Origin of the sequence: Jidongwangia harbinensis (genome assembly GCF_020216025.1) — a bacterium.
GTDB lineage: Bacteria > Actinomycetota > Actinomycetes > Mycobacteriales > Micromonosporaceae > Actinoplanes > Actinoplanes harbinensis.
This window is the reverse complement of record NZ_JAIWNC010000016.1, coordinates 1-57,671: the sequence shown is the minus strand read 5'-3', so window position 1 is coordinate 57,671 and position 57,671 is coordinate 1. Positions and strand designations below refer to the sequence as shown.

Annotated in this window: 48 protein-coding genes and 1 pseudogene (1 of these 49 running past the window's edge); 14 read left to right on the top strand and 35 right to left on the bottom strand. The window is 72.6% G+C overall.

Annotation, left to right across the window (positions count from 1 at the left end; translation table 11 throughout):
* The 5 genes from LDL48_RS20845 to LDL48_RS20825 form a co-directional block, all read right to left on the bottom strand.
* A protein-coding gene (locus tag LDL48_RS20845) for a galactose oxidase family protein (protein ID WP_225256859.1) crosses the window boundary here: on the bottom strand, positions 1-371 show its start. The gene continues 2,524 nt to the left of window position 1, outside the view; only the first 371 of its 2,895 coding nucleotides appear in the window; the start codon lies at positions 369-371; its stop codon lies beyond the left edge, outside the window.
* A 214-nt stretch (positions 372-585) separates the two neighbouring features.
* Entirely contained in the window at positions 586-1,530 is a 945-nt protein-coding gene (locus LDL48_RS20840) for a DUF2332 domain-containing protein (RefSeq protein ID WP_225256876.1), read from the bottom strand.
* Between the two features lie 38 nt (positions 1,531-1,568).
* Entirely contained in the window at positions 1,569-4,448 is a 2,880-nt protein-coding gene (locus LDL48_RS20835) for a vitamin B12-dependent ribonucleotide reductase (protein ID WP_225256858.1), read from the bottom strand.
* A 51-nt stretch (positions 4,449-4,499) separates the two neighbouring features.
* Positions 4,500-5,018: a transcriptional regulator NrdR gene (gene nrdR / locus LDL48_RS20830; RefSeq protein WP_225256857.1), complete on the bottom strand. Its 519-nt coding sequence runs from the start codon at positions 5,016-5,018 to the stop codon at positions 4,500-4,502.
* Positions 5,019-5,576: 558 nt separating this feature from the next.
* Complete coding sequence (locus tag LDL48_RS20825) at positions 5,577-5,894, bottom strand: LysM peptidoglycan-binding domain-containing protein (RefSeq protein WP_225256856.1); 318 nt, start codon at positions 5,892-5,894, stop codon at positions 5,577-5,579.
* A 257-nt stretch (positions 5,895-6,151) separates the two neighbouring features.
* Here LDL48_RS20825 and lexA point away from each other — a divergent pair, with 257 nt between their 5' ends.
* Positions 6,152-6,940, top strand: coding sequence for a transcriptional repressor LexA (gene lexA / locus LDL48_RS20820; RefSeq protein WP_372472156.1), 789 nt, complete (start codon positions 6,152-6,154; stop codon positions 6,938-6,940).
* A 392-nt stretch (positions 6,941-7,332) separates the two neighbouring features.
* Here lexA and LDL48_RS20815 read toward each other — a convergent pair whose 3' ends face one another.
* Complete coding sequence (locus LDL48_RS20815; protein WP_225256855.1) at positions 7,333-9,132, bottom strand: hypothetical protein; 1,800 nt, start codon at positions 9,130-9,132, stop codon at positions 7,333-7,335.
* Between the two features lie 81 nt (positions 9,133-9,213).
* Complete coding sequence (hflX, locus tag LDL48_RS20810) at positions 9,214-10,614, bottom strand: GTPase HflX (protein ID WP_225256854.1); 1,401 nt, start codon at positions 10,612-10,614, stop codon at positions 9,214-9,216.
* Positions 10,615-10,786: 172 nt separating this feature from the next.
* Between hflX and LDL48_RS20805 the strand changes: the two genes are divergently transcribed.
* Complete coding sequence (locus LDL48_RS20805; protein WP_225256853.1) at positions 10,787-12,247, top strand: NAD-dependent malic enzyme; 1,461 nt, start codon at positions 10,787-10,789, stop codon at positions 12,245-12,247.
* Here the strand turns inward: LDL48_RS20805 and LDL48_RS20800 are convergent.
* The 3 genes from LDL48_RS20800 to miaA are packed head-to-tail and all read right to left on the bottom strand — an operon-like array spanning position 12,244 to position 14,809.
* On the bottom strand, positions 12,244-13,026 hold the full coding sequence (locus tag LDL48_RS20800; protein ID WP_225256852.1) for a glycerophosphodiester phosphodiesterase: 783 nt from the start codon (positions 13,024-13,026) through the stop codon (positions 12,244-12,246). The genes LDL48_RS20805 and LDL48_RS20800 overlap by 4 nt on opposite strands.
* Entirely contained in the window at positions 13,026-13,868 is an 843-nt protein-coding gene (dapF, locus tag LDL48_RS20795) for a diaminopimelate epimerase (RefSeq protein WP_225256874.1), read from the bottom strand. The genes LDL48_RS20800 and dapF overlap by 1 nt, the downstream gene beginning before the upstream one ends.
* A 35-nt stretch (positions 13,869-13,903) precedes the next feature.
* Entirely contained in the window at positions 13,904-14,809 is a 906-nt protein-coding gene (miaA, locus tag LDL48_RS20790; RefSeq protein ID WP_225256851.1) for a tRNA (adenosine(37)-N6)-dimethylallyltransferase MiaA, read from the bottom strand.
* Positions 14,810-14,987: 178 nt separating this feature from the next.
* Between miaA and LDL48_RS20785 the strand changes: the two genes are divergently transcribed.
* Positions 14,988-16,196, top strand: a complete 1,209-nt coding sequence (locus tag LDL48_RS20785) for a DUF349 domain-containing protein (protein WP_225256850.1) — start codon at positions 14,988-14,990, stop codon at positions 16,194-16,196.
* 7 nt (positions 16,197-16,203) lie between these two features.
* Here the strand turns inward: LDL48_RS20785 and LDL48_RS20780 are convergent, their stop codons facing one another.
* Positions 16,204-17,166: a threonine ammonia-lyase gene (locus LDL48_RS20780; protein WP_225256849.1), complete on the bottom strand. Its 963-nt coding sequence runs from the start codon at positions 17,164-17,166 to the stop codon at positions 16,204-16,206.
* Between the two features lie 83 nt (positions 17,167-17,249).
* On the opposite strand from LDL48_RS20780, the gene LDL48_RS20775 reads away from it, so the two are divergent.
* Positions 17,250-18,116, top strand: a complete 867-nt coding sequence (locus tag LDL48_RS20775) for a LysR family transcriptional regulator (protein ID WP_225256848.1) — start codon at positions 17,250-17,252, stop codon at positions 18,114-18,116.
* Positions 18,117-18,245: 129 nt separating this feature from the next.
* Here the strand turns inward: LDL48_RS20775 and LDL48_RS20770 are convergent.
* The 3 genes and pseudogenes from LDL48_RS20770 to LDL48_RS20760 all read right to left on the bottom strand — a co-directional run.
* Positions 18,246-18,548: pseudogene (locus LDL48_RS20770) on the bottom strand (globin domain-containing protein); the annotation flags it as partial.
* 108 nt (positions 18,549-18,656) lie between these two features.
* A complete protein-coding gene (gene miaB, locus LDL48_RS20765) occupies positions 18,657-20,135 on the bottom strand; it encodes a tRNA (N6-isopentenyl adenosine(37)-C2)-methylthiotransferase MiaB (RefSeq protein WP_225256847.1) in 1,479 nt (492 codons plus the stop codon).
* Between the two features lie 38 nt (positions 20,136-20,173).
* Entirely contained in the window at positions 20,174-20,626 is a 453-nt protein-coding gene (locus tag LDL48_RS20760; protein ID WP_225256846.1) for a hypothetical protein, read from the bottom strand.
* Positions 20,627-20,756: 130 nt separating this feature from the next.
* Between LDL48_RS20760 and LDL48_RS20755 the strand changes: the two genes are divergently transcribed.
* The 4 genes from LDL48_RS20755 (at position 20,757) to LDL48_RS20740 (ending at position 24,093) form a co-directional block, all read left to right on the top strand.
* Positions 20,757-21,500 (top strand): amino acid ABC transporter ATP-binding protein, encoded by a 744-nt coding sequence (locus tag LDL48_RS20755; protein WP_225256845.1) that lies wholly within the window; start codon positions 20,757-20,759, stop codon positions 21,498-21,500.
* A 59-nt stretch (positions 21,501-21,559) separates the two neighbouring features.
* A complete protein-coding gene (locus LDL48_RS20750; RefSeq protein WP_372472158.1) occupies positions 21,560-22,417 on the top strand; it encodes a glutamate ABC transporter substrate-binding protein in 858 nt (285 codons plus the stop codon).
* Between the two features lie 85 nt (positions 22,418-22,502).
* On the top strand, positions 22,503-23,177 hold the full coding sequence (locus tag LDL48_RS20745) for an amino acid ABC transporter permease (protein WP_225256843.1): 675 nt from the start codon (positions 22,503-22,505) through the stop codon (positions 23,175-23,177).
* Positions 23,178-23,217: 40 nt separating this feature from the next.
* On the top strand, positions 23,218-24,093 hold the full coding sequence (locus LDL48_RS20740; protein ID WP_225256842.1) for an amino acid ABC transporter permease: 876 nt from the start codon (positions 23,218-23,220) through the stop codon (positions 24,091-24,093).
* Positions 24,094-24,141: 48 nt separating this feature from the next.
* Here the strand turns inward: LDL48_RS20740 and rny are convergent, their stop codons facing one another.
* From rny to LDL48_RS20710, 6 genes are all read right to left on the bottom strand, one after another.
* Positions 24,142-25,842, bottom strand: coding sequence for a ribonuclease Y (gene rny, locus LDL48_RS20735; protein WP_225256841.1), 1,701 nt, complete (start codon positions 25,840-25,842; stop codon positions 24,142-24,144).
* 980 nt (positions 25,843-26,822) lie between these two features.
* Positions 26,823-27,434: a regulatory protein RecX gene (locus LDL48_RS20730; RefSeq protein WP_372472157.1), complete on the bottom strand. Its 612-nt coding sequence runs from the start codon at positions 27,432-27,434 to the stop codon at positions 26,823-26,825.
* A 299-nt stretch (positions 27,435-27,733) separates the two neighbouring features.
* A complete protein-coding gene (gene recA / locus LDL48_RS20725) occupies positions 27,734-28,780 on the bottom strand; it encodes a recombinase RecA (protein ID WP_225256839.1) in 1,047 nt (348 codons plus the stop codon).
* 197 nt (positions 28,781-28,977) lie between these two features.
* Positions 28,978-29,178, bottom strand: a complete 201-nt coding sequence (locus LDL48_RS20720; RefSeq protein ID WP_225256838.1) for a DUF3046 domain-containing protein — start codon at positions 29,176-29,178, stop codon at positions 28,978-28,980.
* A gap of 173 nt (positions 29,179-29,351) precedes the next feature.
* A complete protein-coding gene (locus LDL48_RS20715; RefSeq protein WP_225256837.1) occupies positions 29,352-30,131 on the bottom strand; it encodes an ABC transporter permease in 780 nt (259 codons plus the stop codon).
* Positions 30,128-31,078, bottom strand: coding sequence for an ATP-binding cassette domain-containing protein (locus tag LDL48_RS20710; RefSeq protein WP_225256836.1), 951 nt, complete (start codon positions 31,076-31,078; stop codon positions 30,128-30,130). The genes LDL48_RS20715 and LDL48_RS20710 overlap by 4 nt, the downstream gene beginning before the upstream one ends.
* A gap of 76 nt (positions 31,079-31,154) precedes the next feature.
* On the opposite strand from LDL48_RS20710, the gene LDL48_RS20705 reads away from it, so the two are divergent.
* A complete protein-coding gene (locus LDL48_RS20705) occupies positions 31,155-31,901 on the top strand; it encodes a TetR/AcrR family transcriptional regulator C-terminal domain-containing protein (RefSeq protein WP_225256835.1) in 747 nt (248 codons plus the stop codon).
* Positions 31,902-31,908: 7 nt separating this feature from the next.
* On the opposite strand, the gene LDL48_RS20700 is transcribed toward LDL48_RS20705, so the two are convergent.
* Entirely contained in the window at positions 31,909-32,574 is a 666-nt protein-coding gene (locus tag LDL48_RS20700; protein WP_225256834.1) for a UdgX family uracil-DNA binding protein, read from the bottom strand.
* 52 nt (positions 32,575-32,626) lie between these two features.
* On the bottom strand, positions 32,627-33,973 hold the full coding sequence (locus LDL48_RS20695) for an aminotransferase class I/II-fold pyridoxal phosphate-dependent enzyme (RefSeq protein ID WP_225256833.1): 1,347 nt from the start codon (positions 33,971-33,973) through the stop codon (positions 32,627-32,629).
* 47 nt (positions 33,974-34,020) lie between these two features.
* On the opposite strand from LDL48_RS20695, the gene LDL48_RS20690 reads away from it, so the two are divergent.
* A complete protein-coding gene (locus LDL48_RS20690) occupies positions 34,021-35,280 on the top strand; it encodes a bifunctional pyridoxamine 5'-phosphate oxidase family protein/GNAT family N-acetyltransferase (RefSeq protein WP_225256832.1) in 1,260 nt (419 codons plus the stop codon).
* A gap of 88 nt (positions 35,281-35,368) precedes the next feature.
* On the opposite strand, the gene LDL48_RS20685 is transcribed toward LDL48_RS20690, so the two are convergent.
* From LDL48_RS20685 to LDL48_RS20660, 6 genes are all read right to left on the bottom strand, one after another.
* Positions 35,369-36,424: a hemolysin family protein gene (locus LDL48_RS20685; RefSeq protein WP_225256831.1), complete on the bottom strand. Its 1,056-nt coding sequence runs from the start codon at positions 36,422-36,424 to the stop codon at positions 35,369-35,371.
* Positions 36,421-37,806, bottom strand: coding sequence for a hemolysin family protein (locus LDL48_RS20680; RefSeq protein WP_225256830.1), 1,386 nt, complete (start codon positions 37,804-37,806; stop codon positions 36,421-36,423). Before LDL48_RS20680 ends, LDL48_RS20685 begins: the two co-directional genes overlap by 4 nt.
* 154 nt (positions 37,807-37,960) lie before the next feature.
* Complete coding sequence (locus LDL48_RS20675; protein WP_372472155.1) at positions 37,961-39,463, bottom strand: M28 family peptidase; 1,503 nt, start codon at positions 39,461-39,463, stop codon at positions 37,961-37,963.
* A gap of 66 nt (positions 39,464-39,529) precedes the next feature.
* Entirely contained in the window at positions 39,530-41,236 is a 1,707-nt protein-coding gene (locus tag LDL48_RS20670; RefSeq protein WP_225256829.1) for a serine/threonine-protein kinase, read from the bottom strand.
* A 64-nt stretch (positions 41,237-41,300) separates the two neighbouring features.
* Positions 41,301-41,951 (bottom strand): class F sortase, encoded by a 651-nt coding sequence (locus LDL48_RS20665; protein ID WP_225256828.1) that lies wholly within the window; start codon positions 41,949-41,951, stop codon positions 41,301-41,303.
* Between the two features lie 930 nt (positions 41,952-42,881).
* On the bottom strand, positions 42,882-43,961 hold the full coding sequence (locus tag LDL48_RS20660) for a DUF4397 domain-containing protein (RefSeq protein ID WP_225256827.1): 1,080 nt from the start codon (positions 43,959-43,961) through the stop codon (positions 42,882-42,884).
* Between the two features lie 197 nt (positions 43,962-44,158).
* Between LDL48_RS20660 and LDL48_RS20655 the strand changes: the two genes are divergently transcribed.
* The gene (locus tag LDL48_RS20655) at positions 44,159-48,724 is read left to right on the top strand and encodes an ATP-dependent helicase (RefSeq protein ID WP_372472154.1); all 4,566 of its coding nucleotides are present in this window, start codon (positions 44,159-44,161) and stop codon (positions 48,722-48,724) included.
* A gap of 141 nt (positions 48,725-48,865) precedes the next feature.
* Here LDL48_RS20655 and LDL48_RS20650 read toward each other — a convergent pair whose 3' ends face one another.
* Both LDL48_RS20650 and LDL48_RS20645 read right to left on the bottom strand, forming a co-directional pair.
* Positions 48,866-49,375, bottom strand: coding sequence for a GNAT family N-acetyltransferase (locus tag LDL48_RS20650; protein WP_225256826.1), 510 nt, complete (start codon positions 49,373-49,375; stop codon positions 48,866-48,868).
* 190 nt (positions 49,376-49,565) lie between these two features.
* Positions 49,566-50,435, bottom strand: coding sequence for a helix-turn-helix domain-containing protein (locus LDL48_RS20645; protein WP_225256825.1), 870 nt, complete (start codon positions 50,433-50,435; stop codon positions 49,566-49,568).
* Positions 50,436-50,691: 256 nt separating this feature from the next.
* Here LDL48_RS20645 and LDL48_RS20640 point away from each other — a divergent pair, with 256 nt between their 5' ends.
* Positions 50,692-51,534: an NAD(P)H-binding protein gene (locus LDL48_RS20640; protein ID WP_225256824.1), complete on the top strand. Its 843-nt coding sequence runs from the start codon at positions 50,692-50,694 to the stop codon at positions 51,532-51,534.
* A 148-nt stretch (positions 51,535-51,682) separates the two neighbouring features.
* Here LDL48_RS20640 and LDL48_RS20635 read toward each other — a convergent pair whose 3' ends face one another.
* A complete protein-coding gene (locus LDL48_RS20635) occupies positions 51,683-52,606 on the bottom strand; it encodes an LLM class F420-dependent oxidoreductase (RefSeq protein ID WP_225256823.1) in 924 nt (307 codons plus the stop codon).
* A gap of 94 nt (positions 52,607-52,700) precedes the next feature.
* On the opposite strand from LDL48_RS20635, the gene LDL48_RS20630 reads away from it, so the two are divergent.
* The gene (locus tag LDL48_RS20630) at positions 52,701-53,498 is read left to right on the top strand and encodes an SAM hydrolase/SAM-dependent halogenase family protein (RefSeq protein WP_225256822.1); all 798 of its coding nucleotides are present in this window, start codon (positions 52,701-52,703) and stop codon (positions 53,496-53,498) included.
* Between the two features lies 1 nt (position 53,499).
* Here the strand turns inward: LDL48_RS20630 and LDL48_RS20625 are convergent, their stop codons facing one another.
* Positions 53,500-54,246, bottom strand: a complete 747-nt coding sequence (locus LDL48_RS20625; protein ID WP_225256821.1) for an N-acetyltransferase — start codon at positions 54,244-54,246, stop codon at positions 53,500-53,502.
* Positions 54,247-54,311: 65 nt separating this feature from the next.
* Between LDL48_RS20625 and LDL48_RS20620 the strand changes: the two genes are divergently transcribed.
* Positions 54,312-55,100 (top strand): DNA-formamidopyrimidine glycosylase family protein, encoded by a 789-nt coding sequence (locus tag LDL48_RS20620; protein ID WP_225256820.1) that lies wholly within the window; start codon positions 54,312-54,314, stop codon positions 55,098-55,100.
* Positions 55,101-55,114: 14 nt separating this feature from the next.
* Here the strand turns inward: LDL48_RS20620 and LDL48_RS20615 are convergent, their stop codons facing one another.
* From LDL48_RS20615 to LDL48_RS20605, 3 genes are read right to left on the bottom strand one after another with little or no spacing between them, the layout of a single operon-like run.
* Positions 55,115-55,699, bottom strand: a complete 585-nt coding sequence (locus LDL48_RS20615) for a hypothetical protein (RefSeq protein WP_225256819.1) — start codon at positions 55,697-55,699, stop codon at positions 55,115-55,117.
* A gap of 37 nt (positions 55,700-55,736) precedes the next feature.
* The gene (gene pspM / locus LDL48_RS20610) at positions 55,737-56,510 is read right to left on the bottom strand and encodes a phage shock envelope stress response protein PspM (RefSeq protein WP_225256818.1); all 774 of its coding nucleotides are present in this window, start codon (positions 56,508-56,510) and stop codon (positions 55,737-55,739) included.
* Between the two features lie 25 nt (positions 56,511-56,535).
* Entirely contained in the window at positions 56,536-57,405 is an 870-nt protein-coding gene (locus LDL48_RS20605) for a PspA/IM30 family protein (protein WP_225256817.1), read from the bottom strand.
* Between the last annotated feature and the right edge of the window lie 266 nt (positions 57,406-57,671).

Sequence of the window (57,671 nt, the reverse complement as noted above, 5' to 3'; positions counted from 1 at the left end):
TACTGGCCGATCCGGCCGTCCGCCGGGTCGGCCGGCGGCAGGTAGGTGAGTCCGTTCACCGCCACCAGATTGTGCGTGTCCACCACGATGGTGTGCGGCAACGCCGTGCCGCCGGAGCGCCACACCGTGTCGGAGTCGCCGTCGACCGCCCGCTCCGCGACGTCCGGAGTGGTCGCGCCGTCCGCCTGGACCGTCCACCCGTCCCTAGGCACCGGACCGGGCAACGCCACGGCCACCGGCACGCCACGCGGCATGACGTGCGCCGCGTGCGGATCGGCCGCCACCGACCCGGAACCGGGCGCGTGGGCCACGACGGCGACGCCGGTGAACAGCGCCATGATCAGAGTCGCCGCACCTGCGCGCCGCTTCATTCCCCGCCCCCATCAAGCCCCGTCAATCCTTCGATTGGACCCTGCCGGGGCGGCGGGAGGAATGGGTCGATCGGCCATCGACTGTGTCCGATTCGATACCCGGCCCGCGTTCTCGTCGATACACAGCCCGCGTTCTCGGGCGCCGGTGCCCGATGCGATACCCGGCCCGCGTTCTGGAACGCCGGTGTCCGGCTCCGATGTGGGCGTACCGCGGTCAGGCGAACCAGGTGATCGACTGTCCGTGCCCACCGGTCCAGGCCAGCGGCCTTCCGTCCAGGGCGAGGAGGTTCCGAAACGGTCCGGCCGGCGACGGCGGCAGGTCGTCGACCGGAATCGCGTCCCGGCCGTCGTTGGCCAGCCAGTGGCCGGGCAGGGTGCGGACCACCTCGGCGAACGCCGCCCGGCGCGGGGCCGGCACCTGGTACAGGACGGACGAGTGGAACACCACCAGAGTGGACCCGGCCGGCGCCTGCGCGGCCAGTCCCGGCAGGTCGTCCACCAGGTCCCCGCGGACCAGGCGCGGCGGGTCGGCCGCGGCCACCGCGGCGGCGGCCCGCAACCGGGCCCGGCGACGGGTGTGCTCCGGCCAGATCAGCGCCTCCAGCCAGGCCAGGTCGGCCGGGTCGGTCACGTCCAGCGGGTTCCGGTCCAGGCCGGCCCGCCACACCACCTCGGGCCGGCGGTCCGGGGGCGTGAGCCCGGTCGCCGCGCAGTCCAGGACCGGTGCGCCGTCGCCCAGGACGTGGTCGCCGTACCGGTAGGCGTACCGGTCGGGATACAGGCACAACCCGGCGGACGCGCCGACCTCCAGCAGGGCCAGCGGCTGCGGCAACGCGGCGAGCACCGGCAACAGGACGGCGCACCGCCCGGCCTCGTTCGTCTGGGTGCCGCGGTGCCGCAGTTCCGCCTCGACGGCCGGCCAGTTGCCCGCCACGTACCCGTGGAACGCCGCCGGGTCTCCGACCGGGCCGCCGAGCAGACGGACCACGCCGAACAGCAGGTTGGGCTGCCGCTTGGCCGGCGGAACCGTCGCCAGCAACGCCAGCAGACGGTCGTCGCGGGACACCGCGTCCGCGAGGCGCTCGTACGTCGGCGAGACGCCGCGCGCCTCGCGTGCGGCGAACTCGGCGTAGCTGCGGCGAAGCGCGGTCACCTGCATGTCGGTCACCGCGCCTCGCCCCTGTCGCTGATCCGGCGTCAGCTGCAGCCGGAGGTGGAGCCGCAGCCCTCGCAGACGTAGCAACTGCCCGCCGGGCGCATCTTCGTGCCGCAGGTGAAGCAGAGCGGCGCGTCCGCCGACGTGCCGAGGACCACCTCGAGCAGTTCGGTGGAGGAGCCGGCCGCGGACGGTGCCGCCTTCTCCGCCTCGACCGGCGCCGGAGCACCCGGCTGGGTGGCGGCTCCGACCGGTGCGGACACCGGCGCGGACGCGGCCATGCCGGCCAGGTCGACGCCCGCGGCCTCGGCCGCAGCCTCGGCCTGGATCTGGGCGGCCCGCTCCTTGGCGGTGAAGATGCCCAGTTCGGCACGGGTGTCGTACGGCAGGAAGTCGAGCGCCAGCCGCCGGAAGATGTAGTCCATCACCGACGCCGCCATGCGGATGTCCGGGTCGTCGGTCATGCCGGCCGGCTCGAAGCGCATGTTGGTGAACTTGCTGACGTACGTCTCGAGCGGAACGCCGTACTGCAGACCGATCGAGATCGCCACCGAGAAGGCGTCCATCACGCCGGCCAGCGTGGAACCCTGCTTCGACATCTTCAGGAAGACCTCGCCGAGGCCGTCGTCCGGGTAGGACGACGCGGTGAGGTAGCCCTCGGCGCCGCCGACCGAGAAGGACACCGTCTCCGACGGGCGCTTCTTGGGCAGGCGCTTGCGGACCGGGCGGTACTCGATGACCTTCTCCACCACCGGCTCGACCTTCTCGGCGACCTCGGTGGTCGCCTTGTTGGTCTTGGCGGCGGAGAGCGGCTGGCCGACCTTGCAGTTGTCCCGGTAGATCGCCAGCGCCTTCAGGCCCAGCTTCCAGCCCTGGAAGTGGATCTCCTCGATCTCCTCGACCGACGCCGACTCCGGCATGTTGACGGTCTTGGAGATCGCGCCGGAGATGAACGGCTGCACCGCGGCCATCATCCGGACGTGGCCCATCGGGGCGATGGACCGCTCGCCCATGGCGCAGTCGAACACCGCGTAGTGCTCCGGCTTGAGGCCCGGCGCGTCCACCACGTGACCGTGGTCGGCGATGTGCTCGACGATCGCCTCGACCTGCTCCTCGGGGTAGCCGAGGCTGCGCAGCGCCCGCGGGACCGTCTGGTTGACGATCTGCATCGAGCCGCCGCCGACCAGCTTCTTGAACTTCACCAGGGCCAGGTCCGGCTCGATGCCGGTGGTGTCGCAGTCCATCATCAGGCCGATGGTGCCGGTGGGCGCGAGCACCGACGCCTGGGCGTTGCGCCAGCCGTTCTTCTCACCGATCTTGTTGCCGTCCTGCCACTGCTTGGTGGCGGCCCGGACCAGTTCGGTCGCGACCGTCCCCTGCGGACGGATCACGTCGTTCGCGGCGGCGTGCTTGCGCATGACCCGCTTGTGCGCGTCGGCGTTGCGGGCGTACCCGTCGTAGGCGCCGACCACGCCGGCCAGCTCGGCCGAGCGACGGTACGCGGTGCCGGTCATCAGCGAGGTGATGGCGGCGGCCACGTTCCGGCCCCCGTCCGAGTCGTACGGCAGGCCGGACGCCATCAGCAGCGCGCCCAGGTTCGCGTACCCGATGCCCAGCTGGCGGTAGGCCCGCGTGGTCTCGCCGATCCGCTGGGTCGGGAAGTCCGCGAAGCAGATCGAGATGTCCATCGCGGTGATGATGAACTCGACGCTCTTGACGAACTTCTCGGTCTCGAAGCCGCCGTCGGCCTTGAGGAACTTCATCAGGTTCAGCGAGGCCAGGTTGCAGGACGAGTCGTCCAGCGACATGTACTCCGAACACGGGTTGGACGCGGTGATCCGGCCGGTCTCCGGGTTGGTGTGCCAGTCGTTGATCGTGTCGTCGTACTGCAGGCCCGGGTCGGCGCAGTCCCACGCCGCCTGGGCGATGTCGCGGAACAGCTTCTTGGCATCGATGGTCTCGATGACCTCACCGTTCAACCGGCCGCGCAGGTCGAACGTGCCGCCCGCCTCGACGGCCTGCATGAACTCGTCGCTGACTCGCACCGAGTTGTTGGCGTTCTGGTACTGCACGCTCACGATGTCGGAGCCGCCGAGGTCCATGTCGAACCCGGCGTCCCGCAGCGCCCGGATCTTCTGCTCCTCGCGGGCCTTCGTGTAGACGAACTCCTCGATGTCCGGGTGGTCCACGTCGAGAATGACCATCTTGGCGGCGCGCCGGGTGGCGCCGCCGGACTTGATGGTGCCGGCGCTGGCGTCCGCGCCGCGCATGAAGCTGACCGGGCCGCTGGCCGTGCCGCCGGAGGAGAGGAGTTCCCGGCTGGACCGGATCCGGGACAGGTTGACGCCGGAGCCGGAGCCGCCCTTGAAGATCAGCCCCTCCTCCTTGTACCAGTCCAGAATGGAGTCCATCGAGTCGTCGACCGACAGGATGAAGCACGCGCTGACCTGCTGCGGCGACGCGGTGCCGACGTTGAACCAGACCGGCGAGTTGAAGCTGAACACCTGGTGCAGCAGCATCCAGGTCAGCTCGTGCTCGAAGACGTCGGCGTCGGCCGGGCTCGCGAAGTACCGGTGGTCCTCGCCGGCCTTGCGGTACGTCTTCACCACACGGTCGATGAGCTGCTTGAGCGACCACTCGCGCTCGGGCGTGCCCACGGCGCCACGGAAGTACTTCGTGGTGACGATGTTCGCCGCGTTGACGCTCCACGACGTCGGGTACTCCACGCCGCGCTGCTCGAAGTTGATCGAGCCGTCCCGCCAGTTGGTCATGACGACGTCGCGGCGTTCCCACTCGACCTCGTCGTACGGGTGGACACCCTCGGTGGTCCAGACCCGCTCGACCCGCAGCCCCCCGACCGGCACGCCGGCGCCGCTCGTGCGGCTCCGCTGCTTCCCTGCTGTGATGCCGTCCCCGGCCATGGTGCTCCCCCTCGTTGTTACTGCTACTTCTGGTGCTTTTCCGACAAAGCTCTACTGGTTGATCTTCGGCGCCCGTCCACCGGACCGCGGCGCAACGGCGTGTCGCACGGCGGCCTCCCGGGCGACCGTCGCCTCGCGCAGCGCGGCGATCTCCTTCTCGAACTCGTCCAGCGAGTCGAACGACTTGTAGACACTGGCGAAGCGCAGGTAGGCCACCTGGTCCAGCTCCCGCAGCGGCCCCAGGATGGCCAGGCCGACGTCGTGGCTCGGCACCTCGGCCGCGCCCTTGGCCCGGACCGTCTCCTCCACCTTCTGCGCGAGCAGGGCGATCGAGTCCTCGTCCACCGGACGCCCCTGACAGGCCTTCCGGACCCCGCTCATGATCTTGGTGCGGCTGAACGGCTCGGTGACGCCGCTGCGCTTGACGACCGCGAGCACCGCCTCCTCGACGGTGGTGAACCGCTTGCCGCACTCCGGGCACGAGCGACGACGACGGATCAGCTGACCGTCGTCCGCCTCCCGCGAGTCGACCACCCGCGAGTCGGCGTGCCGGCAGTACGGACACCGCACCGTGATCCTCCTGTCGCCCGGATGCCGCCACCCACCTCCAGACATGCCAAAGAGCACCGCTCGTGGCGGTGGACCTGTGGAAAACATGTGGAGAACGGCGGGGCCGTGACCCCAACCTGTGGACGACTTACACCCTTGTAACTACTAGATGTTGGGGTCGACGTTATGCCGCAGCGGACGCGGACGCAAGCTCAACCGGCGCGTCGGCGCGGCGTGTTTCCCGACTCGATGCGAGCGGTGCACCCGGGGTAACCGGTACGTGCCGGGGAGTCCGGTTCGGTGCGCGCACGGCCCCCAGGAGTGCCGATTTCGGACCGGATCGGCCGGGCGGGTCCGGGCTGGATTTGGTTCTTTGGGGCGAGCGCGCCCGGGCGTGTCGCGGGCTTCGGGGGGCGATGCGTGAGGGAGTCATCACGCCTGGCACCCCTGGGGCCTGGCCGCGCGGGTCGGGTGCGGGGCGCAGCGGCGGAGGGGTTGCCCTCGGGACCGGGCGGGCTTCGGTGAGCCGGGACCGGGCCGGCGGAGCGGGCGTGCCGTGACGACGGACCGGCCAGTCCGTCACCGGGAGCGCGGTAGCTCCAGCGTCTGACCGGGGTGCACCACGTACCCCTGGAGGTTGTTGATCTCGCGGAGCCGCGCGATTGCGGCATAACGGTCGGTCTCCGGCGCGGTGCGCGCCGCGATCGACCAGAGCGTGTCGTCGGGTTGCACGATCACGGTGGCGGGCGCGCCGGCGTGCGGGTCGTCCGCCCGCGATGCGGTGGTGAGCAGGATCGCGCTGGCGATCGAGGCCATGACGATGAAGAAGCCGAGCACGACGACACGGCCGCGCCTGGTCAGCCGCAGCGGGGGCTGCCGCATTTCACTCGTCACCATGGCCCACTCCCTCCCTCGTACGGGCGTTCGATCGAACGCCCGTACGACGGTCTATCAGAACGCGCGTACGAAAGTCGAGTACTTCCGGGCGACACGCCGCACCGAATGTCGTACAGATGTTTGAATATGGCGCACCGCGCCCATAGGGTTCTTGCTCAAGAGGGGTCAGCCGGGACAAACGACCATCCCCACGGTTGCGTTCCGGCTCCGCGAAGCACCACGTGCCGGCGACGGCACTGGCCGACAGGGAGGGCGACGTGTCCACCGACGACCGGACGAGCCGGCAGCACCAGCACCACAAGCCTGAGGCCGCCAACACATCGGCAGCGATCCGACGCCGGACGCCGAGCCGGGCCAAGGGTGAGGCGCCGCAGTTGCGCGCCGTGACGGCGGTGAGCCAGTTCCCGGAGACGGTCACCGCCGACCTGACCGCCCGGCAGCGACGGATTCTCGAGTTCATCCGGGACTGGGTGGAGCGGTACGGCTACCCGCCCAGCGTCCGCGAGATCGGCGAGGCGGTCGGGCTGGTGTCGCCGTCCAGCGTGGCCTACCAGCTGAAGGCGCTCGAGACCAAGGGCTTCCTGCGCCGCGATCCGAACCGCCCGCGCGCCGTCGACGTGCGCTCGCCGAGCGAGATGGTCGACGACGAGACGCTGCGGTCCGCCCGGCCCACCCCGGCGTACGTGCCGCTGCTCGGCCGGATCGCCGCCGGTGGGCCGATCCTCGCCGAGCAGGCGGTGGAGGACTTCTTCCCGTTGCCGCGTGAGCTGGTCGGCGAGGGCGAGGTCTTCATGCTCGAGGTCAAGGGCGACTCGATGATCGACGCGGCGATCTGCAACGGGGACTGGGTGGTGGTCCGGCAGCAGCCCAACGCCAACGCCGGCGACATCGTGGCCGCCATGATCGACGGCGAGGCCACCGTGAAGAGCTACCGGCAGCGCGACGGGCATGTGTGGCTGATGCCGGCCAACCCGGCGTTCGACCCGATTCCCGGCGACATGGCCACCATCATGGGCCGAGTGGTGGCGGTTCTCCGCCGGGTCTGACGCGGACGGGGCCGGAGGCCTGTGGCGTTCCGGGTGCCGCTGGCCGGTCACTGGTCGCCGGTCACTGGTCGCCGGTCAATTGCGGCGAGGTCTCCGGGCAGCCCAGCCGTCCAAGCAGCCCCAGCCACTCCCGACCACGATCCGGCCACCGGCCCCGGGCCGATTTCGGCGCGGGCAGGCACGGCAGGCCCCGGGGGACGGGCAGGGCCGAGACGGGCAGGGCCGGGGCCGGGCAATGCCAGGGCAGGGCCAGGAGCCGGGCAGGGCCAGGAGCCGGGCAGGGCCAGGAGCCGGGCAGGGCCAGGAGCCGGGCAGGGCCAGGAGCCGGGCAGGGCCAGGAGCCGGGCAGGGCCAGGAGCCGGGCAGGGCCAGGAGCCGGGAAGCCGCGGCCACTAACCCCGGTAAGTCCGTCCGTAGCCGGGATTGTCGAAGTCGCGGCCGTGGTGGCGGTTCAGGTCGGAGTAGCTGTTCATGCCGGGCTGCATCCCCCGGCCGCCCTCCCCCGGGTGCCCCGCGCCCTGGCCGAAGAAGCCGCCCGGCCGTGGTGTGCCCGCGGAGTTGTTCCGGCTGGGCGGGGGCGGATTGCCGTAGACGCCCGGTCCAGGGCGCCCGGGCGGTTGACCCGGACCCGGACGACCCGCCGGAGGAGGCGGCGGAGCCACCGGCCGGCCGGAGCGCCCGGGCGGCTGGCCCCCAGACCGACCCGGCGGCTGACCACCAGACCGACCCGGCGGCTGACCACCGGGCCGGGCCGCAGGCTGAGCACCAGGCCGGGCCGCAGGCTGAGCACCAGGCCGGGCCGCAGGCTGAGAACCGGGCCGACCAGCAGGCTGCCCACCAGGCCGGGCCGCAGGCTGACCACCGGGCCGACCAGCAGGCTGACCACCGGGCCGGGCGCCACCCCCGTACACGCCGGGTTGCGGGGCCGGGGGCCGGCCGCCGCCGTACACGCCGGGGCCGGAGGCGGGACGGTTGCCGTTGCCGCCGTACGTGCCGGTGCCCCGGCCGGCCGCCGCGCCGCCGACGGTCAGCAGTTCGGTTTCCGGGTCGGTGGGTGTGCTGGGCCCGTCGCCCTTGGTGGGTGGTTCGAGGGCACGGCGCTTGCGGGAGCGGACGATGCCGAAGATGCCGAGGCCCACCAGGATGGCGCCGAGTACGCCGACGCCGCCGACCAGGTAGGTGATGTCGTCCAGGCTGAGGTTCGCATACCAGGACGGGCCGCTCTTGTCGTCGCCGGAGCCGCCGGCCGCGCCCTTGGTGATGGCGGTCGTGGTGACGGGGGTGTACCGGAGGATGAAGTTGTCGACCTCGTCGGTGACGCCCTGCAGGTCGGAGACGGTGTAGAAGTACTTGCCGTCGGGGCTGTAGGTGATCGCCTCGCCCTGCGGCTCGTTGGGCAGCGGGGTCACCCGCGGCTTGCCCTTCAGCGCGGCCAGCACGTCGCCGCCTTTGACGGTCCATTCCAGCGCGTCGGTGTAGGTGCGCAGCACGACCTTGCCGCCGCCGGGGGCCACCGCGCCGCCGTCGATGGTGCCGCGGCCGACCCGGGCCAGTCCGTTGCCGGGGGTGGTGCTCGGCGGGACGGTGATCTCGCCGACCTTGCGCATCGGCACGCCGTCGCCCTCGCCGGGCTCGAGCGCGCCGGTCGGCGTGTACAACGCGGCCGGCTTGCCGGCCTCCCAGCTCACGATGATCGGGGTGCCGTCGCCGTTGAGCAGCAGGGCCTCGGCGTTGCGCCGGTCGCCCTCGGGGTAGGAGAGCCGGTAGAGCTTGGGCTTCCTGGAGCCGTCGACCGGCATCTGCCACACGCTGACGGTTTCCCGTTCGCGATCGTTGTCGCCGATGTCGGCGATCCAGAGGGTCTTGCCGTTCGGCGAGAGGATCAGGTCCTCGGGGTCGAAGGGGCCCTTCCCGCTGTACTCGACCTGGTCGGTGATCTTGCAGCTGTCGTCCAGGAAGAAGACCCGCTCGCGGCTGTTCTGCGGTGAGCTGTCGTTGATGACGACGAAGCCGTCGTCGGTGGCCACGATCCCGGACAGCTCGTCGAGCTTCGGGTCGGTAACCTTGCAGATCTTCTTGCCGGCCGCCGCCTTCGCCGCGCCGGCCTCCGGGGCCTGCTCGGCGTGGGCGGTGCCGACGCCTGTCATGGCTAGGCCGAGGGCCGCCAGGACCGACACCACGTGACGCCGCATCCGATCAGTGTCGCATGCGGCGTCACGTGCTGGTGTTACGTGTGGATCACCACACGTCGTTGTGCCGGGAACGTCCGTCTATCAACCCTGGAACGGGCCCAGTTCGGCGGCCAGCTGCTCGTCGACACGCACCCGCAACTCGGTGCCGTCGTCGGTGTGCCGGGTGCTCAGCACCTGACCCTTGCGGTGGATCCGGGCGACCAGGTCGCCCCGGTCGTACGGCAGGAGCACCTGGAGTTCGACGGCCGGCCGGGGCAGGCGCTGCTCGATCGCCTGGCGCAACTCGTCGATGCCGAGGCCGGAACGGGCCGACACGAGCACCGCGTCCGGCCAGGTCCGCTTGAGCCGGAGCAGGGTCTCCTCGTCGGCGGCGTCGACCTTGTTGACCACCAGCAGCTCTCCGATCCGGTCCGCGCCCACCTCGGCGAGCACCTCGCGGACCGCGCTGACCTGACCCTCCGGGTCCGGGTGCGCGCCGTCGAGCACGTGCACCACCAGGTCGGCCTGGGCCACCTCTTCGAGCGTGGAGCGGAACGCCTCCACGATGTGGTGCGGCAGGTGCCGGACGAAGCCCACCGTGTCGGACAGCGTGTAGACCCGGCCGTCCTCCGCCGCGGCCCGCCGGGTGGTCGGGTCCAGCGTGGCGAACAGCGCGTCCTCGACCAGCACACCCGCCGAGGTCAGGCGGTTGAGCAGGCTGGACTTGCCGGCGTTGGTGTAGCCGGCGATGGCCACCGCGGGCACGCCGTTGCGGGCGCGGCGGGACCGCTTCGTCTGGCGTACCGTGCGCATGGCCTTGATTTCCCGGCGCAGCCGGGCGATGCGGGTGTTGATCCGCCGGCGGTCGGTCTCCAGCTTGGTCTCACCGGGGCCGCGCAGGCCCACGCCGCCGCCCGCACCGCCGCCGCGACCGGAACCACCGGACTGGCGGGAGAGCGACTCACCCCAGCCGCGCAGTCGGGGCAGCAGGTACTGGAGCTGGGCCAGCTCGACCTGCGCCTTACCCTCCTTGCTCTTCGCGTGCTGGGCGAAGATGTCCAGGATCAGCGCGGTGCGGTCGACCACCTTGACCTTGATCTGCTGTTCCAGGTTGCGCAGCTGGGACGGCGACAGCTCGCCGTCGCAGATGACGGTGTCGGCGCCGGTGGAGAGCACCACGTCGCGCAGCTCGCCGACCTTGCCGCGGCCGATGAAGGTGGCCGGGTCGGGCCGTCCGCGGCGCTGGATGAGGCCCTCGAGCACCTCGGAGCCGGCGGTCTCGGCGAGCGCGGCGAGCTCGACGAGCGAGTTCTCCGCGTCCGAGACGCTGCCCTCGGTCCAGACGCCGACCAGGACGACACGTTCCAGCCGCAGCTGGCGGTACTCGACCTCGGTGACGTCCGTGAGCTCGGTGGAGAGGCCGGCCACCCGCCGCAGCGAGTGGCGCTCTTCCAGCTCCAGCTCACCGCCGGTGACGTCTGGTTCGAAAAGCTCGGTACGCAATAGTCTCCTCCTCGGCACCGATCGTGGCACGCCGGGACGAAGGGCGCATCCACATAACCGGGCCGGGCGTTGTCGCAGAGTGTCTGACGCCTACATAACCACCGGAGTGGAACCGGGTATTCCGGAAGCGCAAGAATGCGGTGACAGACCCGCCAACGTCGGAGGGAACACCGTGGTGACCACCCGCCTGCCCAGCGCAGGATTCTCGATCACGATCCGAATCGCCGTCACTGCCGACGCATCCTCGATCGGGCGGCTCACCACCTGTGTCGGCGAGGCCGGCGCCATCGTCACCGCGCTGGACGTGGTGGACTCCGATCCCACCCGCGTGCTGGTCGACCTGACCTGCGACACCGCCGACTCGAGCCACGCCGACCAGGTGGTCAAGCAGCTCGAGGAGCAGGACGGCGTGGACGTCCGCAAGGTCTCCGACCGCACCTTCCTGCTGCACCTGGGCGGCAAGATCGAGGTCAGCTCGAAGGTGGCGCTGCGCAACCGCGACGAGTTGTCCCGGGCGTACACGCCGGGCGTGGCGCGGGTCTGCATGGCGATCGCGGAGAACCCGGCCGACGCCCGCCGGCTCACCATCAAGCGCAACACGGTGGCCGTGGTGAGCGACGGCTCCGCGGTGCTCGGCCTGGGCAACATCGGCCCGGCCGCCGCGATGCCGGTGATGGAGGGCAAGGCGGCGCTGTTCAAGCGGTTCGGCGGGGTGGACGCCTGGCCGGTGGTGCTGGACACCCAGGACACCGACGAGATCGTGCGGATCGTCAAGGCGATCGCGCCGGCGTACGGCGGGATCAACCTGGAGGACATCGCGGCGCCGCGCTGCTTCGAGATCGAGATGCGGCTGCGCGAGCTGCTGGACATCCCGGTCTTCCACGACGACCAGCACGGCACCGCGATCTGCGTGCTGGCCGCGCTCACCAACGCGCTGCGGGTGGTGGGCAAGGACCTGGCCGACGTCAAGGTGGTCGTCTCCGGCGCCGGGGCGGCCGGCACCGCGATCATGAAGCTGCTGCTCCGGCAGGGCGTGGGCGACATGATCGCGTACGACCGCCGGGGCGCCCTGCACCGCGGCATGGACGACCTCTCCCCCACCTTCCAGTGGCTGGCCGAGCACACCAACCGGGCGAACTACTCCGGCGACCTGCCCGGTGCCCTGGTCGGCGCGGACGTGTTCATCGGGGTCAGCGCGCCGAACCTGTTGACCGGCGACGACATCGCCCGGATGGCCGACAAGTCGATCGTGTTCGCGCTGGCCAACCCGGACCCCGAGGTGGACCCGCGGGCGGCCCGGCAGCACGCCGCGGTGGTCGCCACCGGGCGCTCGGACCAGCCCAACCAGATCAACAACGTGCTGGCCTTCCCGGGCGTCTTCCGCGGCATGCTGGACGTGAGCGCGGAACAGTTCACCGAGGAGATGGCGCTGGCCGCGGCGCGGGCGATCGCGGACGTGGTGGGCGAGGACAAGCTCAACCCCACTGTGATCGTGCCCAGCGTGTTCGATCCGCGGGTCACCCCGGCGGTGGCAGCCGCCATCCGGGCCGTGGTGCGGGGTACCCCGGCGCCGGCGAACCCGGCGGCCACCCCGGAGGCCGAGCTGGACACGGCTCCGGAGGAGACCTTCTAGCCGCGGGTCGCCCAACCGGTCAACTCGCCGGCGCGGTCGGAGATCAGCCCGGCCACGCCGGCGCCGACCAGCGCCGGCCAGTGGGCGAGGTCGTTGGCGGTCCACGGCATGACCCCGATGCCGGCGTCGGCGAACCGGGCGACCGCGTCCGGGTCGGCGAGCACGTCCCGGACCGGCGGGTTGCAGAACACCACGCCCAGGTCGGCGGCGAGCGCCACGGTGTCGTCGACCAGAGCCATCCGGAGCAGGCCCCGGCGTACCTCCGGCAGGGCCTCCCGGACCACCGCCACCACCTGCGGGTCGAAGCTCTGCACCACGGTCCGGTCCAGCAGCCCGCGCTCGGCCACCTGGGCCAGGATCCGCTTGACCTGCTCCAGGTCGGCCGGCGGCTTGATCTCCAGGAGCAACTGCGGCTCGCCGGCCAGGCCGGGCACCGGGGCGACGACGGCCGGCGGGGTGTCCGCGTCCGGCGGGGCGAGCAGATCAAGGGCCTCACCGAGCAGGGGTACGCGGACGCCCGCGTACCCCGGCGAGAACCACGAACCGGCGTCCAGCGCCCGCACCTCGTCGAGGGTGAGGTCCCAGACGTACCCGGTGCCGTCCGTGGTCCGGTCCACCGTGCGGTCGTGGATCACCACCGGCACCCCGTCGGCCGTGGTGCGCACGTCGAACTCCACGAACGTGGCGCCGGCCAGCACCGCGGACGCCAGCGCGGGCAGCGTGTTCTCGGGCGCGACGGCGGAGTAGCCGCGGTGCGCGACCCGGTGCAGCCCCGGCATCAGACCCCGAGCGCCGCGACGTCCGCCGTGCCGGAGGCGACCAGCACCGCCGGCCCGGCCAGCCACCATTCGCCGTCCGGCGTGGCGGTCACGGTGAGCCGCCCGCCGGGCAGGTCCACCGCGACCACGCCCGCGGTCAGCCCGGCCTCCCGCAGCGCCGCCGCGCCGACGGCCAGGGCGCCGGAGCCGCAGGACAGCGTCTCGCCGGAACCGCGCTCGTGCACCCGCATGCGTACGTGCAGGTCGGCGCCCTCGACCGGCGTGTCCGGGAGCACGAACTCGACGTTCACCCCGGACGGGAACAACGTGGTGTCGTGGCTCGGAGCGGTGTGCAGGTCGAGCGCCTCGAGCGGCGTGGACAGCCCGCAGACCAGGTGCGGATTGCCGCAGTCCACGGCCACCCCGGGCACGGTCAGGGCGCCCACCCGGGCGGTGCTGGCGGCGTACACCCTGGGGGTGGTCATCCGGACCGAGATGGTCTCCGGGCCGACCACCGCGCGCACGACGCCGGCCCGGGTGGCCACCGGCAGCCCGTCCGCGGGCGCGGTGGCCAGGCCGGCCTCGATCAGGTAGCGGGTGAAGACGCGGATGCCGTTGCCGCACATCTCGGCGAACGAGCCGTCGGAGTTCCAGTAGTCCATGAACCACTCGGCGTCCGCGGCGTGCCCGGCCGCCTCCGGGTGTTTGGCGCTGCGCACCACCCGGAGCACGCCGTCGGCGCCGATCCCGCGGTGCCGGTCGCAGAGCGCCGCGACCAGCTGCGGCGTCAGGTCCAGCGCGAGGTCCGGATCGGGCAGGAGAACGAAGTCGTTGCCGGTGCCGTGGCCCTTGACGAAGGTCAGGCCGCCGGTCGGCTCGGTGAACACCACGTGCACCATCATCCCGCAGCCGCCAAGGCGTCCGCCACGAGTGTGGGCGACGCCCCATCCAACCAGGTCACGGCCGGGTCCCGGCGGAACCAGGACCGTTGCCGGCGGACGAACCGCCGGGTGCCCTGCACCGTGTCGGCGCGCGCCTCCTTCTCGGTGCACCGGCCGTCCAGCTGGGCCAGCGCCTGCTGGTAGCCGAGCGCCCGGCCGGCCGTGCGGCCCTCGCGCAGCCCCACCCCGGCCAGCTCGCGCACCTCGTCCAGCAGGCCGGACCCCCACATCAGGTCCACCCGGGCGGCGATCCGGTCGTCGAGGTCGGCCCGGTCGACCGCGATCTGCACGGACGGGTACACCGGCGCCGGGGCGGGCAGCGAGGCGGTGAACGGGCGGCCGGTCATCTCGATCACCTCCAGGGCGCGGACGATCCGGCGGCCGTTCGACGGCAGGATCTTGCCGGCCGCCACCGGGTCCCGCGTCCGCAGCCGCTCGTACAGCACGCCGGTGCCGGCGTCGGCCAGTTCGGCCTCCAGGCGGGCCCGGATGTCCGGGTCGGTGCCCGGGAACGCGAAGTCCTCCAGGACCGCGCGGACGTACAGCCCGGAACCGCCGACCAGCAGCGGCACCCGGCCCCGCGCGGCGATGTCGTCCACCGCGGCCCGGGCCGCCGACTGGTACTCGGCCACGCTGGCCGGGAACGTCACGTCCCAGATGTCGAGCACGTGGTGCGGCACACCTTCGCGCTCGGCGACGGACAGTTTCGCGGTCCCGATGTCCATCCCGCGGTACAGCTGCATGGAGTCCGCATTGACCACCTCACCACCCAGTTCCCGGGCCAGGGCCAGGCTCAGCGCGGACTTGCCGGCGGCGGTCGGCCCGACGACGGCGATCACCCGGGGCGGGGGGTGGAACGGCACGGAGCAACGGTAGGACACCGTATGGTCACGGTCATCGGTGGGCACTTGGTCGTAACCGGGTTGGACCTGTGACAATGCGCGAGAAAGAATGCCGGGTGGTAGGTGGCATTCCTCACTGCGCTGTGGCGGTGGTCGGGGGCGGAGCGGCCTCCGGTGCCGGGAGAACGAGGATGGGCTGATGAACGACTGGACAACCTTCGGGCGTGTCGATGCCGACGGCACCGTGTACGTGAAGACCGCCGAGGGCGAACGCGTGGTCGGCTCCTGGCAGGCCGGTACCCCCGAGGAGGGCCTGGCCCACTTCGCGCGGCGCTTCGCCGACCTGGTCACCGAGGTCGAGTTGATCGAGGCCCGCCTCAAGTCCGGCGCCGCCGACGCCTCGCACTCGCTGTCCAGCGTCAAGCGGCTGCGCAGCACGCTCGACGAGGCCCACGTGGTCGGCGACATCGACGGCCTGGCCACCCGGCTGGACCGGTTGACCGTGCTGGCCGAGGAGAAGGCCGGCGAGGCCCGGGCGGCCCGCGAGGTCGCCCGCACCGAGGCGCTGGCCCGCAAGACCGCCCTGGTCGAGGAGGCGGAGAAGATCGCCGCCGAGTCCACCGGCTGGAAGAGCGCGGGCGACCGGCTCAAGGAGATCCTCGACGAGTGGAAGACCATCCGCGGCGTCGACAAGAAGACCGACGGCGAGCTGTGGAAGCGCTTCGCCGCCGCCCGGGACGGCTTCACCCGCCGCCGCGGCGCCCACTTCGCCACCCTCGACGGTCAGCGCAAGCAGGCGCAGACGGCCAAGGAGGAGCTGGTCAAGGAGGCGGAGACGCTGTCGGAGTCCAGCGAGTGGGGCCCCACCGCGGCCCGGCTCAAGGAACTGATGGCCGAGTGGAAGGCCGCACCGCGCGCCGCCAAGGAGGCCGAGCAGCGCCTCTGGGAACGCTTCCGGGGCGCGCAGGACGCGTTCTTCACCCGGCGCAGCGAGGTCTTCTCCGCCCGCGACGCGGAGTACCAGGGCAACCTGGAGAAGAAGCAGGCCATCCTGGCCGAGCTGGAGGCCCTGGACATCGACGCCGACCCGCGCGCCGCGCAGAACAAGCTCCGCGACGCCCAGGCCGCCTGGCACGACGCCGGCCGGGTGCCGCGCGAGTCCGCCGCGTCGCTGGACCGCCGTTGGCGCGCCGCCGAGGAACGCGTCCGGGTCGCGATGGACTCGGCCTGGCGCAAGACGGCGCCGCAGGACAATCCGCTGCTGCGGCAGATGCGCGAGCAGGTCGCGGAGGCCGAGCAGCGGTTGGCCCGGGCCCAGGCGGCCGGCGACAACAAGCGCATCAAGGAGGCCGAGCAGGCGCTGGCCTCCAAGCGCCAGTTCCTCTCCCTGGCCGAGCAGGCCAGCTAGCGCGGCCTCACCCGCGCGGGGTCGCGGCGAGAGCGGCCAGTTCGGCGGCGGAGGCGTTGGCGCCGGTGCAGATGACCGCGATCCGGCGGCCGGCGAACAGGTCGGGCCGGGACCGCACCCCGGCCAGCGCAGCCGCGCCGGCGCCCTCCGCCAGGGTGTGCGCGGCCGTGGCGAGCAGCCGCTGAGCGTCGGTGATCTGCTCGTCGTCGACCAGCAGGAAATCGGCGAGCCCGGTCTGCATCAGGCGCTGCGGCAGCGGAAAGCCACGGCCCGTCGCCAGGCCGTCGACGCGGGTCCGGTTCGGCCGCTGTTCCGGCCGGCCGGACCGCCACGAGTCGTGCGCCGCCGGGGAAGCGCCGGACTGTACGGCGAACACGCGGCACCCCGGGGCCAGCTCGCGGGCGACCACCCCGGCCGCCGCGGCGCCGGTGCCGCTGCCCACCGGGACGACGATCGCATCCAGGTCGGGCTGGGCGCGGAGCACCTCCAGGTACAGCGTGCCCACGCCGGCCAGCAGTTCCGGGGTGTCGCCGGGGCTGACCAGCCGGGCACCGGTCTCGGTGGCCAGCTTCCCGGCGTACTCCTGGGCGGCCTCCAGGTCGTCGCCGGTCAGCACCACCTCGGCGCCGTACCCGCGGACCGCCGCGGCCTTGGCCGGATTCGCCGCGGCCGGCATGACCATCGTGCACGGCGCGCCGAACGCCGCGGCGGCGTACGCCAGCGATTGGGCGTGGTTCCCGGTCGAGTACGACACCGTGCCCCGCCGGCGTTCCGCAGGCGACATCGACTCCAGCAGGGTCAGCCCGCCGCGCACCTTGAAGGCACCGGTCGGCTGCACGTTCTCGTGCTTGACGAACACCGCGGCACCGACCGCGTCGGACAGCGTGGGGTAGGCCCACATCGGGGTGGCGGGGAGATGCCGGTACACGGGTTCCTGCGCGGCCCGGACGTCGGCGAAAGTCAGCTCCATGCATCGATCCTGCGGGGTGCGCACCGATCGGTCCAATGCCCATTGCCGCCGAAACCCATAGACGCGGTTGATAGGTTGGCCGGATGCTCGACGTCACGCGGCTCCGGGTGCTCGTCGCGGTCGCCCGGCACGGTTCGGTCACCGCGGCCGCCCAGGCCCTGCACTACGCCCAGCCGTCGGTCAGTCACCACCTGGCCCGGCTGGAGGCGGAGACCGGCAGCCGGCTGGTGCAGCGGGCCGGCCGCGGCATCCGGCTGACCGACGCCGGCCGGATGCTCGCCGAGCGCGCGGCCGAGATCCTCGGCCGGCTGGCCGCCGCCGAGGCGGAACTCGACGCGCACACCGGGCTGCGCGCGGGCCGGGTGCGGCTGGCCGCGTTCCCGTCCGCCCTGGGCACGTTCGTGCCGCGGGCGGCGGCCACGTTCGCCGCCGCGTACCCCGACGTGGATCTGCGTTTCGTCGAGGCCGAACCGCCGGAGGCGCTCCGGCTGCTGCGCGCCGGCGAGGTCGAGGTGGCGCTGCTGTTCAGCTATCCGGACGGTACGGAGCCGGACGTCGCCGGGCTGCGCGACGAGACGCTGCGCGACGAACCGACGTACCTCGTGGTGCCCTCCGGCCTGCCGGGTGACCGGCCGATCGACCACCGGGACCGGCCCTGGATCGGCGGGTGCGACCGGTGCCGCGGCGAACTGGTCCGGGTGTGCGCGGCGGCCGGGTTCGTGCCGGACATCCGGTACACCACCGACGATTACGTCGCGGTGCAGCGCCTGGTCGCGTCCGGCCTCGGCGTGACCGTGCTGCCGGCGCTGGCGCTGGAGGCGCACCGCGACCCGGGCGTGCGCACCGTCCTGCTGCCGGGCGCCGCCCGCCGCCTCTCCGCGGCCGTCCACGGCGACCCGCCCGACCCCCCACCCACCGCCGCCCTCCTCCACCATCTCCGCACCGCCTGACCCCGCCAGGGGCGCCGGCGCCTGTCGGGGTACCTGTGCGCCGGGCTGGGAGTTCTGGCGGGCCAGTCGGGTGCCCCATTCGACATAGCCGAGGAACGCTGCCCGGAACTCCGGGTCGTCCGGCAGTCCGGCCTCGTCCGCGGCGTCCTGGATGAGGTTCACCCAGCGCCGTCGCTGCGGCTCGGTGATGGCCATGCCGATGTGCTCGGCGCCCATGTGTGGATAGCCGCCGTGCGACTCGGTGTAGTGGGCCGGGCCGCCGAACACCTCGGCCAGCCACACCGCCACGTGCTGGGCGTGCGCCGGGTCCATCCGCGCGAACAACGGCGCCAGCAGGTCGTCGTCGACCACCCGGACGTAGAACGCCGCGGTCAGCCGGGCGAACGCGGCCGCGCCGCCGGCCCATTCGTACAGTGTGGGGGTCTCGGGCATGGGCACAGCCCAGCTGACCGATGAGGGCCGTAGCCTGGCGCCCGTCCTGCAGGCGCTCTACGACTGGGGCACGGCCCGCGTGGCCCGCACCGGCGTGACGTTCCCGGATCAGAGCGCGCAGCCGCCGGCGGTGGTCGCCGGCAGCGGCGCGGGTGCGCCGACCGTGGGCAGACCCAGAGACACCCCGGGGGTACGCGGGGCACGCCCGGCCTCCCACGCGTCCCCGGCCCGGGTGCGGCGGTAACCGAGCGGTGTGCCGTCGGCGTTCAGGTGGTGCGGTGCCGCGTACGTCACCACGGTCTCCACCACGTCGCCCGGGCGGGGAACGGTGTCGCCGACCGCGAAGTGCACCAGGCGGCCGTCCCGTGCCCGGCCGCTCATCCGGCCGGTCCGCTCGTCCTTGCGTCCCTCGCCGACGGCGACCAGCACCTCGACCTTCTCGCCCACCAGGTTCCTGTTCTCCGTCCAGGTGATGTCCTCGAGCAGCGCGATCAGCCGCTCGTACCGCTCCTGGACCACCTGCTTGGGCAGCTGTTCGTCCATCGTGGCCGCGGGCGTGCCGGGGCGCTTCGAGTACTGGAACGTGAACGCGCTGGAGAAGCGGGCCGCGCGCACCACGTCGAGGGTCTGCTGGAAGTCCGCCTCGGTCTCGCCCGGGAAGCCCACGATGATGTCCGTGGTGATCGCCGCGTCCGGCATCGCGGCCCGGACCTTGTCGATGATGCCGAGGTACTTCTCCGAGCGGTAGCTGCGGCGCATCGCCTTGAGCACCGCGTCGGAACCGGACTGCAGCGGCATGTGCAGCGAGTGGCACACGTTCGGCGTCTCGGCCATCGCGGCGATCACGTCGTCGGTGAAGTCCTTCGGGTGCGGGCTGGTGAACCGGACCCGCTCCAGTCCCTCGACGTCGCCGCAGGCCCGGAGCAGCTTGCCGAACGCCAATCGATCGCCGAACTCGACGCCGTACGAGTTGACGTTCTGCCCGAGCAGCGTCACCTCGAGCACACCCTCGGCGACCAGCGCGCGCACCTCGGCCAGCACGTCGCCGGGGCGGCGGTCCTTCTCCTTGCCGCGCAGTGCCGGCACGATGCAGAAGGTGCAGGTGTTGTTGCAGCCCACCGAGATGGAGACCCAGCCGGCGTACGTCGACTCGCGCCGGGTGGGCAGCGTGGACGGGAACACCTCGAGCGACTCGAGGATCTCCACCTCGGCGGCCGCGTTGTGCCGGGCACGTTCCAGCAGGGTGGGCAGCGAGCCGATGTTGTGGGTGCCGAACACCACGTCCACCCAGGGGGCGCGCTTGACGATGTCGCCGCGGTCCTTCTGGGCCAGGCAGCCGCCGACCGCGATCTGCATGTCCGGGTTCTTCAGCTTGGTGGGCCGCAGGTGGCCGAGGTTGCCGTAAAGGCGGTTGTCGGCGTTCTCCCGGACCGCGCAGGTGTTGAAGACGACCACGTCGGCGGCGTCCGCGTCGGCGGCGCGCACGTAGCCCGCACCCTCCATCAGCCCGGAGATGCGCTCGCTGTCGTGCACGTTCATCTGGCAGCCGTACGTGCGGACGTCGTAGGTGCGTGGCGTACTAGTCATGGCAATCAACCAGGGTAGTCCGCCCCCGCGACACCGTGTCAGGCGGCGTTGCGCTCCGGTGCCGCCGCGCATGCCGGGTCGGACCCGGTGCAGGGGCGTAGGTGCCGTCGCTCCGTGCCCTCGTCGGTCTCCACCTCGTCCACGTGCACCGGCCGCAGCGTGCCGTCCGGCTCGGCCAGCACGTACCGCGTGGGGTTGAGCGTGTCGTCCGGGAGCAGCACGTCGGCGCCGAGCCGGACCGCGACGGCGCTCGCGACGGTCGCCTCGGCGACGTCGTCCGGTGCGAGGTAGCAGTCGATCTGCGTGGGGAAGTCGCCGCCGACATGCCAGACGTCGCAGAGCAGCGCGCCGTCCGCCGGACAGTCCAGCGTGGTGACGTGCCGCTGCAGGGCACCCGACAGGGCATTCCGGACCTTCTCCGCGTCGACGTGCCCGGAAGCACACCAGTTCCAAAGGCCATCTGCCTGCCCGCCGTCAGCCATAACGCTCATGGTGGACATCCCTCCCCCCGGCCATCGGCTGTGTTACCGCTCCGTGACCATTCTCGGTGCCTTCCGATACACCGGCCCCCCTAGAGTGGCCCCATCCGAGTGAACCCAACGACGGGACGGTGGTCCGGCAGTGGCTGACGAGGCTCTCATCGTCCTCGACAAGGTCAACAAGTGGTTCGGTCCGCTGCATGTGCTGCAGGACGTGAGCCTGTCCGTGGACCGCGGCGAAGTCGTCGTCGTGATCGGACCGTCCGGGTCCGGCAAGTCGACGTTGTGCCGGGCGATCAACCGGCTGGAGCCGATCAGCTCGGGCACCATCACGTTCGACGGCCAACCACTGGCCGCGGAGGGCCGGGCGCTGGCCCGGCTGCGCAGCGAGGTCGGCATGGTGTTCCAGTCGTTCAACCTCTTCGCGCACAAGACCATCCTGCAGAACGTGATGCTGGGCCCGGTCAAGGTCCGCAAGGAAAAACCCGCAGCGGTACGCGAACGCGCGATGAGCCTGCTCGAGCGGGTCGGGATCGCCAGCCAGGCCGAGAAGTACCCGGCGCAGCTCTCCGGCGGCCAGCAACAGCGGGTGGCGATCGCCCGGGCACTGGCGATGCAGCCGAAGGCGCTGCTGTTCGACGAGCCCACCAGCGCCCTCGACCCGGAGATGGTCGGCGAGGTGCTGGACGTCATGACGGCGCTGGCGCGCGAGGGCATGACCATGGTCGTGGTGACCCATGAGATGGGTTTCGCGCGGCATGCCGCGAACCGGGTCGTTTTCATGGCAGACGGGCAGTTGGTCGAGGAGGCCACACCGGCGGAGTTCTTCGCTAACCCGAAGACCGACCGGGCGAAGGACTTCCTCTCCAAAATCCTGACGCACTGAGTGTCCACGCAGGAGCCACGCGGCTCCGTCGCATTTGAGCAAGGAGCGTAATGAAGCGCATGACTCGTCTGGCCGCCGTGTTCGGGGCCGTTTCCCTGGCACTGACCGCGGCAGCATGTGGCGGCGACGACGCCGGCTCCGGGTCCGGCTCCGGCTCGGCCAGCGGCATCGTCGGCAAGGCCACCAACGACAAGAAGCTGGTCGTCGGCGTCAAGGCCGACCAGCCCGGCCTCGGCCTGCAGACCGGCAGCACCTACACCGGCTTCGACATCGAAATCGCGAAGATCATCGCCAAGGGCCTCGGCGTGCCCGAGACCGGCATCGAATACAAGACCACGGTCTCGTCCAACCGCGAGCCCTTTATCCAGCAGGGCCAGGTCGACCTCGTCGTGGCCACCTACACCATCAACGACGAACGCAAGAAGGTCGTCAACTTCGGCGGACCGTACTTCGTCGCCGGCCAGGACCTGCTCGTCCCGGTCGCCTCCACCATCACCGGCCCGGAAACCCTCGCCGGCAAGAAGGTCTGCTCGGTGTCCGGCTCCACGCCCGCCAAGCGCATCCAGACCGAGTACAAGGACGCCGGACTGCAGCAGTTCGACTCCTACTCCAAGTGCGTCACCGCCCTCGCCGGCGGCCAGGTCGACGCCGTCACCACCGACGACATCATCCTCGCCGGCTACGCCTCCCAGGAGCAGTACGCCGGCAAGTTCAAGGTCGTCGGCAAGAAGTTCAGCGAGGAGCCCTACGGCATTGGCCTGAAGAAGACCGACACCGAAGGCTGCAACAAGATCAACGAAATCCTCAAGACCGCCGCCACCGACGGCTCCTACAAGGCCGCCTGGGACGCCACTCTCGGCAAGAGCGGCACCGCCGCACCCGAGCTGGACACCACCAAGCTGACCAACTGCGCCTGATCACCACCGCGACGGGCGGGGCCGGCACTGCCGGCCCCGCCCGCCTGCACTGCCTATCCCGACCCGCGGCGAAGAAGCGAGGACGATGGACGTCTTCTCCGATCCCCTGAACGTCGACGTCTACGTGACGGGGTTCCTCTGGATCCTCCGGCTCACGGCGGCCGGCGCGTTCTTCGCGCTGGTGCTGGGCGTTGTGCTGGCCGGCATGCGGGTCTCGCCCGTGCCGGTGCTGCGCGGCTTCGGCGCGGCGTGGGTCAACATCTTCCGGAACACGCCGCTGACCCTGATCGTGTTCTTCTGCTACTTCGGCCTGTACTCGACACTCGGTTTGAGCATCGTCGACGACATCGACATGAACAACTTCTGGCTCGGCGTGATCGGCCTGGCGGTCTACACCGCCGCCTTCGTGTGCGAGGCGATCCGCTCCGGCATCAACACCATCCCGGCCGGGCAGGCCGAGGCGGCCCGGGCGGTCGGCATGTCGTTCCTGCAGACCCTCACGATCATCGTGCTTCCGCAGGCCGGCCGCGCGGTGATCGCCCCGCTGGGCAGCATCTTCATCGCGTTGTGCAAGAACGCCACGATCGTCGGCACGATCGGCCTGATGGAGAGCTCGAACGCGATGAAGGAACTCATCAACGCCAACGGCGACGCGGTGATCCCGATCTTCCTGGTGTTCGCCGGCACGTTCGCGGTCGTGCTGATCCCGACCGGCTACGGGTTCGGCTGGCTCGCCAACCGCCTGGCGGTGAAGCGGTGAGCGCCGTCCCCCAGGTTCCCCACCTTCGCGAGGTTCCCGCATGAGCGCCGACGCCGTTCTGTACGACCACCCCGGCCCTCGGGCGAAGATCCGCAACACGGTCCTCACCGTGGTGTTCGGCGTCCTGCTGCTGGCGCTGCTGTACTGGATCTACCGCCAGTTCGACGAGAAGGGCCAGTGGGCGGCGCCGCTGTGGAAGCCGTTCCTGGAGGCGTCCACCTGGACCGACTACATCCTGCCCGGGCTGCAGGCCACGCTCAGTGCGGCCGCGGTCGCCATGGTGCTGTCGTTGGCGTACGGGCTGATCTTCGCGGTGGGCCGGCTGTCCGACCACTGGTGGCTGAGCGTGCCGTCCGGGGTCGTGGTCGAGTTCTTCCGGGCCGTACCGCTGCTCCTGCTGATGTTCTTCATCTTCTACGGCCTGCCGTTCATCACCGAGCAGCCGATGCCGCCGTTCTGGGCCGTGGTCATCGGCCTGACGCTGTACAACGGATCGGTGCTGGCCGAGGCGTTCCGCGCCGGCATCAAGGCGGTGCCGACCGGGCAGAGCGAGGCCGGGTACGCGATCGGCATGCGCAAGAGCCAGGTGATGCGCGAGATCCTGTTGCCGCAGGCCGCCCGCGCCATGCTGCCGGTGATCGTCAGTCAGTTGGTGGTGCTGGTCAAGGACACCGCGCTCGGCTACATCATCGGCTACACGGAGCTGCTGCAGAACGGCGTGAACACGCTGGCCGCCAACTTCGGCAACATCGTGGCCGCGGCCATCGTGGCGGCGATCATCTACATCCTGGTGAACGCGGCGCTGACCTCGTTGGCCGGCTGGCTGGAACGCCGCACCCGCCGCCAGGGCCGGGCGCCGCGCAAGCGGACCCCGCTGATCGAGGCGGGCGCCGGCGTGGGCGGCGGCGGAGCTTAGTCCCTCGAGGTAGCCGGCCGGCGAAGCTTCAGGGCCTGGGTCGGCCGGCTACCGGGCCAGCTCGGTGACGCGGCTTTCCCGGACGACCGTGACGCGGATCTGACCGGGGTAGGTCAGTTCCTCCTCGATCTGCTTCGCCACGTCCCGGGCCAGCACGGCGGCGGCAATGTCGTCCACGTCCTCCGGGCGCACCATCACCCGGATCTCCCGGCCGGCCTGCATCGCGAAGACCTTGTCCACGCCCACCTTGCCGGCGGCGATCTCCTCGATCCGCTCGAGCCGCTTCACGTACGCCTCCAGGCTCTCCCGCCGCGCCCCCGGCCGCCCACCGGAGCAGGCGTCCGCGGCCTGGGTGAGCACCGCCTCGATGGTCTGCGGCGGCACCTCGTTGTGGTGCGCCTCGATGGCGTGCACGACGTCTTCCGACTCGCCGTACTTGCGGGCCAGGTCCGCGCCGATCAGCGCGTGGCTGCCCTCCACCTCGTGGGTCAGCGCCTTGCCGATGTCGTGCAGGAACGCCGCCCGCTTCATGGTCGGCACGTCCAGCCCCAGTTCGGCGGCCATGATGCCGGCGATGTGCGCGGTCTCGACCAGGTGCTTCAGCACGTTCTGGCCGTAGCTGGTGCGGTACCGCAGCCGGCCCAGCAGCACGGCCAGTTCCGGGTGGATGTCGGTGATGCCGACGTCCACCAGTGCCTCCTCGGCCGCCCGGTCGCAGAGCCGCTCGACCTCGTTCTTGGCACTGTCGAAGACCTCCTCGATCCGGTGCGGGTGGATCCGGCCGTCCAGCACCAGCTTCTCCAGCGTCAGCCGGCCCACCTCCCGGCGTACCGGGTCGAAGCAGGACAGCAGCACCGCCTCCGGGGTGTCGTCGATGATCAGGTTCACGCCGGTGGTGGACTCGAAGGCCCGGATGTTGCGGCCCTCCCGCCCGATGATCCGGCCCTTCATCTCGTCGCTCGGCAGGTGCAGCACGCTGACCACGCTCTCCGCGGTCTGCTCGCTGGCGATCCGCTGGATGGCGTCCACCACGATGTGCCGGGCCCGGGTGTCGGCGGTGCGCTTGGCGTCGCTCTCGATGTCGCGGACCAGGATGGCGGCCTCCCGCTTGGCCTGGCTCTCGATGCTGTCGATCAGCTCGGCGCGGGCGACGTCGGCGGTGAGCCCGGCGATGCGCTCCAGTTCGCGGCGGCGTTCCTCCTCGGCCGCGGCGACCTGCGCCTCACGCTCGGTCAGCGCGCTCTCCCGGACGGCCAGGTCGGCGTCCATGGCGGCCAGCCGGCGCTCCCGCTCGACCAGCCGCTCCACCTCCTCGGCGTGCAGCCGCTCCCGCTCGTCGATCCGGGCGGCCCGGCGCTCCACCTCGGCGGCCTGTTCCTTGGCCGTGGTGTTGAGCAGCGCCACCTCCCGCTCGCCACTGCGGCGCGCCGCGACCCGGACCTGCTCGGCGTCCGCCTCGGCCTGCCGGTGGGCGTGCTCGAGGATGGTGTCGGCCTCCTCGTGGGCCGCTTCGAGGACCCGGCGGGCCTCCGCGCGGGCGGCGTTCGCCTCGGCCTTCGCGGCGGCCGCCTCGGCGCGTACCGAAGCCGCCTTGGCCTTGGCGTCGTCGACCTGGTCCTGACGGTCCTTGGCCTCGAGCCGGCTGCTCTGCAGTTGGCGCAGCGCCCGGGCGCCGAGGATCAGGCCGGCCACCACGAAGGCGGCGAGAACGATGATCGCCACCACCAGCACCCAATCCAGGGCGGTCATCATCGCCGCGTCTCCCTCCGCCGAACGCACGTCACCACGCGCCGGCTGTCCATGGGAATGCCCGACCAAGGCGGCTGTAAGCAGGCGTCAACGCGTCGTCGGCTGGGGGTCAGCCGACGACCGTACGGGTATGTCGCGCCGCCTCCCACGCCGTTGACGGGCGGCGGTCGCAGTCCGGCCTGCACCGGAAGTGATGCCGTAATGTAATGCGATCTATGTTGTGCGCGTTGCTTGCGATGGTCGAGCAAACCTTTGTAACGCGAGGCTAGGTCGCAGATGCCGGTTCGGTCAAGGACTCATGATTCGGCAGCGGATAGGACACAGCGCGCAGACCCACACACGCCCAGCTCAGGGACGTGCGGGGCATTTCCGGCGTACCGGGCCAGCCGGGACGACAACGGATCACCCGGCCGTTCCCGGCGGTGGTTCCGTCCCGATCGGCCCGAAACGGCCTCCTGCGGCGCCTGCCATATCCGGCGAACCGGATGCCTGGGTTTGCGTTTCGCGCGTTGCTGATCTTATCCGGCGGGTCTGGGTGAGTCGGTCGCTGGGCCCGCCCCGGGGCGCCGGTGGCTGGGCCACTCCGGCGGAGCTGGCGGGTTGTCTCGGCGGACGTGGCGGGTCCTCCCGGCCAGCCCTCCGGGGTCGGTCCGGCGGACGTGGCGGGTCCTCCCGGCCAGTCCCGCGGGTTCGGCCCGGCGGAGGTGGCGGGTCCTCCCGGCCAGTCCCGCGGGTTCGGCCCGGCGGACGTGGCGGGCCCTCCCCGCCAGCCCCGCGGGTTTCGGCCCGGCGGACGTAGCGGCCCTCCCCGCCAGTCCCGCGGGCCGGCCCGACCAGGCTTCGGGTCGACCCGGCCAGGCTCGCGGGTCGTCTCGGCCAGTCTTGCTCGGTCTGCCGCCGGGCCGTCTCGGTGAGCTTGACCCGGTCTGCCAGCGGGGCCGCCACGCCATCCGGTGTGGATGGCCGGCGGTCCGGTCGGGTCAGGAGGAGGTGTCGATGGTGTCGTCGGCCAGGGCGTCCGCGTCGATCTGGTCCGCGAACTCCGCGGCCTCGGCGTCGCGGGCGGCAAGCGCGTCCTTCACCGCGCGGATCGCGACACCGGCGGGATACCCCTTGCGGGCCAGCATGCCGACGAGCCGGCGGAACACCGCCTCGGGCGTGCCCCGTGCCGTGCGCAACTTGCGGTCCACGAGCGCCCGCGCGGTCGCCGCTTCGGCCTCGTCGTCCACGGCTTCCAGCGCCTCGCCGGCCACCTCGGCGTCGACGCCGCGCTGGCGCAGTTCGTTCGCGAGTGCCCGACGTGCCAGGCCCCGGCCCTGGTGGCGACTCGACACCCAGGCCCGCGCGAACGCCGCGTCGTCGATGATGCCGACCTCGTCGTAGCGGTCCAGCACCTCGGCGATCACCTCGTCGGAGATCTGCCGGCGGACCAGGGTCTTCGCCAGCTCGGCGCGGGTGCACGGGCGCACGGCCAACTGGCGGAGGCAGATCTCGCGGGCCACCTCGGACTCGCTCTTCGGCGGCCCTCCGGCCGGCGATCCGGCGGCACCACGCCCGCCCAGACCGGACCCGCCCAGACCGGACCCGCCCAGACCGGACCCGCCCAGACCGGACCCGCGCCGGCCGGACCCGCGCCGGCCGGACCCGCGCGGGCCGGATCCACTCTCGCCGGATCCGCTGGGATCGGGCTCGTCCCGGTTGACCGTGCTGCCCCCCGGCGAGTTCCGGCGGCGACGGCTCGCAACGTTGCCGCGTTCCGAATCGTCGCGCCGGAACTCGCTACCGGGGGGTTGCTCGTCGGCCGGCCTGGGCGGAATGGCATCCCATCCGCGCCCGGCCCGCGCCCCGCGTCGTCCTGCCATCGGAGCTCAGCGCCCGGACACCGCGGGCATCAGAAGTCGACCGGCGGAAGCTCGGGGCCGCCGGCGGCGTCGCCGGACGTCTGGCCCACGCCGAGCTTCTCCAGGATCTTCTTCTCCACCTCGGCGGCCACGTCGGGGTTCTCCTTGAGGAACTCGCGCGCCTTCTCCTTGCCCTGGCCCAGCTGGTCGCCGTCGTAGGTGTACCAGGCGCCGGACTTGCGGATGATGGTCTGCTCGACGCCGACGTCGATCAGCGAGCCCTCGCGGGAGATGCCCTTGCCGTACATGATGTCGAACTCGGCCTGCTTGAACGGGGCCGCGACCTTGTTCTTCACGACCTTGACCCGGGTCCGGTTGCCGACGACGTCGGTGCCGTCCTTGAGGCTCTCGATGCGTCGCACGTCCAGGCGCACGGACGAGTAGAACTTCAGCGCGCGGCCACCGGTCGTGGTCTCAGGCGAGCCGAACATGACGCCGATCTTCTCGCGGAGCTGGTTGATGAAGATGGCGGTCGTGCCGGAGTTGCTCAGGATGCCGGTGATCTTCCGCAGCGCCTGGCTCATCAGGCGGGCCTGCAGGCCGACGTGGCTGTCGCCCATCTCGCCCTCGATCTCGGCGCGGGGCACGAGGGCGGCCACCGAGTCGATGACGATGATGTCCAGCGCGCCGGAGCGGATCAGCATGTCCGCGATCTCGAGTGCCTGCTCACCGGTGTCCGGCTGGGACACCAGCAGCGCGTCGGTGTCCACACCGAGCGCCCGGGCGTATTCCGGGTCGAGCGCGTGCTCGGCGTCGATGAAGGCCGCGATGCCGCCGGCCCGCTGGGCGTTCGCCACCGCGTGCAGCGCGACGGTCGTCTTACCGCTCGACTCCGGCCCATACACCTCGATGACCCGGCCGCGCGGCAGGCCGCCGACGCCGAGCGCCACGTCGAGCGCGATGGAGCCGGTGGGGATGACGGCGGTCTGCACCACCGGACGCTCCCCCAGGCGCATCACCGAGCCCTTGCCGAACTGCTTGTCGATCTGCGCTAGAGCCAGATCGAGAGCCTTGTCCCGGTCAGGTCCTGCCACCATGTCCGCCACCCCTGTACTCGACTTCGCAGGCGTCTTCGCCGAAGAGCTTCTGTTCACCACGTCGCACACGCTAGGCGGTGGGTACGACAAAAATCCGCCGCCCTGCCATGGCCTGTGGATGACCATGCCGTTGTGGACAATAGCCGAACACCTGTACGACGAAAGAGTGACACGCCAGAACAGGCGTACTAATCGGGTCAGTGCAGGCGGGAGGGCACCCGATCGGGGTACGCGGCCACCACCGCGCGCCAGACCGTAACCGTCTCCACACCCTGAGCGAGAGCCTCGTCGATGGTCCGGCCGCCCAGACCGGCGAAGGTCTGGTCCGCGGCCAGACTTCGCGCATAGCCGGCGCCGAACGCCTGCTCGAGGCGAGCCCAGAAATCCGTCAACCGCACGTTCCGCTCCTTCGGGATGGATCAGGTTCTCCATGGTGCCCGATCGGTCCGGCGAGCCGCAGACCGGAACGGGCCGGCCGGCCGGAAAACGCAGGCCCGCGGCCGACCCCGAAGGAGCAGACCCGCGCCCGGGTCGCGCGACGCCGCCGCCGCGCGACCCGGAACGGACCGGCCTACCGGCGCAGCTTCCGGTACGCCCGTGCGGACAACGGCAGGAACACCGCGGTGATCAGCACCGGCCAGGCGACGGCCAGCCAGACCGCACCGTCGGCGAGCGGCCCCTCGGTGATCCCGGTCGGGTTGCCGAACAGCTGCCGGATCGCCGAAGCCGTGGCGGACAACGGATTCCACGACGCGACGGCGCCGAGCCAGCCCGGCATCGTCTCCGCCGAGACGATCGCGGTGGACAGGAAACCGATCGGCCAGACCAGCACCTGGACCGCGGTCGTCGCGCCGTCGCCACGGAACGCGAGTCCGAGGTAGATCCCGATCCACAGCACCGCGAACCGGAACAGCAGCAACAGGACCACGGCCAGGGCGACGGGGGCCGGGTCGGACGAGATCCGCCAGCCGATCACCAGGCCGCCGAGCAGGAGGACGAGCAGTTCCACGGCGGAGTTCGCCATGTCCGCGCCGACCCGGCCGAGCGACACCGAGGCGCTGCCGATCGGCATCGAGCGGAACCGGTCGGTGATGCCCTTCCGGGCGTCCGCGGCCATCGCCGTCGTCGTGGACTCGACGCCGAACATCATGCTCAGCGCCAGCATGCCGGGCAGCAGAAAGCTGATGTAGTCGCCGCCGCCCGGCACGGTGATCGCCCCGCCGAAGAGGAAGCCGAAGACCAGCAGCAGCATGATGGTGAACAGCAGGCCGAAGATCGGCGTCCACGGTTGCCGTACCCAGTGGGCCAGGTCGCGTTGAGTGATCACCCAGCCGGCGCGCAGCGTACTCATCGCACCTCCTCCTTCTCGGTCAGCGTGAGGAACACCTCGTCGAGCGTCGGCCGGCGCAGCACCAGGTCCTCCGGTGCGATGCCGAGCTGGTCCAGCGCCCGGACGATGTCGGCCAGCGCCACCACGCCGGCACCGACCTCGAACGTCACCGCGTGCGCCTCGGCGTCCACCGACGCCGTCTCGCCGATCACCGCGGCGAGCCGGTCGGCCAGCGGCACCAGCGCCTCCCGGCGGGGCAGGGTCACGGTCACCCGATCGCCGCCGACCTGGCGTTTCAGCTCCTCCGGCGAGCCGGAGGCGATCACCTTGCCGTGGTTCATCACCGAGATGCGGGACGCCAGCTGATCGGCCTCGTCCAGGTACTGGGTGGTGAGCAGGACGGTCGTCCCGCGCTCGGCGATCTGCCGGATGGTCTGCCACACCTCGTTGCGGGCGCGCGGGTCCAGGCCGGTGGTGGGCTCGTCGAGGAAGAGGACCGCGGGGGTGAGGATGAGCCCGGCGGCGATGTCCAGGCGGCGTCGCATACCACCGGAGTACGCCGAGACGGCGCGGTCGGCCGCCTCGGTCAGCCCGAACACAGCCAGCAGTTCGTCGGCGCGCGTGCGGGCGTCCGCGGTGCTCAGGCCGAAGAGCCGGCCGAACATCACCAGGTTCTGGCGGCCGCCGAGGATCTCGTCCACCGCGACGTTCTGCCCGATCAGCCCGATCCGCCGGCGCACCTCCCCCGGCCGGGTGCGGACGTCGTGACCCGCGACCCGTGCGGTGCCGCCGTCGATGTCGATGAGCGTGGTCAGCGCCTTGACCGCGGTGCTCTTGCCGGCCCCGTTGGGCCCCAGCAGGCCGTGGATGGTGCCGGAGGCGACAGTCAGGTCGAAACCGTCCAGAGCGTGCACGTCGCCGTACCTCTTGCGTAGTCCGTCGGCGGTCAGGGAGTGGTCCGTCGCCACGGGTGCTCCTAACTCCGTATAGTGCACGGAAAATTCTGCGGCGTTCACCGTACACCACACGGGGTAACCTGCGCACATGGAAAATCAGGACGTCGACCGCACCCTCACGCTGCTGTGGCGACGGACGCTGGGCACGCCCCAGGGATCGCGCGGCCCCAAGCAGCGGGTCAGCGTGGACGAGGTGATCCGCGCCGGCATCGAGGTGGCGGACGCCGAGGGGCTGCCGGCGTTCTCCATGCGCAAGGTCGCCGACCGGCTCGGGCTCAAACTGATGTCGATCTACACCTATGTGCCCGGCAAGAACGAGTTGATCGGGCTGATGGTGGACGAGGTCATGGGTGAGCAGCCGTTGCCGCCGCACGCCGGCACGCTGCGCGAACGGATGACCGCGATCGCGGACCTACTGTGGGACGAGTTCCACCGCCACCCGTGGCTGCTCCAGGTGGAGAGCAGCCGGCCGTGGATCGGCCCGCATGGATCGGACCGCTACGAGTGGCAGCTGGCCGCGATCGAGGGTGCCGGGTTCACCGACCTCGAGATGGACCAGGTGGTCACGCTGCTGGACGGGTTCGCCGCCGCCGCGGCCCGAGCCTCGGTCCTTGCGCGGCGTACCGCCGAGCAGTCGGGCATCACGGACGCGGAGTGGTGGAGCGTCAACGCGCCGGTGCTGGAACGGGTGATGCCCGCGGGCGCGTATCCGCTCTCCGGACGCGTCGGGCAGGTCGCCGGCGAGGAGTACAACGCGATCGGCGATCCCCGGCGGTCGTACCGGTTCGGGCTGGAACGCATCCTGGACGGCCTGGAGCGGTTGCTCGACCGGTGAGGCCCGGTCAGGCGGCGAGCGCCCCGGCAGCCACCTTGAGGTCGTCGACCAGACCCCGATACGCCTCGTCGCGGTCGTCCGCGCGCAGCACCGCAGACGGGTGGATGGTGGCGAGCGCCTGGATCTGCGCGACCGGGAAGTCCTCGGGGTGCTGGGCGGCGGCCGGCCACGGCATGAGCTGGCCACGGGACCGGGTGACCCGGAAGGACGGGCCGAGCAGCGCCTTGGCCGCGGTGGCGCCGAGCAGCACCACCAGCTCCGGGGCGAGCAGCGAGAACTCGGCGACCAGCCACGGGCGACAGGCCGCGATGTGGGCCGGTCCCGGAGTCTGATGGATGCGCCGTTTGCCGCGTAGCTCGAACCGGAAGTGCTTGACCGCGTTGGTGATGTAGACCGTGGCCGGGTCGATGCCGGCGTCGTCCACGGCCTGCCGCAGCAGGTGGCCGGCCGGGCCGACGAAGGGCAGTCCCTGACGGTCCTCGACGTCGCCGGGCTGCTCACCGACGAACACCACACGCGCGTGTGCGGCGCCGCGGCCGAAGACCGTCTGGGTGGCGTCCTGATACAGCTCGCAGCCCTGGCAGTCGGCCGCGGCAGCCTTGAGCTGGTCGAGTTCTCGGGCGTCCGGCGGCACCCATTTGTCTGCGCCGGGCGGGGAGTCGGTGCTGGGCATGAGGAAGTTCTACCCCATTCCTCCCGTCCATACCCGACGGCCGTCGGCGGTCTCACCGCGACGGCCCTCCGACCACCGCCGGGTCGGCGGCGACGGCCACCGCGTCGGCCACCCGGTCCACCGCGCCATCCGCGATCGGGCTGACGGTGATCCGGACACCGGGTGGCGTGGCGATGCGGAACCGGGAGCCCGGCGCCACGGCGTAACCCGCGTCGCGCAGGGCGGCGACGGTGAGAGCCTCGTCCGGCACGCGGACCCAGACGTTGATGCCGGTGGTCCCGTGGGCCTCGAGCCCACGCGCCGAGAGCGCGTCCCGCAGCGCACCGCGCCGGGCGGCGTAGTGCCGCGCGGCCGCGGCGACCGCCGTGGTGACCTGGGCGTCGTGCCACAACCGCAGGAGCAGCCGCTGCAGGATGGTGGACACCCAGCCGCTGCCGATCCGCATCCGGCCGACCACCCGGGCCACGGTGGTCTGATCCCCGGCCATCACGGCGATCCGCAGATCGGGTCCGAACGGTTTGGAGGCGGAGCGGACGAAGGCCCAGGCCCCGGTCACCGGCCCGAGGCAGTGCAGCGGCACCCCGGCCAGTTCGGCGGCGTGGTCGTCCTCGATGACCAGGACCTGCGGGAAGCCGCCCAGCAGTGCCCGCAGCGCGGTCGCCCGCACGGCGGTCACCGCGGCGCCGGTCGGATTCTGCGCGCGGGTGGTGACCACCACGGCGCGGGCCCCCGCCCGGAGCGCGGCGCCGAGCGACACCGGCAACGGCCCCTCGTCGTCCACCTCGACCGGGATCGCGCGCAGGCCGAGGGCGGCCACCAGGTCCAGCAGGTTGGCCCAGCCCGGGTCCTCGACCGCCACCGCGTCGCCGGGCCGGACATGCGCGGTGAGCAGTCGCTCGAGAGCGTCCAGCGCGCCGGCGGTGACGGTGACGGCGGCGTCCGCCATCGGCACGCCGTCCGCGGCCAGGCGTTCGCGGGCGGCGTCGACCAGCTCGGGCAGCACCCCGGCCGACCCGTAGCTGACCGGTGCGCCCAGCGCCGCCGCGACCTCGCCCAGCTCCGGGCCGAGGACCGGCAACAGCGCGAGGTCCGGCTCACCGGCCGAGAGATCCAGGACGCCGGCCGGCACCGGGAGCCGCAGCGCGGAGCGCGCGGACGCGACGGCGGGGCGGGACCGCACCCGGGTGCCACGCCGGCCATGCGTCTCCACCACGCCGCGACGGCGCAGCTCGGAGTACGCCTTCGCCACCGTCGCGGGGCTGACGTGGAGTGAGTCGGCGAGGATCCGGACCGGCGGAAGCGCGGCACCCCAGACGTAGTCGCCGTTCGCGATGCCCGCCTCGATGCTCGCGGAAATCGCTGCCGCGTTCGTGCCCGTCACCTGATATTGTGCTGTCACAACACAGAGTCTGTACTAGTACAGAGAACTTGGCAAGAGGAGGCCCGGTGACCGACCTCTACACCCCGACGGCCCGCACCACCGCAACCCGCAACCGCAGCCGGATGCACTACGAGCGCGCGGTAGCGCACGCCATCCTCGACGAGGCGTATGACTGCGCCGTCGGTTTCGTCGTCGAGGGCGAGCCGCGGGTGCTTCCGACACTGCACGTCCGCGTCGACGACACGGTCTATCTGCACGGCTCCACCGGCGGCCGGCTCGGGCTGTCCGCCCGCGGTGGCGGCGTCCCGGTCTGCCTGTCCGTGACCCTGCTGGACGGCATCGTCTACGGCCGTTCGCAGTTCCATCACAGCGCCAACTACCGGTCGGTGGTCGCGCTCGGGACGGCCCGGCCGGTCACCGGCGACGCCGAGAAGCGGGCCGCGATGACCGCCCTGGTGGAGAAGGTGGGGCGCGGCCGGGCGTCGGACGCACGGCCGCCGACCCGCCGCGAGCTGGCCGAGACCAGCGTGCTGGCGCTGCCGCTGACCGAGGTGTCGGTCCGGGCCCGGGCCGGCGGCGTGGTCGACGAACCGGAGGACCACGCGCTGCCGTACTGGGCCGGCGTGCTGCCGCTGCGCCGGGTCGCCGGTCCGCCCGAGCCGGACACCGGCGTGGGCGCGCCCCCACCGGACTATCTGACCGCGGCCCGCTCCCCCTGGCACACGGCGGTGCCGCTGCGCGGCCGGCACGTGCACCTTGAGCAGCTGGCCCCGGCACACGTGGACGGGCTGTGCGCCGCCCTCGCCGACGACGAGGTGTGGCGCTATCTGACCGTCCCGCGACCGGCCGGCCCCGACGAGATGGCCACGCACGTGTCCGGCGCGTTGCGGGCGCAGTGGCTCGGCGAACGGGTCCCCTGGGTGCAGCGCGACCCGGTCACCGGCGCGGTGCTGGGCATGACCATGTATCACGACGTGGACGAGAACGCCCGGTCGCTGAGCATCGGCCACACCATCCTGGGCCGGTCGTCGTGGCGCACCGGGGTGAACACCGAGTCCAAGTTGCTGCTGCTGGAGCGCGCGTTCGACGTCCTGGGCGCGGAACGGGTCTGCTGGTACACCGACATCCGCAACGAGCGCTCGCAGCGGGCCATCGCACGGCTGGGGGCGACCCGTGAGGGCGTGCTGCGCCGGCATCGCCAGCGGGCGGACGGCAGTTGGCGCGATTCCGTGCTGTTCGCCATGACACCCGACGAGTGGCCGGCGGCCGCGGCACGCCTCCGCGAACGGTTGGCCCGCGGCGGCGCCGCGCCCGCAACGGCATGACGGCGCCGCGCCGCCGGGGCACGGCCGCGGCACGACCGGGGACGGCTCGGTGTGGGGACGGCTCGTGTGGGGACGGCTCGGTGTGGGCTCAGCGCATCCGGCGGCCGACCGGCACCGGGTCCGTCTCGTCGTCGAACTCGCCGATCACCTGCTCGAGCAGGTCCTCCAGGGCCACGAAGCCGACCCGGCGGCCGTCCCGGGTGACCATGGCGAGCTGGGCCCGCTCGGCACGCATCCGGGTGACCGCGTCCGTCACCGTGACCCCGGCGGCCAGGACGAACGGCGGGTCCATCAGATCCGACGCCGTGGTGGCCCGGCCGGCCGTGGTGGCCCGCAGCGCGTCGCGCACATGCACCACCCCGGCCACCCGGTCGTCCCGTCCGACGATCGCCAGCCGGGAACGGCCGCTGCGCCGGGAGGCGTCCTCGACCTCCGCGGCGGTCGCGTCCGGCGTCACGGTGACCAGTTGGTCGTCCGGAATCAGCACGTCGCCGACCTTCATCTCCTGCAGGCGCAGCATGCTGGTGAGCAGTTCGGTCTGCTCGGCACCGATCAGGCCCTCGGCCCGGGAACGTTCCAGCAGGATGTTCATCTCTTCCGGGCCGTGTGCCTGGGCGAGCTGGTCCTGCGGGTGCACCCCGAACGGCTTGAGCGCCACGTTGGCCAGGCCGTTGAGCGCGTTCAGCCCGGGACGCACCATCCGGGTGAACGCGCGGAACGGCAGGGCCAGCAGCAGCGCGGACCGTTCCGGGTCGGTGATCGCCCAGGACTTCGGCATCATCTCGCCGATCACCAGGTGCAGGAACGTGACGATGGTCAGCGCGAGCAGGAAGGCGATCACGTGACTGGGCACGTCGGGCAGGCCGATCGCGTGCAGCAGCGGGCTGAGCAGGTGTTCGATGGCGGGTTCGGCGAGCGCGCCGAGGCCCAGCGAACAGAGCGTGATGCCGAGCTGCGCACCGGCCAGCATGACGGACAGCTCGCGGCTGCCGTCGAGCGCGGCCTTCGCGGCGCGGCTGCCTTCCGCGGCGGCGTGCTCCAGCCGATACCGCTTGCTCGCCACCAGGGCGAACTCGGCCGCGACGAAGAACCCGTTGCCGGCCAGCAGAAGCACCGAGACGAGGGCGGCCCAGGTGGTGCTCATCGCGACACCCCCGAGGCCGCATCCGGTGACGTGGCGGGCGGCGAGGGTGCGGCGGTGGACGGGACGGACACCCGTACCGAATCGGGCACGTGCCGGTCCACCGACAGCACCGTGAGCACGGCCCGCGACGGCGTCTCGTCGTCGAGCGACGGCGGCAACGCGACCGACACCTCGTCGCCGATCCCGGGCACCCGGCCCAGCCGGGCCATGACCAGGCCGGAAACGGTGTCGTACCCGGGGTCCTCGGGCAGTGCCACCCCGGTCGCGTCGGCCACCTCGTCGATGCGCCAGCGGGCCGGGACCACCCATGCGCCGTCGTCCTGGCGGACCGGACTCGGCTCCGGCAGGTCGTCCTCGTCACGGATCGGGCCGACCAGTTCCTCGGCGATGTCCTCCAGCGAGATGATGCCGGCGAATCCGCCGTACTCGTCCACCACGCAGGCCAGCTGGCGGTGCCCGCGACGCATCCGGTCCAGCACCGTGGGCAGGCGCAGCGAGGCCGGCACGAACAGCGGCGGTCCGGCGATGTCGGACACCGGGGTGGTGGCCCGCTCGTCCGGCGGCACCGGCAGGACGTCGGCGATGCCGACCACGCCGATGATCTCGTCGACGCCGGTGCCGGAGCGGACCGGGAAGCGGGACCGGCCGGTGTCCAGCAACGACACCACGCGAACGGCCGGCTCGTCGGCCCGGACGGTGTGCACGTCGACGCGCGGCACCATCACCTCGGCGGCGGTCCGGCGGCGGAAGTCGAGACCCCGGTCGAGCAGCTCGGACAGCTCCGGGGTGAGGTGCCCCTCGGCGCGCGACTCGGCGATGATCTGTTCGAGATCCTCCTCCGTCGCGCCCTCCGGCAACTCCTCGATCGGCTCGATGCCGATCCGCCGCAGCAGGCGCACGGCGGCCTTGTCGAAGAGCCGGATCACCGGGCCGAACACCGCCAGGTACAGCAGCGTGGACCGGCTCAGTGCCTTGGCCAGCACCTCGGGGCGGGCGATCGCGAAGTTCTTCGGCGCCAACTCGCCCAGCACCATCTGCACGACCGTGGCGATCAGCAACGCCAGGAACACCGAGAGCGGCATGCTCACCGCGGTCGGCACGCCGGCCAGCCCGAACAGCTCCGCCATGCCGTCGCCGAGGAAAGGCTCCGCCACGTACCCGACGATCAGGGCGGTGACGGTGATGCCGAGCTGGGCACCGGACAGCATGAACGACAGCCGCTCGGTGACCCGCAGAGCTCGCTTGGCGGCCACGTCACCCTGGTCGGCCTGCTGCCGCAGCCGGCCCTTGTCGACGGCGACGTAGCCGAACTCCTGCGCGACGAAATAACCGGTGAGGGCGGTGATCACAATGACCAGCAGAAACCCGATCAGGATCAACACGGGAGGGCTCGCCGGTGCGAGGGACGCCGGGCCGAGCCCGGCCGGGTACTGCCAGCCATCTGATGACTCTATCAACGGTCCCGGCAGGGTCGCTGTCGAAGACCGGGCAGGCGAGGGTACGGCGGAAGGCGCACTTCCGCCATACCCCCGGGTCTCAGCTCCTCAGGATCCTGACGTCGTCGAACGCGGCCTCGACCAGGCTGGCCGTGCCCGCGTCCGCCGCCTCGACCTGGAGGCGCACGCTCTGCCCGGCGTAGGCCGACAGGTTCACCGTGGCGGTCTGCCAGGCCGCGGCCCGGTTGCTCGCCGCGCCGGCCTGACTGAAGACGCTGGTCGTGGTGGATCCGGCGACGACGCTGACCCGGAAGTAGTCGGCGCTGGTCGCGTTGTTGAGGTGGGACAGGTACCAGCTGAACGACAGCGTCAGCGTGCCGCTCGGCAGCGTGACCGCCGGCGAACGCGAGGTGGTGATGCCGCCGTCGACGTCGTTCGCGCCCGCGCTGGCGCCCGCCGACGCGCCGGTGACCAGGTCGAACGTGCCGCTCACCGTGGTGCCGAGCTGGGTGGCCACGCCGGAACTGGTGGCGGCCGGGTCGCCGCGCTCCCAACGGCCGGACGTGGCGGTGTCGCCGGTGCCGGCGCTCCATCCGGTGGCCGACTCGAACGTGTCCGACCACACCGTCTCACCGGGCGGCGGTTCCTCCGACTCCTCGGCCAGCGCCCACACCGCGTACGCGATCGCGTCGCTGTTGCGGTTCAGGGCGGTGTCGTTGACGTTGCTCGTGGTGTCGCAGGCCCGGTGGTAGCAGGGATCGAAGGCGCCGGTGGTGCCGCCCCAGAGTTCGACCTGCGCGGCGGTCTTGCGGCCTTCCGCGCCGGTGAAGATGCCGCCGGCCGGGATCCCGTTGGCGATGAACGGGCCGTAGTCACTGCGGCCGTCGAAGTCGGTGCCACGGGTGGGTACGTTGATCGAGGAGAAGTACGCGGCCAGGGTCTGCTCGATCTCGGCGGATCCGGCCGGGCCGGGACCGGCGCCGGTGCCGTCCGAGTTGTCGCCGTCGTACAGGAAGTAGCCGGGGTTGGGGGAACCCACCATGTCGAAGTTGAGGTACCCGCCGATCGCGGACCGCTGGGCGGCACTGAGCGAGTTCACGTAGAACGTCGATCCGCGCAGGCCCAGTTCCTCCGCACCCCACCAGCCGAACCGCAGGTGCCGCCGGGGCTGGAAGCCGGTGCGGGCGACGGCCAACGCGACCTCCAGGTTCGCGGCCGAACCGGTGGCGTTGTCGTTGATGCCGGGCCCCGCGGCGACGCTGTCCAGATGCGCGCCGACCATCAGCGTGTCGCTGGTGTCGCCGCCCGGCCAGTCCGCGATCAGGTTGTAACCAGTGGCGCCGTTGTACGTGAACGACTGCTGCTGGGTGACGAACCCGGCGGCGTCCAGCAGGCCCTTCAGATAGGTCACCGAGGCCAGGTAGCCCGGCTGGCCGTGAGCGCGGTTGCCGCCGTTCGCGGTGGCGATGTTCTGCAGCTGGGTGAGGTGACTCTTGACGTTGGCGAGGGGGATGTCCGGTGCCTGCAGCGCGGCGGCCTGCGCAGGAGCCGCGACGAACGCCGCGAGCAGCGTGGTCGTGGCGGCCAGGGATATTCTTCTCACGCCGTAGAGCATCGCAGAGTGGACATCGACGTTCGTCATACCGCTTGCGCCATATCGCGCTCGCGGTCAACTCACCCGCGGTGTCGCCCGCGCGTCGGCTGGTTCGTCCGGATAGAACGTGCTTTGGATCATCTGGTACATGGCGAGATTCTGTCCCCACTCGAAGTCGCGGGTGATCCAGCCGAGCGCGAACGCCCGGCCGCCGGACGCGAACCAGCGGGTGGTGGCGTGCATCCGTATCGCCTCGCGGCCGTCGTACCGGTACTCCCAGTCCGCGGCCCGCTCCAGCAGCGGTACCTCGTCGATGCCGATCTGCTGGTATTCCGGCAGCGCACCGGCGCGCACCAGCCGGTCCGCCTCGGTCCGGCAGGCCCGGACCGGATCACCCGACGGGGTACGCGCCGGGTCGACGCTCAGAATCCGGATGTTGTCCGGGTCCCGGAAACAGAACGTGCTGCCCACCTGCTCGTAGGTCCAGCCGTCCGGCACCCCGAGATGGAACCCGGCGGCCGCGAAGTACGAGTAGCCGGACAGCAGTTCCCAGCCGTTCACCTCCCGCTTGGCGCCCGGCTGCGGCGTGCGCGGCGCGTCCGCCGGGGGTTGCCGATCGCAGGCCACCGGGCTGAACCCGCCGGCCGCCGGCGCCGGAGCGCTGGTCACGATCTCGCCGACCACGTTCCGGTCCGGCTTCCGGTCGCGCTGCACCAGATAGCCGGTCACGCCGCCACCGGCCAGCACCGCCGCGGCCAGCGCACCGGCCGCGACCCGGTACCGGCGGGGCCGGGCAGGCGACTGCTCCGGCGAGGTGCGCTGGACCGGCACCGGTGGGTCCCGCCGCTCCGCGGGCACCGCCACGGGCGTGACCGGCGCGGCCTCCGGAAGCGCGCGGCGACGTTCCGCGGGCACCAGCGGTTGGCCGGTTTTCCCGGTACGTACGCCCACCCCGGCCCCGGCCGCCACCCCCGCGACGGCGCGCAGCCCCTCGGCGACCTCCGCCGCGCTCGGCCGGGCGGCCGGGTCCCGCAGCAGCAACCGGTTCAGCACCGGGGCAAGGTCACCGGCCCGGACACACGGATCCGGCGGCTCGGTGGCGAGCGCCAGGAGGGTGGCCATGGCGGTCTCCCGCGCGTACGGCGAACGGCCCTCCACGGCGGCGTACAGCGTGGCGCCCAGCGACCACAGATCCGACTCCACCGTGGACGCGCCCTCCCGGGCCCGCTCCGGCGACACGTACTGCGGCGAGCCGACGACCATCCCTGGGCCGGTCACCGAACCGTCGTCGACGAACGTGGCCAGGCCGAAGTCGGTCAGCACCACCCGGCCGTCCGGGCCGATCAGCACGTTGTGCGGCTTGACGTCGCGATGCAGGACCCCGGCCGCGTGCGCCGCGGTCAGCGCGTCCAGCACCGCCAGTCCGATCCGGGCGGTGGCCGCCGGGCTGAGCGGGCCGTCCGCCGACACCACCTGGTGCAGGGACCGGGACGGCACGTACTCCATCACGATCCACGGCAGGCCGTCGGCGTGCACGACGTCGTAGATCCGTACCACATGGGGGTGGCCGATCCGGGCCGCGCTGCGGGCCTCGCGGAGTGTCCGGTCGCGGAGCCGGACCTTCTCGTCGTCGCTCATCCACTGCGGCGGGACGAACTCCTTGACCGCCACGACCCGGTCGAGCATCTCGTCGTGTGCCATCCAGACACGCCCCATGCCGCCGGTGCCGACCGGCTCCTGGAGTCGGTACCGACCGGCGACGAGCATCCGCCTGACCGCCATCAGCCTCCACCCGTCCAGCCTGTTGACCAGGGTAGACGCAGGTCGCTGACCTGCCAAAAGACGATCACACGGCCACCGCGTAGACGACCAGATTGTCGCGATACGACCGCAGGGACCGGTCGAAAACACCACCGCAGGTGATCAGCCGGAGCTGACGGTCCGGGGTCGGGCCGTACACCTTGTCGGTGGGAAACCTCTTCTTCGGGTACCAGGCGGCCGACGTCACCGTGAACCGGACCGTCCGGCCGCCGCGCACCACGTCGATGCGGTCGCCGGCCTCCAGCTCGCGGAGCCGGTAGAAGACGGCCGGGCCCTTCTTGGAGTCGACGTGCCCGGCGATGACCGCGGGGCCGACGTCCCCGGGGCGGGTGCCGTCCGCGTACCAGCCTGCGGCGCCGAAGTCCTCCGGCGTGGTCAGTTCACCGTCGTCGCCGAGGCGCAGCGTCTCCAGCGACGTGTCCACGCCGATCGCCTTCACCTTGAGGCGGGTCGGCGCGCCGCTGAGCGCGGGCGCGGTGGTACCGAACGGGTCCGGTGTCGGCCCGGACGGCACCGCGAACGGTGCGACCTCGGCCGCGACGCCACCCCAGCGACCCACGTCGGCACTGCGGGTCCGACGATCCACGGCGAGGTACGTGGCCGTGGTCACGGCCGCGGCCAGCAGGCCGGCGGTGAGCGGCAGCAGTACGCGGAGCCAGCGTCGGGGAGGTCGCACGTCCGGATTCGGCGCGGCGATCTTGCTGGATGGGTCGGATACGGCCTGGTCACGTCCGGATCTGGGGCCGAGAGTGGGTTGGGAAGTGGGGGCCGGGTCCGCGTCGCGGAGTAGCGCGGGCTTTCCGGCGGCCGCACTGCCCACCGCGGCACTGCCCACCGCGGCACTGCCCACCGCGGCACTGCCCACCGCGGCACTGCCCACCGCGGCACTGCCCACCGCGGCACTGCCTACGGCCGCCTTGCCTACCGCCGCCGTCTTACCTACTGCCGCCTTGCCTACTGCTGGGCGGCCGGATCCGGGCCGGGCGGAGGGCTCTGGATGGTTCTGCCTGGGCTCGGGCTGCCTGGAGTCTGGTCGCCGTGGGTGGTGGGCCTGTCTTGGCTCGGTCTGGGTTGGTGGGACAGCTTTCTGCTCAGCCGCACGCTGAGCCGCCGCACGCCCAGCCGCCGCACGCTCAGCCGCTTCCCGGTGACGCGCTTCCCGCTCAGCCGCTTCCCGATGACGCGCTTCCCGCTCAGCCGCTTCCCGCTGAGTAGCCGCCCGTTCCGCCGCCTCTTGCCCGGCTTTCTCCCGCGCTGCGGCCTCACGCGCGGCGGCTTCCCGTGCCTCCGCTTCCCGCGCGGCTGCTTCCCGTGCCTCCGCTTCCCGCGCGGCTGCCCGCTTTCGCGCGGCCTTCTTCGATGCGATCGGGCCCGACGGCCCGGGATTGCGGGTCCGCGACGGCGAGTAGGGCGGAGAATCGCGATACGCTGGGTCGATCGCCTCCGGCACCGACGCGCTCGCGCGCACCGTGGGCGCGGGCACCGGCACGACCCGGACCGTCCCGCGCACGGTCGGCACCGGCGGCGCCGGTCCACGCTGCGCGGGCCGGACCGGCGGCTCCTTGGCTTCCGCAGTCATCCCGAATGCTCCGCCACACCAGCCGCGTCAACGCCCGGCCGTCGAAGAACCGGCCACCCCAGACCCAGCCGCCCCAGGACAGGCCGTCGAAGAACCAGCCGCCACAGGACCGGCCGTTGAGGAACCGGCAGTTGAAGAACCGGCAGTCGAAGAACCGGCAGTCGAAGAACCGGACTTCGGCGCACCGGGGTTCGCCGGCTCCGGACCCGGTCCGGTCTCCGGTGCCCGGCCGGCCAGCCTGCCCGCCGGCGCCGCCCACACCGGCCGCGGCCGGCGTCGCACGACAACCACCAGCCCGCCGGTCAGCACCGCCGCCAACCCGGCCACGAGCAACGCCATCCACACCGGGGAGGTGGACTGGCTGCCGCCCGCACCGGTGGCCACGCCGCCCAGCGGGACGGTGCCCTGGCGGCCGGCGTCGATGTGCAGTTCCGGCTTGAGAGCGCCGTTCTTGGCGTCCAGCACCAGCAGCGAGTAGACGCTGCCGGCCCCGAGCGTGCAGGGCAGCGTGCTGCTGACGCCGCCGCCGCTCGGTTGCACGCGAACGTTCCACCGGCCGGGCTTCACCGCCCGGTACGGCGTGGTGGTGGCGAACTGGACGCCGTCCGCGATGTCCGGGCCGTTGTTCACGTCGACGTCGAGGACCGGTGCCCGTACCGAAGCTTGGATGATCCTGACCTTGGATTCGCCGGGGGCGGGCAGCTTCAGGTCGTCCTCCAGCACCCGCAGCCCCAGGTCGGCGTAGCGACCGACACCGGCGACCGTGTACGCGCCGTCCTCCTCCACGGTGACCTGCGTGGTCAGGACCGGCTTGGTGCCCGGGTCGGCGCCGGCCTTGCGCATCGCCACCGAGTAGGCGCCGGCCGGGAGGCGCAGATAGTCGGAGAGGGCGCCGTAGCCGACGGCCGGGAACGTCTGGTCGACCGAGCCGGTACGGCTTTTCAGATATACGTCCACGGCGGGCGTGTCGGGCGACAGGTGCGCGAGCCGCACATATCCCCCGGTGGCGGCCGCCGCGGGGGCCGCCGGCAGCGTGCCGGCGGCGAGTACCGCCAGGGCCGCGGCGGCGCCGGCCATTCGCCGGCGGGCGGAGACGCTGATCGACACGGGACCTCCTGGTCGGTGGGTCCGTCGGTTTCATCCGGCGTGGGTGAGCATCAATGTGCCCCAGGTGCAGGGAGTGACACCATGGCCCGTCCGGCCATCCGAATCCGCTGGCCGTCCTGCCCGGGGGCGGGTGGACGACCGATTGATCGGGGTCGTCGGTGGGTTTCTTGTCGTACCCCCGAGGCACCATGGAAACCGTGCACGACGTCCTCGAGCAGTTCGGTCCGGCAACCCGCGAGTGGTTCCGGGCGGCCTTCGCCGCGCCCACGGCCGCGCAGGCCGGCGCGTGGCGGGCCATCGGGGCGCGGCGAAACGCCCTTGTGGTGGCGCCGACCGGCTCGGGCAAGACGCTGGCCGCATTCCTCTGGTCGCTCGACCGCCTGGCCCGCGAGTCGGCGCCGGACGATCCCCGGCACCGCTGCCGGGTGCTCTATGTGAGCCCGCTCAAGGCGCTCGCGGTGGATGTGGAGCGCAACCTGCGGGCGCCGCTGACCGGCATCCGGCAGGCGTCCGGTCGGCTCGGCGTGCCGCCGCCGGACATCACCGTCGGGATGCGCACCGGCGACACCCCGGCGGACGAGCGGCGCAGCTTCGCGCGGACCCCGCCGGACATTCTGATCACCACGCCGGAGTCGCTGTTCCTGCTGCTCACCTCCGCGGCGCGGGAATCACTGCGCGGCGTGCAGACGGTGATCATCGACGAGGTGCACGCGGTCGCCGCCACCAAGCGCGGCGCGCACCTGGCCCTCTCCCTGGAGCGGCTGGATGCGCTGCTGGAGCGGCCGGCGCAGCGGGTCGGGTTGTCCGCCACCGTGCGGCCGATCGACGAGACCGCCCGGTTCCTCGGCGGCGCGCACGACGTCGAGATCGTTCAGCCGCACAGCGCCAAAACCATCGAGATCGAGGTCGAGGTCCCGGTGGAGGACATGACCCGGCTCGACGAGGTGCCCGACGTCGAGCCGGACGACCCGGGCGCCGGCCGGCACAGCCCGTCCATCTGGCCGGCGGTGGAGGAGCGCGTGCTCGACCACATCGAGGCGCACCGGTCCACGATCGTGTTCACGAATTCCCGGCGCGGCGCCGAGCGGCTGTGCGCGCGGATCAACGAATTGGCGTACGAACGGGCCAACCCGGACGGCTCCCCACCGGCCGCCGCACCGGGCGCGCCCAGCCCGCGCCTCCCGGCCGAGGTGATGGCCCAGGCCGGCGGCGCATCCGGCGCACCGCCGGTGGTGGCCCGGGCGCATCACGGCAGCGTCTCGCGCGAGGAACGCAAGCAGATCGAGGAGGCGCTGAAATCCGGCCGCCTCCCCGCCGTGGTGGCCACCTCGAGCCTGGAGCTGGGCATCGACATGGGCGCGGTCGACCTGGTGGTGCAGATCGAGGCACCGCCGTCGGTCGCGGCCGGGCTGCAGCGCATCGGCCGGGCCGGCCACCAGGTCGGCGCCGTGTCGCGCGGCGTGGTCTTCCCCAAGCACCGCGGCGACCTGGTGTCCTGCGCGGTGGTGGCGCAGCGGATGACCGAGGGTGCGATCGAGGAGTTGCACTATCCGCGCAACCCGCTCGACGTGCTGGCCCAGCAGATCGTCGCGATGGTCGCGCTGGACGCCTGGCAGGTCGACGAGTTGGCCACGCTGGTCCGCCGGGCCGCGCCGTTCGCCGAGCTGCCCGACTCGGCGCTGCACGCGGTGCTCGACATGCTGTCCGGGCGCTACCCGTCCACCGCCTTCGCCGAGCTGCGGCCGCGGCTGGTCTGGGACCGCACCACCGACCAGCTCACCGGCCGTCCGGGGGCGCAGCGGCTGGCGGTCACCAGCGGCGGCACCATTCCCGACCGGGGCATGTTCGGGGTCTTCCTGGCCGGTTCGGAGCGCGCATCGCGGGTCGGCGAGCTGGACGAGGAGATGGTGTACGAGTCGCGGGTCGGCGACGTGTTCCTGCTCGGCTCGACGTCGTGGCGGATCGAGGACATCACGCCCGACCGGGTGCTGGTCTCCCCGGCCCCGGGTGCGCCGGCGCGGATGCCGTTCTGGAAGGGCGACGCGCCGGGCCGGCCGATCGAGCTGGGCCGGGCGATCGGGGCGCGGCTGCGTTCGCTGACCCGGGCCGGTGACGAGGCGGCCAACGCGTCGTTGCGCGGGTCCGGCCTCGACGAGTGGGCGGCCAACAACCTGATGGCCTACCTGCGGGAGCAGCGCGAAGCGACGCGCAACCTGCCGGACGACCGCACCGTCGTGGTGGAACGGTTCCGCGACGAGCTGGGCGACTGGCGGATGACCGTGCACTGCGTGCTGGGCGCCCGGGTGAACGCGCCGTGGGCGCTGGCGATCGCCCGGCGACTCGGCGAGCGGTACGGGGTGGACGGGCAGGTGATGCCCTCCGACGACGGCATCGTGGTACGCCTGCCGGACACCGCGGAGGAGCCACCCGGGGCCGAGCTGATCGCGTTCGACCCGGAGGAGATCGCCCAGCTCGTCGAGGAGTCGGTGGGCACGTCCGCGCTGTTCGCGGCGCGGTTCCGGGAGTGCGCGGCCCGGTCCCTGCTGCTGCCCCGCCGCGACCCGCGCCGCCGCCAGCCGTTGTGGCAGCAGCGGCAGCGGTCCGCGCAGCTGCTCGACGTGGCCCGCGAGTTCGCCGACTTCCCGGTGACGCTCGAGGCAGCCCGCGAGTGCCTGCAGGACGTCTTCGACGTGCCGGGCCTGGTCGGGCTGATGCGCGAGATCGCCGGTCGTAAGGTGCGGCTGGTCGAGTCCGAGACGCCGCGCCCGTCGCCGTTCGCCCGGTCGCTGCTGTTCGGATATGTCGGCGCCTTCCTGTACGAGGGCGACGCCCCGCTGGCCGAACGCCGGGCCGCCGCGCTCGCCCTGGACTCCACGTTGCTGGGCGAGCTGCTCGGCCGGGTGGACCTGCGCGAGCTGCTCGACCCGGCCGTGGTCACCGAGACCGAGGCGCAGCTGCAGTGGCTGACCACACAACGCCGGCCGCGGGATGCCGAGGACGCGGCCGAGCTGCTCCGCCTGCTGGGCGACCTGTCCGAGGCGGCGCTCGTCGCGCGGGGGGTGGAGCCGGGCTGGGCCGCGGAGCTGGAGTCGGCCCGCCGGGCGCTCCGGGTCCGGGTGGCCGGCGAGGAACGCTGGATCGGGGTGGAGGACGCCGGCCGCTACCGCGACGCGCTCGGCGTGGCACTGCCCGTCGGGGTACCGGAGGCCTACCTGGAACCGGTGCCCGATCCGCTCGGGGACCTGGTCGCCCGGTATGCCCGCACGCACGGCCCGTTCCCGGCGGCGAGCTGCGCCGCCCACTTCGGGCTCGGTGTCTTCGTGGTGGAACAGGCCCTGAAGCGGCTGAGCGCCACCGGCCGGGTGGTGGCCGGGGAGTTCTCGCCCGGCGGCGCGGGCAGCGAGTGGTGCGACGCCGAGGTGCTGCGGATGCTGCGGCGGCGTTCCCTGGCGGCGTTGCGCCGGGAGATCGAGCCGGTGCCGCCGCGGGTGCTGGCCGCGTTCCTGCCGCGCTGGCACCAGATCGGCGGCAACGCCCGCGGTGTCGACGCGGTCGCCGCCACGGTGGAGCAGTTGCAGGGCATCGCGGTGCCGGCCTCGGCGTGGGAACGGCTGGTGCTCCCGGCCCGGGTGGCGGACTACTCCCCCGCGATGCTCGACGAACTCTGCGCCGGCGGCGAGGTGGTGTGGGCCGGTTCCGGGTCGATCACCGGAAACGACGGGTGGGTGACGCTCGCGTACGCGGACAGCGCCCCGCTGCTGTTGCCACCGCCGGACGACGAGGTGGCCCTGACCCCGCTGCATCAGTCCGTCCTGGACGCGCTCGGCGACGGTCAGGCGTTGTTCTTCCGGTCCCTGTCCGACCGGCTGTCCGCCACCGACGACACTGCGCTCGCCGCCACCGTGTGGGACCTGGTGTGGGCCGGCCACCTGACCAACGACACGTTCGCGCCGCTGCGGGCCCTGCTCGGCGGGAGCGGCGCCCACAAGGCCAAGGCGGCGCCGGGCCGGACCCGCTACCGCCGCCCCGGCCGCCCGGTCATGCCCAGCCGCACCGGTCCGCCCGCGATGGCCGGCCGCTGGTCCCGCCTGCCCGACCGGGACCTCGACCCGACCCGCCGCGCCGCCGCCCTCGCCGACCTGCTGCTCGAACGGCACGGCGTGGTGACCCGCGGCGCCGTCATGGCCGAGGGCGTCACCGGGGGCTTCGCCGCGGTCTACCCGGTGCTGGGCGCCCTGGAGGAACGCGGCGCGGCCCGCCGTGGGTACTTCGTGGAGGGGTTGGGCGCCGCCCAGTTCGCGGTGCCCGGCGCCGTGGACCGGCTGCGCGCGCTCGGCGAACCCGCCGAACTGGCCCAGCGCACCGGCGCCACCGCGGTGGTTCTGGCCGCCACCGACCCGGCCAACCCGTACGGCGCGGCGCTGCCATGGCCGGAACGCATCGTCGACAGCGGCAACGGCGAACCGGTCACCGCCACCGGCCACCGCGCCGGCCGCAAGGCGGGTGCGCTGGTGATCCTGGTCGGCGGCGACCTGGTGCTGTATGTCGAACGCGGCGGCCGCACGCTGCTGTCCTTCACGGACGCCTCGGAATCCCTGGTCGCCGCCGGCCAGGCACTGGCCGCGGCGGTCCGGTCGGGCGCCCTCGGGCCGATGTCGGTGGAACGCGCGGACGGCGAGTCGGTGCACGCCTCCCCGCTCCGCGACGCGCTGACCGCGGCGGGCTTCCGCACCACGCCACGCGGCCTCCGCCTGCGCGGCTAGCAACCACGCCCACCAGGACCCCCGTCTGCGCGGCTAGCAACCACGCCCACCAGGACCCCCGTCTGCGCGGCTAGCAACCACACCCACCCGGACCCCGTCTGCGCGGCTGGAACTATGCCTCGCCGAACCGCACGGCCGGGACTACGCGGTGGGATCGTCGCGGTCGTTCGGGCGCAGTGCGAGGTTCAGCAGGTCCAGGCCGGCCACCGGTCGGAAGCCGGCCGCCGCGTACAACGTGAGCGCGGGCACGTTGTCCGACTCCGTCTGCAGCGAGACCCGCAGCGCACCGGCTGCTCGGGCACCGGCGACGACGTGCCGCAGCAACGTCCGGCCCACCCCGCCGCGGCGGTGGTTCGGGGCGACGTACAGATCCCGGATCCACCAGACGGTGCCGAGCCGCAGCGACGCCGGCAACACCGCGGTCGTGACGAACCCGCAGAACTCGTCGCCGTGGCGGGCCGCGGCCAGCGTCAGCCGGCCCTGCGTCAGCTGGTCCGCGAGCCAGGCCCGGGTCGGGCCGGGCCGGGACGCCTGACCGTAGTGGCCGCGGTATTCGTCGAACATCGCGACGACCTCGGCGAAGGCCGGATGGGCGGGCCCGACCGGCAGCACCGTCACGGTCACCGGACCCGCGTCACGGTACGCAGACACGGCACCGTCACGGTCACCAGACCCGCGTCACGGTACGCAGACACGGCACCGTCACGGTCACCAGACCCGCGTCACGGTACGCAGACACGGCACCGTCACGGTCACCAGACCCGCGTCACGGTACGCAGACACGGCACCGTCACGGTCACCAGACCCGCGTCACGGTGCGCCAGACACGGCACCGTCACGGTCACCGGACCCGCGTCACGGTGCGCAGGCACGGTGCCGGCGCCGGCAACCGGCCCGCCAGGTACGCGCCCGGGGACACGCCCATCAGCGCGCGGAAGTCGGTGATCAGGTGGGCCTGGTCGAAGAAGCCGGCGTCACCCGCCAGGTGTGCCCATTGCCGGGTGCCGGCCTGCATGAGCACCCGCCGCAGCCGGGCGATCCGGGCGAAGTGCTTCGGCGACAGCCCGATCTCGCGGGCGAACAGCGTGCGCAGGTAACGCTCGCTGACGCCCAGCCGGTCGGCGACCACACTCAGCCGCGGGGCCGGCCCGGCGGCGGGGGTCAGGGCACGCACGGCGGCGCCGACCAGGCGGCCGGCGGCCGGGTCGCCCGGCACCGCCCGGGTGCGCTCGCGCAGGGCCTCGGCCACCTGCCGGAAGAGGCGGTTCCCGGACGGCGCCCCGGTGCGGTGCGTCTCGTACGCGTGGGCCACGTCCTCGGCGAGCCGCCGTCCGGCCGCGCCCCACAGGTCCTCGATCGGGGTGCCGCGGTCGGCGAGGTCACTCACCGGCGCGCCCAGCAACGCCCGGGTGCCGCCGGTCCGGACCCGCATCCGGAAGCAGACGGGCGCGCCGTCGGCCGGGTGGTAGGTGCCGCGGGTCCGGGGGCCGGTCACGATCAACTCGGCTCGGCCCCGTGGATCGCTGCGGACCACCAGCGTGCTGGCCACGTCCGGCGCCTGCACCACGGTCTGCCGGCTGCCTCCGGTGAACACCGCGACCTCGTCGATCCACGGCCGGAGACCGGCGTCGACCTGCGGCCCGGCAGGGTCCGCGCCGATCAGCCACGGAGCCGGGCCGGGCGGGCGGTGCGCGGAAACGGAGACCGTCATGGCCCCACGCTAGCCGCGCCGCCGACCGGTCGCACCGCCGGAATCTCCAAGACAAGCGCCGCACCAGAACCTCCACGATCCGCGAGACCACACCGGAACCCCCAAGGCAGCAACCGCCGCACCCGAACCCCCACGATCCGGGAGACCACGCCGGAACCCCCAAGACGGCAACCGCCGCACCCGATCCCCCACCATCCGCGGGACCGTGCCGGAATCTCCAAGTCCCGGCCCGGCGGCGGCACCGACCGTGGATCGCATGATTCTGATTACCGGCGCCACCGGCACCATCGGCCGCGAACTCGTCCGCCACCTCGCCGCCGAGGGTGTCCCGGTGCGCGCGCTCACCCGCGACCCCGCCCGGCTGGCCGACCGGCCCGGCGTGCAGGTCGTGCCCGGCGACTTCGCCGACCCCGGCTCGCTGGCCCGGGCCGCGGACGGTGTGTCCGCGGTGTTCCTGCTGTCCACCGGGCCCGGCCTGCCCGCCCACGACGAGGCGATGGTGCGGGCCGCCGTCGGGGCCGGCGTGCGGCGCCTGGTCAAGCTGTCCACCATGGTCACCGACGAGCCCGCGCTGCGGCTGGCGGCGTGGCACCGGCCCGGCGAGGCCGCGGTCCGGGAGAGCGGACTGGACTGGACGGTCCTGCGGCCCAGCACGTTCGCCTCCAACGCGCTGCAATGGGCCGGGCCGATCCGCGCCGGACGGCCGGTGGCCAACCTGTCCGGGACCGGCACGCAGGGGTTCGTGGACCCGGTGGACGTCGCGGCGGTGGCGGCGGCCGCGCTGACCGGCGGGGGCCACGGTGGGCGTACCTACACGCTCACCGGGCCGGACCTGCTCACCGTTCCGGACCAGGCCGCGGTGCTGGCCGGCGTGCTGGGCCGGCCGGTGCGCACCGAGGACGTGCCACCGGAGAGGGCCCGGGAGTACCTGCTGGGCGGCGGCACACCGCCGGAATGGGTGGACCTGATTCTGGAGGGCAGCGGGTACGTCGCCGCGGGCGGTGTCGCGGTGCTGACCGACGACGTGGCCACCGTGCTCGGCCGGCCGCCGCGCAGCTTCCGGGAATGGGCGGAACGGCACCGGTCCGCGTTCGGGTGACCGCCGCCGGCCCGGGCGTCCGGTACCCGGCCGGTGGCCGGGTACCGGACGAAGGAACCCGAGCCACCCGGTAGGCCAGCCAAAAGAAGCCAACCGGCGGCCAGCCAGGAGAACCCACCCGGCACCCGGCCAGAAGAACCCACCCGGCTCAGGCCAGCTGCGGTGCCACCGCCGTCGCCACCAGCTCGATGTGGTGCAGGTCGGTCAGGTCGAGCGTCTGCAGGTACACCCGGGACACGCCGGCTTCGGCGTACCGGGAGATGAGGTCCACCACCTCGTCCGGCGTACCCACGGCGGCGCCGTTCTCGCGAAGTTCGTCGACGTCGCGGCCGATGGCCGCGGCGCGGCGGCGCACCTCGGCGTCGTCCCGGCCGCAGCACAGTGCCAGCGCCACGGACATCGCGGGCGGCGTCTCCCGGCCTACTTCGGCGGACGCGGCGCGGACCCGGTCGAACAGTTCCCCGGCCTCGGCGAGCGTGACGAACGGCGCGTTGAACTCGTCGGCGTACCGGGCGGCCAGGGCGGGCGTGCGCTTCGGGCCCTTGCCGCCGATGACGACCGGCGGGCGCGGCGACTGCACCGGCTTCGGCAGCGCCGGCGAGTCGATCAGCTGGTAGTGCTTGCCGGTGAAGGTGTACGGCTCGGTGGCCGCCCACAGGCCGGTGACGATCTCGAGCTGCTCCTCGAGACGGTTGAAGCGTTCACCCAGCGGCGGGAACGGGATGCCGTACGCCGCATGCTCCCGCTCGAACCAGCCGCCGCCGAGGCCGAGTTCCACCCGCCCGTTGCTCATCTCGTCCACCTGGGCGACGCTGATCGCCAGCGGGCCGGGGTAGCGGAACGTCGCGGACGTGACCAGCGTGCCCAGCCGGATGCGGGAGGTCTGCACGGCCAGCGCGCCGAGCGTCACCCACGAGTCGGTCGGGCCGGGCAGCCCGTCCCCGCCCATCGCGACGAAGTGGTCGCTGCGGAAGAAGCCGTCGAACCCGGTCTCCTCGGCCAGCTGGGCGACCCGGCGCTGGTCGTCGTAGCTGGCACCCTGCTGCGGTTCGACGAAGATAACTAGACGCATGTCAACACCCTGCCAGACGGTTGATCGCTTCGCCGGGACGCGCCGGGGGGACGTACCCCACACTCTGCGTGCCGGAGCGCTAACGTTGGCCACCATGGGCGGGTATGGATGGATCAGCCTCACCACGGACTACGGCACGTTCGACGGTTTCGTCGCGGCGTGCCACGGCTCGATCGCGCGGATCGCGCCGGAGGTCCGGGTCATCGACGTGACGCACCACGTGCCACCCGCCGACGTGGCCCGGGGCGCGGCGGTGCTGGCGCAGACCGCACCGCACCTGCCGGCGTCGGTGCACTGCGCGGTCGTCGACCCGGGGGTCGGCACCGACCGGCGCGGCATCGCGATCGGCACACCGGACGGTGTCCTGGTCGGCCCGGACAACGGCCTGCTGGTGTGGGCGGCCGAGGCGCTCGGCGGCCTGGCGACCGTGGTGGAGCTGACCAACCCGGACTGGTTCCTGAGCGGTGTCTCCCGCACCTTCCACGGCCGGGACGTGTTCGCGCCGGCGGCGGCCCGGATCGCCGCGGGGGCGCCGCTCGCCGACGCCGGGCCGCCGGTGGATCCGGAGACGGTGGTACGCCTGCCCGACCCGGTCGTGACGGTCGCCGACGGCTGGATCGAGTCCGAGGTGATGACCGTGGACCGGTTCGGCAACGTGCAGCTCGCCGCGCCCGGTGACGTGCTCGCCGGGCTCGGCGCCGACCTGCTGGTGAACGGCAACGTCCGGGCCCGCCGCGGCAGCACGTTCGCCGACGTCGACCGCGGTGACCTGCTGGTGTACGAGGACTCGGCCGGCCGGGTGGCGATCGCGGTGAACAACGGCCGCGCCGTCGTGGTGCTGTCGGTCCGCCCCGGCGACCTGGTCCGCCTCACCCCGCGGGAGCCGGCCTAGCTCAGATCCGGTGGTGCACCCAGACGTTGGGTTCCACGTACACCGCCTGGTCCTGGGTGGCGTCGCAGTGCACCGGCACCAGGGCCTCCGGCACCTCGACCGGACCGGACGTGTCGAACGGCAGCCCGGTCCACTCCCGCCACTGGGCCAGCGTCCCCGGGATCACCATGCTGGAGTGCGCCACGTTCACGATGCGGGCGCCGGCCCGGACGTGCACCCGCAGCCACGGGTCCACCGGCAGGCCGTCGGGGCGCGTCGCGTGGGCGTACCCGTCGATCGGGGTGTGCGCGTGGCCGGACCGCCCGCTCGGCCGGACCGGGGCGACCAGGTCCCGGAAGCCGAGCTTGGCCACGTTGTCGCGCATGGCGGTGAGCATGACGCCGGACAGCCCGCTGCCGCGCAGGTCCGGGCGGATCAGGATCTCCAGGGCCGACACGATGGTCGGCTCGGCCCCGCGCAGCCGGTCGTGGGCGCTGGTGCGGATCGCCCAGTCCCAGCCGCCCTCCGGCAGCCCGGCGGCGATGTCGCCGTCGAACGCGAGCGGCACCGACATCGCCTTCGCCACCGCCCGGCCGGTGTCGCGGTCCACCGCGAGCAGCGCGTATTCCGGATAGGCCGTTTTGACGTAGCCGTAGTACAGCCCGCTGGTCGGGTCCTGCATCATGAACCGGGGCCAGCAGTTGTCCAGCTGCGCCCACAATTCCTCGCGGCCGGGTTGCTCCGCCACGGACGCGATGTCGAGATCCATACCGGCAGCATGGCAGGGCGGCGGCGATCAGGCATCCCGGTTTCCGGCCGGGGTAAGGAGGGAGCATGCCCGAGGGTGACACCGTCTGGAACACCGCCCGCGTCCTGGAACGTGCGCTGGCCGGTGACGTGCTCACCGGCTCGGACTTCCGGGTGCCGCAGCTCGCCACCACCGACCTGACCGGCTGGACCGTGGCCGAGTCGGCCAGCCGCGGCAAGCACCTGCTGCTCCGGCTGGCCCGCGACGACCGCCGCTGGACGCTGCACTCGCATCTGCGGATGGACGGGGCGTGGCGGGCGTACGCGCCGGGCGAACGCTGGACCGGCCGGCCCGCGCACCTGATCCGGGTGGTGCTGAAGACCCGCCGGTCGGTGGCGGTCGGCTACCACCTGCACGAGGTGGCGCTCTTCCCCACCGCGGACGAGGAGCAGACGCTGGGTCATCTCGGCCCGGACCTGCTGGGTGCGGACTGGGACCCGGAGGAGGCGGTGCGCCGGATCGCCGCGCACCCGGACGCCAGCATCGCCGAGGCGCTGCTGGACCAGCGCAATCTGGCCGGTGTGGGCAACCTGTACAAGGCCGAGACGCTGTTCCTGCGCGGGCTGTGGCCGTGGACGCCGGTGAGCCGGGTGCCCGACCTGCCCGGCACGGTGCGGCTGGCGCAGAAACTGGTGGCGTCGAACCGTGGCCGCTGGAGCCAGACCACCACCGGCTCGCTGCGCCGGGGCGAGACCAGTTACGTGTACGGGCGGCGCGCGAAACCGTGCCGCCGGTGCGGAACGGCGATCGCCAAGGCGGAGCAGGACGACCGGGTGACCTACTGGTGTCCGGTCTGCCAGCCGAAACCGGACTGACCCGGGCGGCCCGGTCAGCTCGACCGGGCAAGGTGCTCGACGACCTGCCGCTGGAGTTCGGGGTCGACCTGCCGGTCCCGCATGGCCCGGCGTACCAACTGCTGGTCGGCGCCGTGCGCGCGCAGGTGACCGAGCAGCACGGTGTATCGGTCGGCACGCCGGCGGACCAGCTCGGAGACCAGGCGCAGTTCGAGCCGCACGGCCGGTACGACGTGGGAGCCGAGACGGACCGGGACGTAGTGCCGCCAGGGCCCCGGACCGGCGCACTCCACCGTGTCGGTGCCGGCCGGCCACTCCACCGTGCTGATCTCCACGTCCGTCCCGGCGACGCGGAACCGGGCGAAATACTGCCGGGCGTCGGCGAGCCAGGTCGGCGGCAGGGTGCAGGGAAGTCCGGACAGCGCCGCCGCGAGCCGGTCCACGTCGTCGCGCCGGGCCAGCAGGAGGTCCACGTCGCCGGGGTGGAGCGGCACGCCCTGCGCCAGCGCCGCGGCCGTCCCGACCAGACGGTATTCCAGCCCGGAGGTGCCGGCGATCGCCTCGAGGACCGGGCGGAGCACCGCCCGCAACCGAGCCGGTGCCGTGCCGTCCGTCCGCATCACTCCATGGTGGCGGCCGGGTACGACAGTTCCGCCGTCAGGCGGCCGGTGCCGCGGGCCCGCCGTAGCGGCGCAACTCGGACAGGCCGTCGGCGAGTCCGCGGAGCCGGTCGGTGGCCTCGACCAGCCGGAAGAAGCTCGGGTGCCGGTCGTCCGCGATCGGCTGCCCGTCCTCGGCGACCCAACCGGCGGCCGCGGCGACGAGCCGCTCGTACGCGGTGACGCCCTCGGTGAACTGACCGGCCAGGCTCTCGTGCGCCGCCTCCAGGGCGGGACGCTGGTCCGGCGGGCTCAGCGGCACGGCCCGTTCCACGCCGGCCACCCGCTGGCCCAGGTCGCGCAGCCAGTGTTCGGCGGCGGCGGCCTCCAGCACCGCCGCCTCGCCCGGGCCGGTGAGCCGGCCGCTGAGCGTCTGCAGCGTCTGGGTGGCCCGGTCCAGCCGGTCCCACGCCTTCGCCACCGCGGAGCCGCGCAGCGCGTACCGGTCCTTCTGCCGGCGCACCTCCTGCAGCACCTGACGGCCGGCCGGGAAGCGTTCCACCGCCGCCATCAGCTTGGCGCCGGGCAGTGCCGGCGGCGGGGCCGGCGGCGGCGGGATCGCGGCCAGCTCGCGGTGGTCGCGGAAGCGCCACACGGCCAGCGCGAGCGAGGCGCCGGCACCGGCGGCCCAGGCCGCGTCCGCGACACCGATCCCCGCATACGGGGTGAGGACGGCGGTGGCGGCGGCCAGCCCGCCTCCGACGACGCTCCACCGCCGCGCGGCGCCGCGCAGCCGCTTGAGCCGGCGGAAGTACCGGGTCCGCTCGTCCACCGTCGTCCTCCCAGGGTCAGACCGCTCAGCCGGCGGCGCTGGTGTCTCCGCGCTTCTGGTTCATGCTGGCGCGCAGTTCGTCCAGCCGGGCCACGCTCGCCGGGTCGGCGGCCGGGACGGCGCTGGTGGTGCCCTGCTCGACCGCGGGCTGCGCCGGGGTGCCACCGAGCTTCTCGCCGGCCATGCTGGCCCGGATCTGCTCCAGGCGGGACGAGCCGGCCATGTCGAGGCTGGACTTCTGCACCTCGAGCATGCGGCCCTCGACCGAGTTCGACGCCAGCTCGGCGCGGCCCATCGCGTTCGCGTACCGCTGCTCGATCTTGTCCCGCACCTCGTCCAGCGACGGCGTGTTGCCCGGCGCGGCGAGCGAGGACATCGACTCCAGCGACTTGGCGACCGTCTCCTGCATCTTGGCCTGCTCCAGCTGGCTGAGCAGCCGGGAGCGCTCGGCGATGCGCTGCTGCAGCACCATCGCGTTGTTCTCGACCGCCTTGCGGGCCTGGCCGGCCGCGGAGAGCGCCTGGTCGTGCAGCGTCTTGAGGTCTTCCATCGACTGCTCGCCGGAGACCAGCTGGGTGGCCAGGGTCTGCGCGGTGCCCTCGTACTTCTGCGCCTCGGCCTCGTCGCCGGCCGCCCGGGCCTTGTCGGCCAGCACGAGCGCCTGCCGGGCCATGCCCTGCAGCTTCTCGACCTCGGACATCTGCCGGTTCAGCTTCATCTCCAGCTGGCGCTGGTTGCCGATCACGGCGGCAGCCTGCTGGACCAGCGCCTGATGCTGTCGCTGGGCGTCCTCGATGGCCTGCTGAATCTGGACCTTCGGGTCGGCGTACTCGTCGATCTTCGCACCGAAGAGCGCCAAAAAGTAACGCCAGCCCTTGACGAACGGGTTCGCCATATCCGCGGTATCCCCTCAATGTCGCTCAGTCGAACGCGTCACCGACAGGCAGCGAACCTGCACGCTGGCGCGGGATCCATCGTGTCAGCTCAGTGCCACTACCGTCACGCGACCTCAGGGGGTTCTCAGGGACATCTCCCGCAGATCCCCGGGTCCCGACATCGAGGCTACGCGCAGAAACGCGTCGGGGGGGCGCCCCCACCGCGGCGCCCCCCCCGCCCAGGCAAAGGGTACTGCGCAGGGGGGGGTGCTAAACGGGCGGGGGC

What these genes read in the sequence shown, in the direction of transcription:
- LDL48_RS20785 (WP_225256850.1), top strand. Translation starts at nt 14,988, where the DNA reads ATGAACGACTGGACAACCTTCGGGCGTGTCGATGCCGACGGCACCGTG.
- LDL48_RS20620 (WP_225256820.1), top strand. Translation starts at nt 54,312, where the DNA reads ATGCCCGAGGGTGACACCGTCTGGAACACCGCCCGCGTCCTGGAACGT.
- recA (WP_225256839.1), bottom strand. Translation starts at nt 28,780, where the DNA reads ATGGTGGCAGGACCTGACCGGGACAAGGCTCTCGATCTGGCTCTAGCG.
- LDL48_RS20700 (WP_225256834.1), bottom strand. Translation starts at nt 32,574, where the DNA reads ATGCCCAGCACCGACTCCCCGCCCGGCGCAGACAAATGGGTGCCGCCG.
- LDL48_RS20670 (WP_225256829.1), bottom strand. Translation starts at nt 41,236, where the DNA reads ATGGCGGTCAGGCGGATGCTCGTCGCCGGTCGGTACCGACTCCAGGAG.
- LDL48_RS20640 (WP_225256824.1), top strand. Translation starts at nt 50,692, where the DNA reads ATGATTCTGATTACCGGCGCCACCGGCACCATCGGCCGCGAACTCGTC.
- LDL48_RS20685 (WP_225256831.1), bottom strand. Translation starts at nt 36,424, where the DNA reads ATGAGCACCACCTGGGCCGCCCTCGTCTCGGTGCTTCTGCTGGCCGGC.
- LDL48_RS20630 (WP_225256822.1), top strand. Translation starts at nt 52,701, where the DNA reads ATGGGCGGGTATGGATGGATCAGCCTCACCACGGACTACGGCACGTTC.
- LDL48_RS20780 (WP_225256849.1), bottom strand. Translation starts at nt 17,166, where the DNA reads ATGGAGCTGACTTTCGCCGACGTCCGGGCCGCGCAGGAACCCGTGTAC.
- LDL48_RS20825 (WP_225256856.1), bottom strand. Translation starts at nt 5,894, where the DNA reads ATGGTGACGAGTGAAATGCGGCAGCCCCCGCTGCGGCTGACCAGGCGC.
- LDL48_RS20635 (WP_225256823.1), bottom strand. Translation starts at nt 52,606, where the DNA reads ATGCGTCTAGTTATCTTCGTCGAACCGCAGCAGGGTGCCAGCTACGAC.
- miaB (WP_225256847.1), bottom strand. Translation starts at nt 20,135, where the DNA reads ATGACTAGTACGCCACGCACCTACGACGTCCGCACGTACGGCTGCCAG.
- LDL48_RS20625 (WP_225256821.1), bottom strand. Translation starts at nt 54,246, where the DNA reads ATGGATCTCGACATCGCGTCCGTGGCGGAGCAACCCGGCCGCGAGGAA.
- rny (WP_225256841.1), bottom strand. Translation starts at nt 25,842, where the DNA reads ATGACCGCCCTGGATTGGGTGCTGGTGGTGGCGATCATCGTTCTCGCC.
- LDL48_RS20615 (WP_225256819.1), bottom strand. Translation starts at nt 55,699, where the DNA reads ATGCGGACGGACGGCACGGCACCGGCTCGGTTGCGGGCGGTGCTCCGC.
- LDL48_RS20800 (WP_225256852.1), bottom strand. Translation starts at nt 13,026, where the DNA reads ATGCCGGGGCTGCACCGGGTCGCGCACCGCGGCTACTCCGCCGTCGCG.
- LDL48_RS20715 (WP_225256837.1), bottom strand. Translation starts at nt 30,131, where the DNA reads ATGAGTACGCTGCGCGCCGGCTGGGTGATCACTCAACGCGACCTGGCC.
- LDL48_RS20740 (WP_225256842.1), top strand. Translation starts at nt 23,218, where the DNA reads ATGAGCGCCGACGCCGTTCTGTACGACCACCCCGGCCCTCGGGCGAAG.
- LDL48_RS20605 (WP_225256817.1), bottom strand. Translation starts at nt 57,405, where the DNA reads ATGGCGAACCCGTTCGTCAAGGGCTGGCGTTACTTTTTGGCGCTCTTC.
- LDL48_RS20750 (WP_372472158.1), top strand. Translation starts at nt 21,560, where the DNA reads ATGACTCGTCTGGCCGCCGTGTTCGGGGCCGTTTCCCTGGCACTGACC.
- LDL48_RS20775 (WP_225256848.1), top strand. Translation starts at nt 17,250, where the DNA reads ATGCTCGACGTCACGCGGCTCCGGGTGCTCGTCGCGGTCGCCCGGCAC.
- LDL48_RS20745 (WP_225256843.1), top strand. Translation starts at nt 22,503, where the DNA reads ATGGACGTCTTCTCCGATCCCCTGAACGTCGACGTCTACGTGACGGGG.
- LDL48_RS20840 (WP_225256876.1), bottom strand. Translation starts at nt 1,530, where the DNA reads ATGCAGGTGACCGCGCTTCGCCGCAGCTACGCCGAGTTCGCCGCACGC.
- LDL48_RS20815 (WP_225256855.1), bottom strand. Translation starts at nt 9,132, where the DNA reads ATGCGGCGTCACGTGGTGTCGGTCCTGGCGGCCCTCGGCCTAGCCATG.
- LDL48_RS20760 (WP_225256846.1), bottom strand. Translation starts at nt 20,626, where the DNA reads ATGAGCGTTATGGCTGACGGCGGGCAGGCAGATGGCCTTTGGAACTGG.
- LDL48_RS20645 (WP_225256825.1), bottom strand. Translation starts at nt 50,435, where the DNA reads ATGACGGTCTCCGTTTCCGCGCACCGCCCGCCCGGCCCGGCTCCGTGG.
- LDL48_RS20705 (WP_225256835.1), top strand. Translation starts at nt 31,155, where the DNA reads ATGGAAAATCAGGACGTCGACCGCACCCTCACGCTGCTGTGGCGACGG.
- LDL48_RS20835 (WP_225256858.1), bottom strand. Translation starts at nt 4,448, where the DNA reads ATGGCCGGGGACGGCATCACAGCAGGGAAGCAGCGGAGCCGCACGAGC.